Origin of the sequence: Cupriavidus sp. YAF13 (genome assembly GCF_052113425.1) — a bacterium.
In the GTDB taxonomy this organism is placed as follows: domain Bacteria; phylum Pseudomonadota; class Gammaproteobacteria; order Burkholderiales; family Burkholderiaceae; genus Cupriavidus.
Genome location: NZ_JBFRDD010000031.1, coordinates 1 through 55,401, shown reverse-complemented (window position 1 = coordinate 55,401; position 55,401 = coordinate 1). Strand labels below are relative to the sequence as shown.

Sequence of the window (55,401 nt, the reverse complement as noted above, 5' to 3'; positions counted from 1 at the left end):
AATCCATTGCAACTTCGGAGGTTGTCGTGCGTGCGCCAGAGTACGCGTGCGCGCCGCCTGCCAACCCGAAAGATTCCGATCACAAACGGAGGAGACAATGGCTAACGCACAGAACGTGGCAATGCCCGGAGGCACAGCGCAGGGCTCGGCGATGACGCCCGAAGAGAGGAAGGTGATCTTTGCCTCCTCGCTCGGGACGGTGTTCGAGTGGTACGACTTTTATCTTTACGGTTCGCTGGCGGCCATCATCGCCAAGCAGTTCTTTTCCGGGCTCGATCCAACCGCCGCCTTCATCTTCGCGCTGCTGGCCTTTGCCGCGGGCTTTATCGTGCGGCCGTTCGGCGCGCTGGTGTTCGGCCGCCTGGGCGACATGATCGGGCGCAAGTACACCTTCCTGGTGACCATCCTGATCATGGGGGCGTCGACCTTCATCGTGGGCCTGCTGCCAGGCTTTGCCTCCATCGGCTGGGCCGCCCCGATCATCCTGATCGCACTGCGCATGCTGCAGGGCCTGGCCCTCGGCGGCGAGTACGGCGGTGCCGCCACCTATGTGGCCGAGCATGCGCCGCATGGCAAGCGCGGCGCCTATACCGCGTGGATCCAGACCACTGCCACGCTCGGCCTGTTCCTGTCGCTGATCGTGATCCTGCTGTGCCGCAACCTGACCGGTCCGAACTTCGACGTCTGGGGCTGGCGCATTCCGTTCCTGGTCTCGATCCTGCTGCTCGGCGTGTCGGTCTACATCCGCCTGTCGATGAGCGAATCGCCCGCCTTTCAGAAGATGAAGGCCGAAGGCAAGACCTCCAAGGCCCCGCTGACCGAGTCGTTCGGCCAATGGCGCAACCTGAAGATCGTGATCCTGGCGCTGGTAGGCCTGACTGCCGGCCAGGCCGTGGTCTGGTACACCGGCCAGTTCTACTCGCTGTTCTTCCTGACCCAGGTGCTCAAGGTCGACGCCACCACCGCCAACCTGCTGATCGCGGGCGCCCTGGTGATCGGCACGCCGTTCTTTATCTTCTTTGGCTCGCTGTCGGACAAGATCGGCCGCAAGTGGATCATCATGGCCGGCTGCGCGCTGGCGATGCTGACCTACTTCCCGCTCTTCAAGGCCATGACCCACTACGCCAACCCGGCCCTGGAACGCGCGCAGCAAAGCGCCCAGATCGTGGTGACCGCGGACCCGAAGCAATGCTCCTTCCAGGGCAGCCCGATTGCCCGCGAGATCGATTTCCGCAGCTCCTGCGACATCGTCAAGCGGACCCTGGCACAAGCTTCGGCCAGCTATGAAGTCGTGGAAGCCCCGGCCGGCACGGTGGCCTCGGTGAAGATCGGCGACAAGGAGATTGCTTCCTTCAACGCCTCGCTGGTACCGGCAGGCCACAGCTTCGACGATGCGAGCAAGAAGCAGATCGCTGCATTCAAGAAGCAGGTGGGCGAGTCGATGGCCTCGGCCGGCTACCCGACCAAGGCGGACCCCGCGCAGATGAACACCATCATGGTGCTGGTGGTCCTCGTCATCCTGGTGATCTACGTGACCATGGTGTACGGCCCGATCGCGGCCATGCTGGTGGAGATGTTCCCGACCCGGATCCGCTACACGTCCATGTCGCTGCCGTATCACATCGGCAATGGCTGGTTCGGCGGCCTGCTGCCCACCATCTCCTTCGCGCTGGTGGCGCAGAACGGCAACATCTACTACGGCCTCTGGTACCCGATCATCATCGCGGGCGTCACCCTGGTCATCGGCTCGCTGTTCATCCGCGAAACCAAGGACGTGGATATCTACGCCAACGACTGAAGGCGCGTGAGCCGGCCCGTCGTCCAGGGCACCAGACTCATGCACGACTGATCCGGTAGTCAGTCGCTCCACCGGCGGGCCGCAAGGTCCGCCGTTTTTTTTGCAGGCAGCAGGCCGCATGCCGTGCCAGTCGACGCCCTCAAAACTTTTTGAAGAAGTGGTGTTGACAGCCTCAAAATGCCATGTATAATCTCGGTCTTGTTCGGCGAATTAGCTCAGTTGGTTAGAGCGACGGAATCATAATCCGCAGGTCCGGGGTTCGAGTCCCTGATTCGCCACCATATTCGTTGAAGCCTGGAAACGGGCTACAACAAAAACCCCTCCCGATCGCAAGATCGGGAGGGGTTTTGCTTTTGGGGATTCTGTTTTCTCGCTTTTCTCGCGATCGATTTCTATCGCTCCCGATCGCAGACAATCAGCAAGCACCGCGGGCCGCTGCACGCAATTCAGGCTCAAGCTTTATCGTGAAAACAGCCTCTCTGCCCATGATCGCTCTCCTGCGATTTGGTACGGGCTTGGTAAATGCACTTTCGCTACCCTCGCCGGTTCTGCTCTCAACCGCTCGACCTTCAGAGCACCCCGCCGCAGAGAATCCCGCTTGCCTACCGCAACGATGCCGACCTAAGCTGCATAGAGTGGATGCCATGCGCGGGTTCGCGCACAAAGCATGACACCGTCACCTTTCGCAGGGATGCGAGAGTGATTCTAGAGTGACACAGCATTGACTATGCATCGCCCGCCCGTGGCCTGCCGCGCGTCATGATGACCACCGCCCATCCGTATCAACTGGTGCAGGAGCGAGGAACGCTAAAGTGTTTCCTGCTGGCTCTGTTCATGCATCTGCTGCTGGGCATCATGCTTTACTACGGGGTGCATTGGCAGAGCCGGACCCCGGCCGGCGTGGAGGCGGAGCTGTGGGACACCGTGCCCGAGATTGCGCAGCCCCAGCCGGTGGTCCAGCCGACGCCCGTGGAGCCGCAACCCGTGTTGAAGCCGGAGCCGGATGAGAACGCCGACATCGCCTTGCAGGCTCAGAAGCGCAAGCAGGCGGCCGCGGCCGAGGAAGCCAGGCAGGCCGACCAGCGCGAACGCAAAGCGCGGGAGGCGGAGCGCCAGGCGGCCTTGAAGCAGCAGCGCCAGAGCGAACTAGCGCGCCTGCAGGCCATGGCCAACAGCGCTCCCACCACAGGTGGCGTAGGCAACCGCGCGGGCACCGGCGCCGGTGCTGGCGGCAACGCCTCGCCCGGCTACGCGGACCGCGTGCGGCGCCGCGTGAAGCCGAACATCATCTTTAACGAAGAGATCGCCGGCAACCCGGCCGCGGTGGTCGCGGTGCGCATGGCGCCGGATGGCTCGCTGCTGTCGGTGCGGCTCACCAAGTCCAGCGGCAATGCCGGCTGGGACAACGCCGTGCTGCGCGCGGTGGAGCGATCCGCCCCGCTGCCGCGCGACGAGAACGGCGTGGCGCCACCCGGCGTCAACATCACGTTCATGCCCAGGGAGTAGCGGCCGGCCACAAACAAGAAGCCCCTTCGGACCCTGCGATCCGAAAGGGCTTGACTGTCAGGCCTGCGCAACCGGGACAGCTAAATGTCCACGGCCACCTGCCCGATCAGAACGACGGCACCATTGCACCCTTGAACTCGTTCTTCATGAACTGCCGCACCTCTTCCGACTGGTAAGCGGCGACCAGTTTCTTCACCCACGGCTTGTCCTTGTCCTGCGTGCGCACGGCGATGATGTTGGCGTACGGGCTGTGGATGTCTTCCAGCGCGATGGCGTTGCGGGTCGGCTGCAGGCCGGCGGCGAGCGCGTAGTTGGTGTTGATCACCGCCGCGGCCACGTCGGGCAGCGAACGCGCCAGTTGCGCGGCGTCGAGCTCGACGAGCTTCAGCTTCTTCGGGTTGTCGCTGACGTCCAGCGGCGTGGCGTTGACGCCGTTGGCACCGACACCGCTCTTGAGCTTGATCACGCCCTGCGCGGCCAGCAGGAGCAGCGCACGGTTCTCGTTGGAGGGGTCGTTGGGCACGGCGACCTTGGCGCCTTGCGGCAGGTCCTTGGGGGACTTCAGCTTCTGCGAGTAGATGCCCAGCGGAGAGATATACGTGTAGCCCGCGCTGACCATCTTGTAGCCGCGCTGCTTCACCTGGCTGTCCAGGTAAGGCTGATGCTGGAAGCTATTGGCATCGAGGTCGCCAGCGTCGAGCGCGGCGTTGGGCTGCACGTAGTCGTTGAACTCGACGACCTTGATATTGAGCCCTTCGCGCTTGGCGACCTTCTGCACTACCTGCCAGACCTGCGCGTCCGGGCCGCTGACGGTGCCCACGCGCAGGGTCTGCTCCTGCGCCATCGCAGCGCCCGAGGCCACGATGCCGAGCGCAGCGACCGCGACGGACAGCGCTCGACGCAGGGAGGGATAAGAGAAACCAGAGAAACCAGAGAAACCAGAAAAGCCAGAGAAGTTGGACATGTTGCTTGTGTTCCTTTCCGCCATGCAAGCCCGCTTGCATGGCTCTAACCATGATGACAGCCCAGCGCGCGTTCGATGCACGTTCAGTGCGCGTGCCCGCTCATCGTGCGCGACTCGACCTTGGGCGCATTTTGCCATCCGCCGCCCAGCGCAAGGAAGAGATTGATCTGGTCCAGCGCGACCTGGCTTTCCGAGCCCGCCAGGGATGCTTCGGTGCTGGCCAGCGTACGGTCGGCATCCAGGCTCGACAGGTATGGCGAGCGGCCGGCCTGGTAGAGCTGGCGGTTCTGCCGCGCGACTTCGCTGGCCTTGTCGCGGGCATCGCGCAGCGCCTGGGTGCGCTCCAGCTCCCGCGTATAGCTGCTCAGCGCCGACTGCGTTTCGCGCAGCGCCTTGAGCACCACGCCGTCGAAGTGGGCAAGCGCCGCTTCGGCGCCGGCTTCGGTGCCGTGGATGCGGGCGCGCGTGCCGCTGGTCGGGATGTTCCAGGTGATCAGCGGGCCATAGCCCCAGTGCGCGGTCGGTGCCTGGCCGAGGTGGTCGAGGATGCCGGTAAAGCCGGCGGAGGCGCCGATGCGGATGGACGGGTACAGATCCGCCGTGGCAACGCCGATCTTGGCCGTGGCCGAAGCGAGTTCGCGCTCGGCCTGGCGCACATCGGGCCGGCGCTTGAGCAGCGCGGCGCCGTCGCCTACGGGCAGCGCCTGGCGCAGCCTGGGTTCTTCGTGGCAGGCGTACTCCGCCTGCGAGGTGGCACTAGGCGGCTTGCCCAGCATCACCGCCAGCCGGTACGCCGCGCCCTCTTGCTCGGCCTTGAAGCGCGGCAAAGCCGCGCGCAGCACGTCGGCCTGCGCCTGTGAGCGCAGCAGGTCCACTGGCTGCCCGCGCCCGGCATCGACCATCTTGCGAGCCAGCTCGACGCCGCGGCGCTGCAACTCCAGCTGATGCTCGGCCACGGTCAGTTCATGCGTGGCGGCGCAGCCCTGCACATAGGCGCGCACGGTCTCGGCCACCACGCCAACACGGGCCTGGTCGAGTGCCGCCTGGCTGGCTTGCGCGCCGGCCAGCGCCGCTTCATCCGCGCGCGCCAGCTTGCCGAAGAAGTCGATCAGGTAGGAAACCCTGAAGCCGACATCGCCAAAGTTCATCACCGGGATCTTCTCTTCCTTGAGCAGCGGCTCGCCGGCGATCTGCCCGCGTTCCGCGCTGGCGGAGAGCCCGGCTCCCGGCAGGTTCTCTGCCTCCACCTCGTGGTAGACCGCGATGGCGCGCTTCAGGTTGGCCGCGGCCACGCGCAAATCGGTATTGGCAACGAGCGCCTGCTGCACCAACTGGTCGAGCCTCGGATCGTCATACAGGCGCCACCAGCCATCGGGCACCTCGGCAATCGATACGGCGGGATTGTTCGTGCCGAGCAGCGGGCCGTTGGCCGCTTGCGCCTTCACGGCGGCGTTGTCCGGCACATGGTAGTCGGGCCCGACCGTGGTGCAGGCGGCAAACAGCAGCGGCACCAGTGCCGGCAGCAGGGCTCTGCGCAACGTGTTCACTGCGCGCCTCCCTGGCTGGCGGCTCCCTTGGCGGCCAGCGCGAGCTTGTCCTTCTGGCCTTCCGGCACGGCCTGCGCCTTGTCCCTGGCCGAGGGCTGACGCACCGACACGGTCGCGGTACGGCCTGCGACCATGCGCAAGTCGGCGGGCGGCTCGTCCAGCGCGATGCGCACCGGGATGCGTTGCGCGAGGCGGACCCAGTTAAACGTCGGGTTCACGTTCGGCAGCAGGTTGGAGCCGTTGGTGCGGTCCCGGTCCTCGATGCCGGCGGCAATGCTCTGCACGTGGCCATGCAGCACGCGGGATTCGCCCATGATGCGGATGTCCACCGGATTGCCGATATGGATGCCTTGCAGCTTGGTTTCTTCGAAGTAGCCCTCCACATGGAAGGAATTCGCATCCACCATCGACAGCACCGGGCGGCCTGTGTTGACGTAGTCGCCCAGGCGCGGCAGCCGGTCGTTCAGGTAGCCATCGACCGGGCTGAGCACGCTGGTGCGCTCCAGGTTGAGCTTGGCGAGGTTGATCGCGGCCTGCGCCTGCGCCAGCGCCGCTTCGCCTTGCTGGACCTTGGCCAGGCCTTCTTCCACGACTTCCTTGGAGACGACCTCGGACAAGGCCTGGCTGCGCCGGGCTTCACGGCGCGCCTGCGCGAGCATGGCGCTTTGCGCCGCCGCCGTGGCCTGCGCCTGCTGCAAGGCCAGCGCGAAGCGATCGCGGTCGATCTCGAACAACGGCTGTCCGCGCTGCACGCGCTGGTTGTCCTTGACGAGAACCTTGGTCACCAGCCCGGACACGTCCGGCGCGATCTGCACCACGTCTGCGCGGATATGGCCGTCGCGGGTCCATGGCGCCACCGTGTAGTAATCCCACAGGTGCTTGACGACGACGACCGCGACCGCGGTGACGACGAGGGTAAGGACGATGGGTCCAAGCGTACGAAGATTCAGTTTCATGACTGCAGCCGATAGGCCAGGTAGACGATGCCACCCAGGACGATCACATATAACGCCAGATTGAACAGGGACCGGTGCCAGACCAGCCGATAAAAACCCACGCGCGCCAGCACGGCACGCGCGCAAGCGGTGATCAGGAACGCCACCAGCATCCACGCCAGCAGGCTCGGGACAAACACACCATAGACGTCGACTTCACCGCTCATCGCTTGTTGCTCGCTTGCTTGCTCATTGGGTCTGCCGCCTGGCCATCGGGCAACGCACCAGCCGCGCTCATTGCCACGGGTGCCGCCGAAAACAGCGCAACGTGCATTTCCACCAGCGCGGCAAAGGCCTCGCGCGAAGCCTGGTCGGCGCGCGAGGCAACCTTGCGGATCGCCTTGGCCAGCCGGTCGCGCAGCACTTGCGGCGGCGTGTCGGCACGGGCGTCCAGGCGTGCCTGGTAGTAGCTGGCAACGCCCTGCAGCACGCGCCGTACCGAGTGCTGGTGCTCCGGCGCCAGCGCGGACAGCTCGCGCTGCAGCGCCAGCGTGCTGAGCTCCACGCGTACTTCGGTAAAGCCGTCGCCGGTGGTTTCATCCTCGCTGGCCGCCAGCCGCGGCACCAATTGCGCCAGGCGGTCCAGCATGCGGGCACGCAGGTGCGCGTGCTCGGCCGGCTCGCGCCCGGTGGCGTTGCGGGCGATATCGCCCCAACTGGCGCGCACCAGCCTGCGTACCGCGGCCCTGGTGCCGAAGGGGCGGGCCACCAGGGTCCACACCAGCGCGAACAGGATGCCCGCGATGCCGGCCACATTGCCGTTGAAGAAGGCGTTGAAGTCGGCGTTGTAGGCGCCCTGGATGCCGATATCGTTGGCCGTGACCACGGCCAGCGGCATGGCGATCAGCGCGAGCCGGGGCTGCGCCATCATCACGCCGATGATCAGGTAGGGCACCGCGAACATCAGCACCAGCATCTCGAAATCGTGCGCGTTCGGCAGGACCACGAACAGGTAGATGGTGGCGAGCACCAGGCAGACCACGTTCCAGCGGAAGAACGAGCGGATCATGGGCGCCGGCTCGTCCATCGCGGCAAAGAAGCAGCACGACACCGCGCCCAGCGCGACCGCGCCGGCGCCATCCGCCCAGCCCGTCCAGATCCACACCATGCCCATGCTGAAGATCGCCAGCGCGGTCGTCGCGGTGGAGAACAGCAGCATGCCGTGATCGTAATGGCGCGCGGCACCCACGCCCCAGCGCCGGAACACCGGCGCCCAGTCGCCCTGCGGTGCCGCCTCGCCGATACGGCGCTGCAGCGACACGCAGTCCTGCCACAACTCCATCAGCTCGCGCAGACGGCCCTCGGCCGTGGCGGCCAGCGCCGCGTGCCAGTCAGGCCCGGCACTGGCCGGCTCCAGGCCAGCATCGTCGATCGGCGCGTCCTGGGATAGCTGCAACGCCGGCAGCGGCGCCTGCGCGCCCGCGCTGATCCATGCCGACACCAGCGCCATGTTGTGCGACAGGCGTTGCGGAATGCCCGCGGCGTGCTGGTGCAAGGCGTCCACCACGGAAGCCAGCGACGACAGCACGGGAAGCAGCATGGTCATGCGGCCACGCAACTCCTGCGCGTGCTTTACGCGCGCGGCGCTTTCGGCGTCGTAGGAGAGATGGCTGATCAGCTGGTCGAGCGCGAGGATGTCGGCAGCCAGGCGATGGCGGCTGTGATGGCGCGACACCTTCGCGGCCGGATGCGCCGAGAGCATATCAGTGGCCCACAACGCGGCGTCCGCCAGCCACTGGGCGGATTTCTGGCCGAGCACCGTGGCCACCTTGGCGGGGAAGATGGTCGAGCCGACGATGCTCGCGCACAGGATGCCCAGGCAGATTTCCTCGGCCCGCGCCACGGCGATGTCGAACACGCCTGAGGGATCGCTCACCGAGGGCAAGGCCACCATCGGCAGCGTATAGGCCGCCAGCATGAACACATAGCTGCGCGGCGTGCGGTGCAGCAGCGCGACGTAGAGCAGGATGCCGGTCCATAACGCCACCGCTGCCATCAGCAGCGCCGGCGCATTGACCAGCGGCGGCACGATGGCGACGGATGCGGCCGCGCCAAGCAGCGTGCCAAGCACGCGATACAGCGCCTTGGAGCGCGTCGCGCCGGTGAGCGGATGCGCCACGATATACACGGAGGCCATGGCCCAGTACGGGCGCGGCAGGCCGAGGTACAGCGCGATGAACAGCGCCAGCATGGCCGCGGCAAAGGCTTTGAGGGAGAAGATCCAATCCCGTCTGGTAGGCCAGCTGACCATGTTCTTACGACCCGAAAGCAGTGGTGGTCGCGGACTCGGCGGCTTGGGCGAGTGCGTCGAGCACGCGCATGGCGCCCTCGAAGTCCTGTTCGCTGATGCCAGCGAAGACGCTGGCGCGGAGTTGCTTGAGCTCGACCTCGATTTTTTCGGCGAGCGCCTCGCCGGCATCGGTGAGCCAGAGCGCATTGGCCCGGCGATCGTTCGCATCCACTTCCCGGCGCACCAGGCCGGCGGCGGAGAGCTGGTCAACCAGACGGACCAGCGATGCGCCTTCCAGCCCGACATAGTCGGCCAGGGTGACCTGGCGCACGCCGCCGCCAAGGCGGCGGATAAACAGCAGGGGCCCCGCCGCCGCCGCGGAAATCCCGTAGGCGGTAACGGCGCCCTGCGAAATGTGGCGCCATTGGCGCCCGGCCAGCATGAGCTGGCCGGTAAAGGCGAAACGGAGGGCGTCGATGGAAGGCATGGACGGAATGATAGCAGCCATATAGTTAGGATGCAAATTATCACACTACGAAGCAATCTCCGTTGAGACTGGGTACAGGGCGATGTCGAGCGACGCAGGAAGCACATGAAAATCGCATCGCCGGTTGAACCTGCCTTGCGCATCCAGCGCTCGCGCCAATGCCAAACGGCGCCAGCGCTGATATCCCCGGGATATCGGCATCGCCGAAATGAATATTGGACACCCGAGGGCACGGTCCCTTAGCCTTTTGGGATAAGCCAATGCCATCGGCGCCGCGCTGCGCCGGCCGTCCCGAGCCAAGGTGACGCCTGCAACGACTAGAACGAAGAACGACCGGAGACCAGCATGACAAGCTTCCTGCGCTATGCACAGCAGGGCCACATCGTGACCCTGACCATGAACGAGCCGGAGCGGCGCAACCCCCTCACCGGCAACACCGCTGTGGCCGACTTCCTGGAGGCCATCGACCGCATCCACCGCGACACCAGCGTGCGCGCGGTGATCATCACCGGCGCCGGCACCGCGTTTTCCTCAGGGGGCAATATCCGCGACATGGAACGCCAGGCTTCGGGCCTGGTGCCCGGCATGGAGATTCGCCAGGACTATCGCCTGGGCATCCAGCGGCTGCCGCTGGCGCTGTTCAACCTGGAGGTGCCGGTGATCGCCGCCGTCAATGGCGCGGCCATGGGTGCGGGCCTGGACCTGGCCTGCATGTGCGACATGCGCATTGCGTCCGAGCAGGCGCAGTTTGCCGAGAGCTTCGTCAAGCTGGGGATCATTCCGGGCGATGGCGGCGCATGGCTGCTGCCGCGCGTGATCGGCCTTGCGCGCGCTGCCGAGCTGACCTTCACCGGGCAGGTCATCGATGCGCGCCAGGCGCTGGAGTGGAACCTGGTCTCCCGCGTAGTGCCGCCGGATCAGCTGCTGCCCACGGCCAATGAGCTGGCCGAACGCATTGCCGCCAATCCGCCGCATGCGGTGCGGCTGGCCAAGCGCCTGCTGCGCGAGGCCATGCATACCCGGCTGGATACGCTGCTGGAATTGTCGGCCGGCTTCCAGGCGCTTTCGCACCAGACCTCGGATCACCGTGAGGCGGTGTCGGCCTTCCTGGACAAGCGCAAGCCCGAGTTCACCGGCAGCTGATCCAGCGTCATTCCCATTTCCATCAAGAGACACCGGAGACCCACCATGCAGCAAGCCGTCATCGTCGACGCCATCCGTTCGCCCATGGGCCGCTCCAAGCCCGGCTCGGCCTTCACCGAACTCCATCCCACTGAGCTGCTGGCACAGGTGCTGGCCGGGCTGGTCGAGCGCAACAAGCTGGACCCCGGGCTGGTGGAAGACGTCATCACCGGATGCGTGAGCCAGGTGGGCGAGCAATCCGCCACGCCCGGCCGAGTGGCCTGGCTGGCGGCGGGATTCCCCGAGCATGTGCCCTCCACCACCATCGACCGCAAATGCGGCTCCAGCCAGCAGGCCGTGCACTTTGCCGCGCAAGGCATCATGGCGGGCGCCTACGACATCGTGGTTGCCTGCGGCATCGAATCCATGAGCCGCGTGCCAATGGGCTCGGGGCGCCTTGGGCAGAATCCGTACGGTCCTTCGTTCGAGGCGCGCTACGCGCCCGGGCTGGTGTCGCAAGGCGTCGCGGCGGAGCTGGTCGCGGCGCAGTGGGAATTGTCGCGCGGCGATCTCGACCAGTACGCCGCGCAATCGCACCAGCGTGCGCACCAGGCGCGCGAGGCCGGCGCCTTCCGCCGCGAGATCCTGCCGATCCGTACCGCCGCGGGCCTCGTCGCGCATGATGAAACCATCCGCCCTGCCACCACCGCCGAGCGCCTGGCCACGCTGGCGCCGTCGTTCCGCGACGAGGCGCTCGGCCAGCGCTTCCCGCAGATCGGCTGGCATGTGACTGCCGGCAATGCCTCGCAGATCAGCGACGGCGCCGCCGCCATCTTGCTGATGAGCGAGCGCGCCGCCTCCCGCCTGGGCCTGAACGCCCGCGCACGCTTCGTGGCGTTCGATGCGTGCGGCGACAGCCCCCTGACCATGCTGACCGCGCCGATCCCGTCGAGCAAGCGCGCGCTGGAAAAAAGCGGCCTTGCACTCGATGCGATTGCACACTACGAGATCAACGAAGCCTTTGCCTGCGTGCCGCTGGCGTGGCAGCGCGCGCTGGGCGCCGACCCGGCCCGCCTGAACCCGCGTGGCGGCGCGATCGCGCTCGGCCACCCGCTGGGCGCGTCGGGCGCGCGGCTGATGACCACCATGCTGCACGCGCTGGAAGACAGTGGCGGGCGCTACGGCCTGCAATCGATGTGCGAAGCCGGTGGCATGGCCAACGCCACCATCATCGAACGGCTCTGAGCCGGCACGTACCTATATCCAGAACGAGGAGATACCAGATGAAGCTTGCCAACATGTCCGCCGTCGTCACCGGGGGTGCCTCCGGGCTGGGCCTCGCGTGTGCCCGCCGCCTCACCGAACGCGGCGTTGCCGTGGTGATCGCCGACCTGTCCGAAGAGAACGGTGCAGCCGCCGTGCAAGCGCTCGGCGCGCTCGCCCGCTTTGTCCAGGCCGATGTCTGCGACACCGCGCAGATGACCCGCGTGTTCGACACGGCCGACACGCTCGGCACCATGCGCGCGCTGATCCATTGCGCCGGCGTGGGCGGCCCGGTGCGCCTGGTGGAGAAGGACGGCCAGCCCGGCTCGCTGGAAAAATACGAATCGATCGTGCGCATCAATCTCGTCGGCACCTTCAACACGCTGCGCCTGGCTGCCGCGCGCATGGCCCGCAACGAGCTGGTCGACGGCGAGCGCGGCGCGTGCGTGCTGACGGCGTCGGTGGCGGCTTATGAAGGACAGATCGGGCAGATCCCCTATGCGTCGGCCAAGGCCGGCATCGTCGGCATGACGCTGGTGGCGGCGCGCGACCTGGCCCAGCGCATGATCCGCGTGTGCACCATTGCCCCCGGGCTGTTCGATACGCCGCTGCTGGCACGCCTGCCGGAAAATGTGCGCGCCTCGCTGGGCGCCTCGGTGCCGCATCCGGCGAGGCTCGGCACGCCAGACGAATTCGCCTCGACGGCGCTGCATATCCTGGAAAACGCCATGCTCAACGGGGAGACCATCCGGCTCGACGGCGCGATCCGCATGGCGCCGCGCTGAGCTGGCGCCGCTCGCGCAAGGCCTCGGGGGTTCTCCCCGGGCCATCCGGTGTCGAATCTGGTTATCATGCTCCGGTCACCATCACCGCCAGCATGCGCGACGCGCCTCCTATGCGAAACCGGATCAACGAAGAAATCACCCTGCGCAAGCTCGAAGTCCTGCTCGCCTATATGGAGACCGGCAACCTCGCCAAGGCCGCCGAAGCGCTGGATGTGAGCACGGTCAGCGTGCACCGCGCACTGCACTCGCTGGAAGAAGGCATGCGCTGCGCGTTGTTCCGCCACGAAGGGCGCAACCTGCTGCCGACCGAAGCCGCGCACGTGCTGGCGGATGTGGCCACCGATGTCCTCAAGGCCATGGCCGATGGCATCCGCGCCACGCGCCAGGCCGCCGGGTATTCGGCCGATCACATGAAGATCGGCTCGCTCTATTCGCTGACCATCCGCACGGTGCCCGACGTGGTGATCGGCATCAAGGTCAGGCGACCGGAACTGCAGGCGGAACTGGTGCTCGGCTCCAACGCCGACCTGCTCTTCAAGCTCAAGCAAGGCGCCATCGACGCTGCGCTGATGGCCATGCCCGAGCCGGACCCCGAGATCGAATCCATTGCGCTGTTCGAGGACGAAATCTACTTCGCCGCGCCGGCGGATTCGCCTTATGCGCGGCAAGCCTCCATCGACCTGCGGCAATGCCGGGACGAGCCCTTCGTCACGCTCAGCGAAGGCTTCATCACCTACCAGGGCTTCATGGACGCGTTTCGCATCGCCGACTTCACGCCCAATGTGGTGATGAAGGTCGGCGACATCTTCTCATTGATGAACCTGGTCAGCGGCGGCGTGGGCTACGCGCTGCTGCCCGGCCGCGTGCGCGACGTGTTTGCGCACAAGGTGGCGCTGGTTCCGCTGTCCTCGCAGTACCGGCTGCGCCAGACCATCGGGCTGAGCTTTCTGCGCCGGCGCGAGCGGGATCCGAACTTGCTGGCGCTGGCGGCGGTTTGCCGGTTGGCGATGCGCTCGCCGCAGCCCGCCTAGCCAACGATCGCCTTGGTCGCCAGAAACAACAACGACGGCCCCAGCAGGCACCCCAACCCGGTGTGGAACGTCGCCACCAGCGCACCATACGGCACCAGCCGGCGGTCCGTCGCCGCCAGCCCCGCCGATACCCCGCTGACGGTACCCGCCAACCCGCCGAACACCATCGCGGCACGCGGGTTGTTCAGGCCGAGGAAGCCTGCCGCCATGGGCGTGCCGACCATCACGATGATGGCCTTGATCAGCCCGGTGGCGATGCTCAGCGCGATCACGTCGGAGCTGGCGCCCAGCGCCGCGCCGGTCACCGGCCCAACGATATATGTCACCGCCCCGGCGCCGATGGTGGTCATGCTGACCGCATCGCTGTAGCCGAAGGCGCGCGCCACGGCAGCACCCACGATAAACGGCAGGATGGTGCCGAGCAGCAGCGACACCGCACCGACCAGCCCGGCCTTGCGCGCCTCGGTCACCTGCACCTCGAAGGCGGTGGCAACGATAGCGAAGTCGCGCAGCATGGCGCCGCCCATCAGGCCGATACCGGAGAACAGCGAGAGATCGGCCAGGCCTTTTTCCTTGCCGGTGACGACGCCGCCATAGTAGGCCAGCAGCAGGCCGATCACGATGGCGATGGCGGAGGCGTGGACGCGCCCGAAGGTCAGCCAGCGCGAGAGCCTTGATGACAGCCACATGATGATGCCAACCGCGGCAAACGCGGTGACCAGGGCATTCTGCAGCAGGATGTTCTCGATAATGTGCGAAATGGAATGCGGCATGGCGGCGTCCTTAGCGCGAGGCGTGGCTGGGGGTGGCTTCCGGCGAGGGCAGCGGCGGCAAGGGCGCGTGGTCGCCGGTGCGGCTAAGCACGGCGATGCAGCAAGCCGAGACCAGCACCGCGCCGACTGCCGCGATCAGGGCTACCGGCCCGCCGCGCAACGCGGCGACCACGTTCTGCTGCGCCGCCATTGCCACCACCACCGGGATGTACATCGCGCCCCAGAAGCCAACGCCAGCCTCGGTCTCCTTGGGCAGGAGGCCGCGCCCGTGCAGGAAGAGCCGTATCGAGATCAGCAGCAGCATGGCGATGCCGACCCCGCCCACATTGGCCTTGACGCCGATCGCAATGCCCAGCAGTTCGCCAAGGAACAGGCCGATGAGGTGGCAAAGCGCCAGCAAGGCGGTTCCGTAGATGATCATGGTGCCGTCTCCTGTTGGCCCATCGGCATGGTTGCGCGTGGGCTGGTTCTAGGTTTGATGGATGCAATCTAGGCGAGCCATCGCGCTGCATCAATCAACCGGGCGGGAGAATCGTTAGCGTGGGATTAACGGCGGTAGATCACCATCCCGCGCACTAGTGACCTGGCCGGCTCTTGCGTGGCGGCTGTGGCGGCGGCGGCGTGTGCAGCGGCGTACTGCGCGCCCCAGGCAGGGACCACACGCCCTGCATGTCGGGCCACCAACACTTACACCTAGAGTAACGATGCCGCGCCGAGCGTCATTGCTTGCGCCGCGCGCGCTGCGTATCTTGGTGCCATTCCTTGCATCAAGCACACCGGAGACGCGATGCCGAACCCAGCCACGGACCGACAGTGGGACACCCGCCGCAGCGAAAAGCGCCGCCGCATGGCACGCGGCGCCGCCTTTGCCAGCGGCCGGGTCGTGCCCACCGCCGACATCGTCCCATTCCTCGAAGCCATCACCGCGCCGGGCGACCGCGTGGTGCTGGAGGGCAACAACCAGAAGCAGGCCGACTTCCTCTCGCGCTCGCTGGCCGAGGTGGACCCGGCCAAGGTGCACGGCCTGCACATGATCATCCCGAGCGTGAGCCGGGTGGAACATCTCGACCTGTTCGAGCGCGGCATCGCCAGGAAACTGGACTTTGCCTATGCCGGCGCACAGAGCCTGCGCATCTCGCAGTTCCTGGAAGACGGCCAGCTTGAGGTCGGCGCCATCCACACCTACATCGAACTGTACGCGCGGCTCTATGTGGACCTGACGCCCAACATCGTGCTGATCGCCGGCTACAAGGCCGACCGCGACGGCAACCTCTACACCGGCGCCAGCACCGAAGACACGCCCGCGCTGGTGGAAGCGGCCACCTTCCGCGACGGCATCGTGGTGGCCCAGGTCAACGAGATCGTCGACGACCCCGCCGGGCTGCCGCGCGTGGATATCCCCGGCTCCTGGATCGACTACGTGGTGCAGGCCGACAAGCCCTTCTTCTGCGAGCCGCTGTTCACGCGCGACCCGCGCCTGATCAAGCCGGTGCATGTGCTGATGGCCATGATGGCAATCCGCGGCGTGTACGAGCGCCACCAGGTGCAGTCGCTCAACCATGGCATCGGCTTCAACACCGCTGCCATCGAACTGATCCTGCCGACCTATGGCGAGTCGCTCGGCCTCAAGGGCAAGATCTGCAAGTATTGGACGCTGAACCCCCACCCCACGCTGATCCCCGCCATCGAGTCGGGCTGGGTGGAGAGCGTGCACAGCTTTGGCAGCGAGCTCGGCATGGAGAACTATGTGGCCGCGCGCCCGGATGTGTTCTTCACCGGCGCGGATGGATCGATGCGCTCGAACCGCGCCTTCTGCCAGCTTGCCGGCCAGTACGCGGTGGACCTGTTCATCGGCTCCACGCTGCAGATCGACGGCGACGGCCACTCCTCCACGGTCACGCGCGGGCGCTTGTCCGGCTTTGGCGGCGCGCCCAACATGGGCCACAACCCGGGCGGCCGGCGCCATCCCACGCCGGCGTGGCTCGACCTGATCGAGACCGACGACCCGCTCGCGCGCGGCCGCAAGCTGGTGGTGCAGATGGTGGAGACCTTCCAGGCCGGCGGCAAGCCAACCTTTGTCGAATCGCTCGATGCGGTGCAGGTGGCCAAGGACAGCGGCATGCCGCTGGCGCCGGTGATGATCTACGGCGACGACGTCACGCACGTGCTGACCGAGGAAGGCATCGCCTATCTCTACAAGGCACGCTCGCTGGAGGAGCGCCGCGCCATGCTGGCGGCCGTGGCCGGGGTGACGCCGATCGGCCTGCGCCACGACACCAGCACCACGCGCCGCATGCGCAGCGACGGCCTGATCGCGCTGCCCGAAGACCTTGGCGTGCAACGCAGCCAGGCTACGCGCTCGCTGCTGGCGGCCAAGAGCATGGCCGACCTGGTCGACTGGTCCGGCGGGCTTTACGAGCCGCCGGCACGCTTCCGGAGCTGGTGATGGCAAGCCTCGCGTTACCCGCGTTACCCGCGTTACCCGCCGGGCACCGTGCCGATGCCTTCAACCCCGCTGCCATCGCGCTGGCCGACCTCGCCGTCGGCGCACTGATCGACGAGGCCGCGTTGTCGCCCAAGCCCGGGCTGGTGGATGGCCGCGGCAATGGCGCCCACGCCGACCTCAACCTGGACCTGATGCGCGTCTCGGCGCGCGCCCTGCATCCCGCCTTTGCCGAGATGGCGGCGGCGGGCATGCGCGCGGCGCAGCCCAGCGTGGCGCTGCGCGAGCGGCTGGGCGCGCTGGGCCGCGAAGCGGAGGCCGCGATGATGCGCGCCACCGGCGGCATCAACACGCATCGCGGCGCGATCTGGAGCCTGGGGCTGCTGGTTGGCGCGGCGGGCTTGCACCGGCATGGACATGGCGCGCATGGCATAGCCCGCACCGCTGGCGCCATCGCACGCTTGCCCGACCGGCACCGTCCTGCGCGCACGGGCAACAAGGGCGAACGCGCCTGCATCGACTACGGTGTCGCCGGCGCGCGCGGCCAGGCGCAGGCGGGCTTCCCGCATGTGCTGCGCGCTGGCCTGCCAGAGCTGATTCGCAGCCGGGCGCGCGGCGACGCCGAGCCCAGCGCGCGCGTCAACGCCTTGCTCGCCATCATGCAGCGGCTCGACGACACCTGCGTGCTGGCCCGCGCCGGCCGCGAAGGGCTGGCGCTGATGCAGCAAGGCGCGAGCCGGGTGCTGGCCGCCGGCGGCATCGGCACGCTGGCCGGCCGCCGCCTGCTGCGCCAGCTCGAAGGCGGCATGCTGGCCTGCAATGCCTCTCCCGGCGGCGCTGCGGACCTGCTCGCCGCCACGTTTTTCCTGGACCGGCTGCCGCCTGCGGCACAGCCGGCCAAAGCCCCCGTGCAAGGAGACAAATAATGGAACAGCTCCAGTTCGAATATCCCGCCGGCGCGCCGGCAAGCCAGCGCGTGCTGGTCGGCGTGGTCGGCTCCGGCGATCTCGAAGTCATGGTGGAGCCCGGCACGCCAGGCACCACGCTGGTTCATGTCACCACGTCGGTGGATGGCTACGGCAAGGTCTGGGACGCGCAGCTCTCGCGCGTGTTCAGCGCCGAGCCGCGCGCGGCCATGCGCATCCGCATCCATGATTTCGGCGCCACGCCGGGCGTGGTGGGCATGCGGCTGGCGGAAGCGTTCGAGGCGCTCGGCGGCAATGGCAATGCCGATGGCAAGGAGCAAGCATGAACCACGCATCGCTGCTGAACCGCGAGAGCTTTGTCGAGCTCGGCGCGCGCGCCCGCGTGCATGCGCTGCTCGATCCCGGCACCTTGCGCGAACTCGCCGGCCCCTTCGACCAGCTGCTCTCGCCGTGGCTGGAACGCCAGGGCGTGGTGCCGCAGGCGGATGACGGCGTGGTGGTGGCCAAGGGCCGCATCGACGGCCATCCTGCCGTGGTCCTCGCCATCGAAGGCGCGTTCCAGGGCGGCAGCCTGGGCGAAGTGGGCGGCGCCAAGATCGCCGGCGCGCTGGAGCTGGCGGCGCAGGACAACCGGCGCGGCGTGCCCACGCGCGCGGTGATCCTGTTCGAGACCGGCGGCGTGCGGCTGCAGGAGGCCAACCTGGGACTGGCGGCCATCGCCGATATCCACGCGGGCATTGTCGACCTGCGCCGCTACCAGCCGGTGGTGGGCGTGATTGCCGGGACAGTGGGCTGCTTCGGCGGCATGTCCATCGCAGCGGGGCTGTGCAGCTGCCTGGTGGTGACGCGCGAGGCTCGCCTCGGCCTGAACGGGCCAGCGGTGATCGAGCAGGAGGCGGGCGTTGCCGAATACGATTCGCGTGACCGGCCCTTTATCTGGAGCTTTACCGGTGGTGAGCAACGCCTTGCCACCGGCCTGGCCGACCGGTACGTGGAGGACGACACCGAAGCCATCCGCGCCACGGTGCGCGAGGCCCTGGCGCAGGGCGTGCCGGCCGTGCACCGCAGCGAGCGCTACGCGCATTACCTGCAACGCCTGGCCGAATACGATCCGGCACGCCAGCCGGAGCCGCAAACCGTCCGCACCATCTACGCACACGGAGCAAAGCCATGAGTTCAGCTAACACGCAGGGCCGCGGCGAGGCCTGGCTCGCGGCACTGACGCGCAACGCCCCGCGCCGCCCCGGCTATCCCGCCACCGTGCAGGTGGCCGACGCCGGGCTGGCCGGCCAGCCAGCGCGCTTTATCGCCGTGGTACCCGACGCCGGCAACGCCTATCCGCGCGTGCGCGGCGGCGAAGTCGGCCTGCTCGAAGGCTGGTCGCTGGCGCGAGCCGTGCACGAGATCGTGCTGGCCGACCGCGACGCCGCCATCAAGCGGCCCATCGTGGCCATCGTCGATACGCCCAGCCAGGCCTACGGACGGCGCGAGGAAGCCTTCGGCATTCATCAGTCGCTGGCCGGCGCGGCCGGCGCGTATGCCACGGCGCGGCTGCAAGGGCATCCGGTGATCGCACTGCTGGTCGGGCGCGCCATGTCGGGCGCCTTCCTCGCGCACGGATACCAGGCCAACCGCCTGATCGCGCTGCGTGATGCCGGCGTGCAGGTACATGCCATGGGCAAGCAGGCCGCCGCGCGCATCACCATGCGCAGCGTGGAGGACCTGGAGAGCTTTGCCGCCACCGTGCCGCCGATGGCGTATGACATTGGCAACTACGCCACGCTGGGCCTGCTATGGAAGCTGGTCGGCGTCAACCATGCGGCGCTGCCCGACGAGGCCGATCTCGATACTGTGCATGGCGCGCTGCAAGCCGCGCTGGCCGATATCCAGGCAGATCCGCAACGGGATCTGCGCAGCCGCCTGGGTGGAGAAAACCGCCAGGCTTCCTGCCGTGTGCGCGAAGTGCTCGCGCAGCAGTGGCAGGACTGAGCCATTGCCATTGCACGACCGGCGCATGAGATGACCACAAGCACGCTCCTGCCGCATGACCTGCTGTGGCTCGCGGACGCACCCGGCTTCGCCCGTGCCAATGCGCTGCCCGCGTGGGCAAGTGCCGACTGGCTCGCGCAAGCCCCGCTGGTGGTGCGGCGCGATGGCGCCATCGAAGGCCGCATCCCGGTCGGGCTGCGCGGCACCACGCGCGCGCAGCGCCACGCGGCGTGGCTGCCCGCCGCGCAGGTGGCGCGCGTGGTCACGCCGGGCATGCTCGCGCGGCAGGCACGCTGGCGGGATCATCCGCGCCGCGCCGCATTGCCCGCGCTTGCCGCGCTGGCGCGCATCGCGCCACAGCTGGATGCTGCGCAGGTGGACTGGGGCGTGACGGGCGGTGTCGGCTTTACGCTGGCCAGCGGCATCGACGTGCTGCATGCGGGTAGCGACCTGGACCTGCTGGTCACGGCGGCAACGCCGCTGGCGGCCAGCCTGGCCCGCACCCTCGCCGCCTTGCTCGACGATGCGCAAGCGCGCATCGACATCCAAGTGGCCACGCCGTTTGGCGCGTTCGCGCTGCGCGAGCGCGTGCGCACCGGCGGCCGCGTGTTGCTCAAGACAGCGAACGGCCCAGTCATGTGCCAGGATCCTTGGCAGCCGCCATCATGAGCACGCTCTTCACCTTCCCCGGCCAAGGCGCCCAGCGTCCCGGCATGCTCCGCGCACTGCCCGACCACCCTGCCGTGCGCGCCACCGTGAGCGAGACCAGCGAAGTGTTGGGGCGCGATGTGCTGGCACTGGACAGCGAGGCCGAACTCGCGTCCACCGTGGCCGTGCAGTTGTGCCTGTTGACCGCTGGCGTGGCGATGGCGCGCTGCCTGCTTGCCGAAGGCGCCAAGCCCGACGCCGTGGCCGGCTTGTCGATCGGCGCCTTCCCGGCGGCGGTCTGCGCAGGCGTGCTGGACCATGCCGATGCGGTCAGGCTGGTGGCGCAGCGCGCCAAGCTGATGGAGCAAGCGTATCCAAGCGGCTATGGCATGACGGCGATCCTCGGCATGGAGCTGGGCCCGCTGGAGCGCATCATCGCGCAGGTGCACGGACCGGCGTCGCCGGTCTACCTGGCCAATCTCAATGCGCCCGCCCAGTTCGTGATTGCGGGCGCCGCGACGGCCTTGGCGCGCGTTGCGGAACTGGCGCTGGACAGCGGCGCGCACGCGGCCAAACCCATTGCCATCAGCGTGCCCTCGCACTGCGCTCTGCTCGACGGCGCGGCAAGCGAGCTCGCTCGCGCGTTCGAGGGTGTGCGCATCGACCGGCCGCGCCTGCGCTACTTCAGCGCTAGCGCGGCACGCGAGCTGCGCGATCCGGCACGCATCGCCGCCGACCTGGCGCGCAACCTTGCCGTGCCGGTGCGCTGGCATGAGGCCATGCTGCTGGCGCGCGAATGCGGCGTGCGCCTGGCGGTGGAAATGCCGCCCGGCAATGTGCTGACGCGGCTGGCCGCACCGCTGCTGCCGGACGGCATCGCCGTGGCCTGCGCCGACACGCGCATCGACAGCGTGGTCGCGCTCACGGTGCGCGAAGCGCTGCGGGCGTCGTCCTGAACCAGGGCATTACCCCAGCGGCAACGCCGTGCTGTACAGGACCTGCTTGAGCGCAAAACTGGAGCGGATGCTGGACACGCCCGGAATGCGCGTGATCTGGTCGATGATCAGCCGCTCCAGCGCTTCCACGTCGGCCACCACCACGCGCAGCAGGTAGTCGGCATCGCCCGACATCAGGTAGCACTCCATCACTTGCGGCAGGGTGGTGATGCGCCGCTCGAAAGCATCCAAGGTTTCACGGCGCTGCTTGTCCAGCGAGATCTGGATAAACACCACCACCTTCAGCCCAAGCCGGCGCGCATCCAGCAGCGTGACACGGCGCGAGATCACGCCTTGTTTTTCCAGCTGCTTGACCCGCGCCAGGCAGGGCGAGGGCGACAGGCTGACGCGGCTGGCCAGTTCCACGTTGGTCAGGCTGGCGTCTCGCTGCAGCTCGTTGAGAATCCGGATATCCGTGGCGTCCAGGTCGATGTCCAGCACGTTGCGCTCCTGTTTTTTCATATAACAGCATTCTATGCCGCAACGGAGCGTATTTGCAGCGACCTTCGGTCTTTGCTGCGGCGCAATAAACCGTAGACTTTCCAGCATCCCCTCCCGTCTCGTGGCGGCGGGACAACCTGGTCAAAGAGTCGAGTCGAAGCATGCAAGCACAACAAGGATGGCGCCGGTTTATTCCCCTCGCCTGCGCCGTGGCAATCTGGGGCGGCAACTGGCCGGTCATGAAGCTGGGCCTGACCCACGTCAGCCCGCTCTGGTTTGCCGCCGCGCGCTTCACCTCCGCGGCCGCCATCAGCTTCCTGGTGCTGGGTGCGTTTCGCCGGCTGCGCCTGCCCACGCGGCAGGAATGGCCGCTGGTGATCGGCGTGGGCCTGCTGCAAATGGCGGCCTTCACCGCGCTGGCGCTGTGGGCGCTGCAGTACGTGCCGCCGGGGCGGGCCTCGGTGATCGCCTACGCTACCTCGGTGTGGGTGATTCCGCTGTCGTCGCTGGTGCTCAAGGAGCGGCTGTCGCGCCCGCAGTGGATGGCCACCGGGCTGAGCTATGCCGGCATCGCGCTGATGATCGCCCCGGCCGTGCGGGACTGGCAGTTGCATACCGCCGTGGGCCTGGTGATGCTGCTCGGCGCGTCGCTGGCCTGGTCGCTCAGCATCATCCAGCTGCGCGCCAACCGCACGGTGCGCCTGGGCGCGGACATGATCCCGTGGGAAACCGCCGTGGCCTCGGTGCCGCTGGTGGTGCTGGCACTGCTGCGCGACGGCGCGCCCCACTTCCTCTCGGTGCCGGAGATCTGGCCGCTGCTGTTCTACACCGGGCCGCTGGCCACCGCGCTGACCTTTATCGTGGTGCTGAACATGACGCAGGCCTTGCCGCCAGCGGCCACCTCGATCGCCATGCTGTGCGTGCCGCTGATCGGGCTGGTGGTCTCGGCGGTGGCGTTCCAGGAGCGGATCTCGGCGGATCTGTCGGCCGGGCTGGCGCTGATCGCCCTGGGTGTGGCAACGTCGGCGCTGGCGCCGTGGCTGGGACGGCGGCTGCAGTGGCGCGGCGCCTGATGCTTTTTGCCGTGCCACACGCAAGGATGCTTTGGCAATTAAGCATCAAACGTTACAAGAAGACACAGTTGTATTACCCCGCTAATACCTGACATGGGCGCGCCGGCTTACAGTGGAGCCAATCACTAACCGGAGCCACCCGTGCGGAAATTCGCCACCCTTTGCGCCATTGCTGCTGTTGCAGGCCTTGCTTCCAGCGCCGCATTCGCGCGCGTGGATGTGGACATCGGCATCGGCATGCCCGGTCCGGTGTTTGTCGCGCCGGCTCCCGTCTACCAGCCGGCCCCCGTGTACCGGGCCGCGCCGATCTATGAACCGGCCCCGGTGTATGTGCAGCCCCAGCCGGTGGTAGTGGCAGGCCCTGGTTACTATGGCCCCGGCTACTACGGCCCCGGTATGCGCGAGCGCGCCTGGCGCGAACGCGAATGGCGCGAGCACCGGTGGCGTGAACGCGAGCGGCGCGAGCATGATTGGCACGAACATGAGCGCGACCGCGACCGCGAATGGCGCCGTTGATGGCGCGGACATGGCTCTTCCTGCTGGTCGTGGTGCTCCTGCGGCCAGCGGCTACGAGATCGAGGCCAGAGGCAGGTTCAGCAGCAGATTCTGCGGCTTCACCTTGAGGATCCCTGCCTCGTTCATCGCCGCCGCCAGGTAGACGGGCCGGCCAGCCACATCCGGGCGCACCACGGATGGATCGGCAAAGTCCAGCCGGAACAGCGACAAGATCCGCCGCTGCCGCTCCGGCTCCAGTTCCACGCCGCGATACAGGTCATTGAGCAACAGCGTGGCCTGCGCGTCCAGCCCGATATGCCAGGCCCACTGCCGGTCCTCGATCGCGGAAAGCGGCATCACCGTCACCTCCACCCCGAAAAAATGCCGCACCCAACGCGCGAGCACGCGGCTGAACGCAGCCAGCGCCGCGCTGCCGCTGGCGAAGCGGATCACCGTGTCGTGGCGTTCGCTGCGTCCCCAGTAAGCCTGCGCGTTATCGCGATCCAGCACATCCAGTTCCACCTTGCGCGCCGGGATCTGCGCTTCGGCCAGCATGCGGCCTAGCTCGCCGTAGACACTGCCCGACGCGTGCAGCTCGACGGTGTCGGCATCGGCCAGCATTACCCCGCCCTCCTGCAGCGACACCTTCTGCGCGCGGGAGAACAACTCCGCGGCGCGCCACTCCATCGGATCCGGCTTGTCACTGTCATGCAGGATGCCGTGCACGATCAGATGCGCAAGCTGGTCGATGAAGACCGGCGGCACCCTGACATCGCCCTCGCGGAAGATATCCAGATAGGCCGCCTCGATGGTCGGCGCGGCAAGCAGGCGCTCGCGCATGGCCAGCACCACGGCGTAGTTGTCACGGGCATCGGGGTCTTGCAAGGCGGCGAGCTCGCTGGCCGGCACAAGCCGCCGCGGCTCGGCGATCAACGCCGCATGCAGCGCTCGCTCGGCGTCGCAAGATTCGTCCACCGGCGCTACCTCGGGGCGCCACCACCACATCCGCAGCAGGTGGTCGCTGGCCAGCAACCGGCCGTCGCTGTCGCGCGCGGCAGGGTCGAAGCCGGAATGGGGCCAGCGGGCGGGGGTGGATTCAACCATGGTTGGCTAGCAAACAAGGGGAGCCTCAGTATCCCACAGGCTGCCGCAGCGCACCCCTTGCGCCTGGGCAGGAGGGATCCAACGTCCCGGCGCGCGGCCATTGTGCCGCTCGCTTGGGAGAACCCGCACAGCCTGCACTTGATTGCCGAGGGCAATACTCCACCCAGAGTATGTACGCTGCAAACCGCCCGCGGAGATACTTTCCCTCTTGCACAATTCACGGGTCCGAACCATGCACTTCAGCGTCAGGGTTGACGACACTCGCGCACGGCAACACCCGCCCCAGCGCGGGCAATCACGCCACTTTGCCGACATTGACCAGTTGCTGGGCCCGCGAGAGCAACGCTACTTCGGATCCGGATTCAAGCGCGTCCAGTATCGGGTGATAGCGCCCTGCACCGACGTCGCAGCGCTGCCGGCCCAAGGCAGACTTGCGGTCATCTATCCCCAGGACTGGTCCAGGAAGTCCACCGGAACCACGTTGCCGCCTCACCTCTCGACAGTGGACGCAACCCATCTGGGCGCGGTGCTCTCCGAGTGGGCGATAGCCCAGCGATTCACGGCGAATCCGACCGAGCCTGAGGTGCTGATCAATCGCTGTGAGATTCGCAGTGGAAATGCACCCGATGAACACCTCGACGCTCTGCCCTTTACCATCCATCGCATTGTCACCGAGCCTCTCAAGAACCGCCGCTCGCTCTACCGATTTTCGACGCAGATTGAACTGCAGCTTGGCAGCATGGCGTTGGCGGTGAGCCTGACCCACAACGGGCAGCCGCGCAACAATGCGGCACACATCGACAACACCGGAATGCTCGAGCAGGATGCGCCGCAATCAGTAGCCGGCAGGCTGGCCATCGGCGGCGTTTACGGGATCGATTTGCACCATCTCATGCTGAGTCCCGCCGACGGCCATGCCATCGCCGAGACGATCTTCAGTGCCCCCACATCCGTCTACCGAACGCTTTCCAATGTGGAGTTCGTATTGGCCTGCGCGCAGATGGCGCAAGCCGTCATCTACCAGAAGGACAGGATTTCACGAACCCGGAGCAATACGCTCTGGATGCGGGATTTCATTATCAGCACCGCTGTGCCCTGCAAGGTCCGCCGCCAGCAACTGATCGAGCTATACACGTTGAGCCACAAGCGCAGGCGCGCGGATGGATGCAATTGGTCCGTCTTCCGGTTCCTATGCCAGCTTGGCGCGATGACCGCCACCTTCACGTTCGCCCACCACCTTCCCGCGACCGATGACGATGCCCTGCCAAGGCGTAGGGACTGACATGCGCATCGTGATCTCCGGCACTTACTCCACCGGCAAGTCAACCACGACCGATGCCCTGGGCTACCTGACCGGCATTCCTCGCACCAATGCCCGCACCATGCGCGAAATCATGCCGGAAGCGCTACCGGGCAAAGTGCTCGAGCAGTGCAGCGTTCCCGAGCTGATGGAACTCTGCCTGTGGCGATTCAAGGAACGTGTCGTGTCCGAACACCTGTGTGGAGACACCTACATCTCGGACGGCTCCTGCCTGCACGAGTGGATATACGCCCGAGGCCGCCTGATCGCGGGGATCAATCCCGCCAATGGGCCAATAACCCGTAGCCTGCGCAAGCTGATGGGCTCGCGCTATCGCCCCACGCACGAGCACATCTTCGAGCGACTCATGCATGCGGTGGAGGCGCACGCCCGCGCCTCGTATGAGGAGGCGATCCACCTGCCGATCGAGTTCCCGGTGACCGACGACGGCCATCGCCCCGTCTCGGAAGCGTTTCGCCGCATGACGGAGCGCATGTTGCTGGAGAGGTTGCAGGCGCTCGGCATTCCCTGCCGCGTGGTGGGCGGATCGATCGAACAGAGGCTCGCACAAATTACAGCCCTCTATGGATGGCCGCACGTATGCAGCATCCCCGATGCCATCGCCATGGCCCGCGCCAACGCGGCACGCATCGAACGGGAAAGCAACGCCCGACATCAGTCGTTCCGGGAAGGCATGAGCTGGCGCCATCGCGTGGCGCGCAGATTAAGCACCTTGTAAAGCGTTCACAACGCCCAGAGGGCCGAGTCTTCTGCCTTCCAACATTGCACCGCCAACAACGCACCTCCAACAACGCAAAAAGGAATTCCCAATGCCCAAGATTGCCATCGTCTATCAAAGCAACGCAGGCCACACCGCGGTGCTCGCCCGTGCGGTCCAAGTTGGCGCACAGTCGATCGCCAACACAACCACGAGCCTCATTCCTGTCGCTGAGGCAAAGGACCGCTGGAGCGAACTCGACCAGGCCGACGCCATCATCTTTGGCGCCCCGACGTTCATGGGGAACGTCCCTGCCGAATTCAAGCGATTCATGGATGACTCCGCCGTAGTCTGGGCGTCGCAGGGCTGGCGCAACAAGCTTGCGGCCGGATTCACTTGCTCGGCATGCTGGAGCGGGGACAAGTTGAACACCCTGATGCAGATGACGATTTTTGCCGCGCAACACGCCATGATCTGGGTGCCGTTGGGTACGATGCCCGGCTATCACACCAGCCAGGGAACTGCGCGGGATCTGAACCGGGTCGGCGGCTTCCTGGGCGCCATGGCCCAGGCCAATGCGGACGAATCGCCCGATGTCGCTCCGCCGCAAAGCGATCGCGATACGGCTCAGGCATTGGGCAAGCAAGTCGCCGAGGTTGCCACCCGGTTCATCTACGGCACGCGCTGACTGAGCGGAGTCAAGATTGAGAAATGTCCGCTTGACCCGAGGACATGCCGGGAAGAAGATTCCCGGGTACTTCGGCGCCGGCACCAGCGGTTGGTGGCATGCGCCTCCACGACGATCGGCGGACACGACACATCGCTCACCCGGCGCGCGCTCCGCCCCTACCCATCCGACCCACCATGCGCATCCAGTGCGCAGGTGCAGGTGCTTAAGGAGCGACAACGATGGACATGCGTGCGTCTGCGCTTCATGTGGAAGCACCTTCCCGTCGCGGCCGGGAGACTCAGCAGTCCATGTGGTCCGCCGCGATTGCGGATCGGGATAGCTTCCTGCACTGGTCACGAACCGGGCTCAATGAACTGATCCCGCACCAGATGTCCGCATTCGGCCTGACCACCAAACATACCTTGGGGGTCAGGCCGCTCGAAACGTTCACCTTTCGTGTGCCGGAGGCATACCTGCAGCAGGTTGCGCGTAGCCCCGGCATAGGCTGCCCGGTTTTTTCGCACTGGATCCTGGCACGCACCCCTCAGTTTTTCTGCCCGGACGTGGCTGGCGAGAACGTAGCACTGGCGTCGCTATTCAAGCAATACGCGCTTGGCAACCTTTTTCTCCACGGACACGTCGATGCGGACCGTGGGCTGGCATCTTATTTCGCGCTGTTCGGCGTGGATACGGCGCGCCGCGCTCACCACGAGCACCATGCCGAGGCGGTTGCCCTCAGGGTCCACGAGGCTCTCGCCAGGATCCACCACCTCAGAGGGAGCGGCAATCCTGCAGGCGCGGCCGCACGATCCCTCACCAAGGCGGAGCAAGCGGTCTTCCATTGGCTCCGCCAGGGCAAGACCAATTGGGAAATCGCACGCATCCTCAACAAGAGCGAGTGGACGGTAAAGACCCAGGTTCAACACATCCTGCGCAAACTGGATGCCAGAAACCGGCAGGTGGCGATATCCCGCTAAGAGGCCGTTTCAACATGAAGTGAGGCGGTTCTGGCTAGGCGCGCAGCCGCAGACAGTACAAGTGGTACGGCAAAGGCCGCGCAACCATACCGTTGCCCGCTTCAGCCGGCTGGGGCCGCCTGCGCCGCGCCACCCTGGCTGGCCGCTACCGCCTGCCGCAAACGCGCCACGCCTTCCACAATCTGCGCATCGGACGCGGTGGCGAACGATAGCCGCAGCGCGGGCGAGCGCTGCCCGTCCACGCCAAAGCTGGCGCCCGGCACATACATCACGCGCGCCGCGATGGCGTGCGGCAACAGGCTGGCCGCGTCGGCCACGCCGTCGATCTCGCACCACAGGAACATGCCGCCTTGCGGGGTTTCGCAGCGCAGCGCGGGGCCGAAGGCATCGGCCAGGGCCTGCACCATCAGGTCGCGCTTGTGGCGGTAAAGGTCGATGATGCGCGCGGTCTGGCGGGGCAGCAGGCCATCCTCCAGGCAGCTTGCCATGGCTAGCTGCAGCCACGGCGAGGTGCACAGATCGCAGACTTGCTTGGCGATCACCGCGCGCCGCAGGATTTCGGCGGGCCCGGCCATCCAGCCCAGGCGCAGCCCGGGCGCCATGGTCTTGGAAAAGCTGCCAAGGTAGATCACCCACGGTGTCAGCGCGGGATCCTGCGCGGCAAGCGACAGCAGCGAGGGCAGCGGCTCGCCGTCAAAGCGCAGGCTGCCGTAGGGATCGTCCTCCACCACCACGATGCGGTGCTGCGCGGCGAGCGCGAGCACGGCGCGGCGGCGCGCCAGCGCCAGCGTGCGCCCGCTCGGGTTGGCGAAGGTGGGCACCAGGTAGAGCAGGCGCGGCCGCTCGGCGTCGGGGCAATCCGCCAGCATGGCGGCAAGGGCCTGCACGCACAGCCCGTCCTGGTCGGAAGGGATGGCGCGCACGGCGGCGCCGGCCAGCCGCAGCGCCTGCACGGCGGCGGGATAGGTCGGCGTTTCCACCCACACCGGCGTGCCCGGCGCGACAAAGGCCTGCACCAGCAGGTCGAAGCCTTGCTGCGAGCCCGAAGTCACCACGACCTGCTCCGGTGGCAACGGCGCGCCACGCTCCGCCATCAGCACGGACAATGCCTGGCGCAGCGCGGGCATGCCCTCGGTCGGCCCGTACTGCAGGCATTGCGCGGGAACAGTGGCCATGGCCATGGACGCGGCATCCTGCAGCGCGGCGGCATCGAAGCTGGCCGGCGAGGGGTAGCCACCCGCGAACGAGATCATGTCCGGCAGGCTCATGTAGGGAAACAGCTCGCGAATGGGCGAGCCTTGCGGCTCCCGCATGGCCGGCGCGAACGCGTACGGATGGACTGGCGTGCTCATGAGAGACTCGGTATTGGATCAGTCGATCGGTCGATCAGTCGACGGTGGCGCCGGAGAGCTTGACGATCTCGCCCCACTTGCGGCGATCGTTGCGCACCAGTTCGGCGAACACTTCCGGCGAGTTCGGCGCCAGCTCGGCGCCCTGCTCGCGCAGCTTGGCCTGGATGGCGGGATCGCTGGTGGCGCGTGCCAGGTCGCGGCTGATCTTCTGCGCAATCGCGGCGGGCAGGCCCTTGGGTGCGAACAGGCCGAACCACGGGCTGGCGTCGAAGCCTTCGACCGGCCCTGCCGCTGCCACGGTGGGCACATTGGGCAGCGCCGCCGACCGGGCTGCGGAGGTGACCGCCAGCGCCTTGAGCTTGCCGGCACGGACGAACTGGATCGATGCGGGCAGGTTGTCGAACATCACGTCGACGCTGCCGCCCATCAGGTCGGCCAGCGCCGGGCTGCTGCCCTTGTAGGCGACATGGCTCATCTGCGTGCCGGTCATGCGCTGGAACAGCTCGCCCGCCAGATGGGTCGACGTGCCGTTGCCGGCCGAGGCCATATTGACCTTGGCGGGATTGGCCTTGAGGTAGGCGATGAACTCCGCCAGCGTGGTCACGCGGGCGCGTTCCGCAAACGCCGGCGAGATCACCACCACGTTGGGCACCTTGGCCACCAGCGACACGGGCACGAAGTCCGCGGCGGCGTCGTAGGGCAGCTTCTTGTACAGCGTGGGATTGATGCCGAACTCGCCGACCGAACCCATCAGCAGCGTGTAGCCATCCGCCGGCGACTTGGCGGCCACGCCGGTGCCAACGATGCCGCCGGCGCCGGGACGGTTGTCCACCAGCACCGGCTGCTTCCACATCACGGTGAGCTGGTCGCCGATCATGCGCGCCACCATGTCGGTGGTGCCGCCCGCCGGGTACGGCACGATGATGCGGACCGGCTTGTTAGGGAAGTCGTCCGCACTGGCCGGGGCCGCGGTCACGGCCAGCAAGCCCATTGAAATGCCGCAATGGCCGATGATGCGAAGCAGTCGATTCATGCCGGTCTCCTCGTTTCCTTATTGGTTGTGATGTCCCGTCTCTTGTCTCTTGGGGGGCGGGGAACGCCGGAAGGCCTATAGGCAACATTCCGGGAGTTCGGCATTTTTAGTCATCAACTTTTTTACATCAAGCGAGATTTACGCATAGGATGATAACTTTAATGCATCAACCTGGGGTACCAGTGAGATGCCTAAGTCAACCGCCCCTTGCCACTCGCCCCATGAGCGCCTCCCGCATTCCCAGCCTCAGCAGCCTGCGCGCCTTTGAAGCCGCCGCCCGCCACCAGAACCTTCGCCGGGCCGCGGCGGAGCTCTGCCTGAGCGAGAGCGCCGTCTCGCGCCAGATCGCCACGCTGGAAAGCCAGCTCGGCGTGGCGCTGTTCCACCGCGCCAACCAGCGCGTCAGCCTGACGCCGGCCGGCTCGCTCTACGGTTACCAGGTACGGGAAAGCCTGCAAAAGCTGCAGCGCGACACGCTGGACATCATGGCGCACGAGGGCGCGGGCGGCATCGTGGAACTGGCCTGTGTGCCGACCCTGGCGGTGGAATGGCTGATCCCCCGCTTGCCCGCGTTCTACGCGCAGCATCCGCAGGTGGTGGTCAACTTCAGCGCGCAAGCGGATGTGTTCCTGTTCGACGGCACGCCGTACGACGCCGCCATCCACTACGGCGAAGCCAACTATCCGGGCGGCCGCGCCGACCCGCTGTTCGATGAAGAATCAGTGCCGATCTGCCATCCGGAGCTGTTTGCCGGCGAGGGGCCGGTCAGCGCCCAGCGAATCGCGCAGGCGCCCTTGCTGCACCTGTCGACGCGCCGGCTGGACTGGAAGAACTGGATGGAAGCGGCCGGCGTGGGCGATGTCAACGCCATGCGCGGCACGCGCTATGACCACCACAGCATGGTGATCAGTGCCGCCCGCGCCAAGCTGGGCGTGGGCCTGGTGCCGCGCTTCCTGGTGGAGGAGTACCTGGCGCTGGGCCTGCTGGTGATGCCGGTAGCACAGGCCATGCGCTCGCAGCGCGCCTACTACCTGGTGGCACCGGACTCGCGGCCGATGAGCGATGCGATGTCGCGCCTGCGGACCTGGCTGCTGGCAGCGGCGCAGGATTTTGCGGCACGGCAGGCCTCGGGGCGGGCCCCGGGGCCTGCACAGGACGCTTGATCAGAAAATTTGAATATCGAATACGATACCGGGGCCCTTATCGATCCCGCGCCAGATCTATCCTTTGTCACATGGAGACAGAACATGTTCTCCCAATTTCAACAAGGCAGATAGATCATGAGAATTACCACCGCCCGCCTGTTCCTCGCTGCCGCCATCGCCGGCACCGCCCTGCTCTCCTTGAACTCCGCCTTTGCCGCGGACACCAGCGGCACCCACGCCGGCGACAACTACGGCTACGTGCACCGCTCGGCCGACGCCTACACCGATGGCGCGCGCAAGATCGACGCGTTCAGCAATGGCGCCCGCACGGTCAAGCACGACTATCCGTTCGGTTTCTCCGTGTGAGCAAGCAAGCGCTGCACAGGAAGCACAGACAGCAGGAACGCATCATGACCGTCAAAGACACCGCCCTGATCCTCGCCGGATGGATCGCCGCCTGCCTGGGCAGCGGCTACCTCGTGACCTTCGCCGCGCAGGCGCTGCAGCGTTAGGGATGACACACTTGCGCGCCTGAGCGGTTGAGCGCTGGCAAGGCAAGCACCGCGCATTTGGCATGATTCCGGATGTCCGAAACGGCCGTGCACCTGCCCCAGGCCTGCCGCGCCTGCTACCGCCCGCTCAGCCCTTCACGTTGGCAGCCTCCAGCGCTTCGGCCAGTTTGCGCCCGGCATCCAGCGCCGCCGGAAAGCCACAGTACACCGCGCTGTGCACCACCAGTTCATGCAATTCCTGCGGCGTCACGCCATTGGCCAGGGCGCCGCGCAGATGGCCGGTCAGTTCCTGCGGCCGGTTGAGTGCGATCAGCATCGATACCGTCGCCAGGCTGCGCTGCTTGCGGTCCAGGCCGTCACGCGTCCACACCGTGCCCCACGCGAACTCCGTCACCAGTTGCTGCAGGCCGACATCGCCCTGCTGTTGCGCGGCGTCGAACGCGCGCTGCACGTATTGTTCGCCCATGACTTCCGAACGTACCTGCCGGCCGGCTTCGAAGGCCGGCGTTTGCGTGTAGGCGGCAGGGTCTTGCTTGGCTTGCGTCATCTTGCTATATCCGGTGATTGCATGAGTCATCGGGCAGGCACGCCGCATCCTGGCGGATGCGCGGCGCCTGCGGCGTTGCGCCTTACTTGAACGGTGTCTGCAGGATGCCCATCACGGTACGGATGCCATCGCGGTAGTTGCCCAGCCGCATGTTCTCGTCGTAGCTGTGCTGGTTATTGTCCGCATTGACCAGCGGCACGATCACGAACGGCGCCTGCAGCGCCTGCACCGCCGCACCGGTCGGCACGGTGCCGCCCATCATGCGGATCTGCACCGGCGCCTTGCCGTAGGACTGCTGCATGGCCTGTGTGAGCCACCGGCTGATCGGCGCCGACAGGTCCGTGCGCGCGGCGGAGCTGGAGGCCGAGACCTCGCCCGCGGTGACCGAGGCAAGCTTGGGATAGCGCGCGCGTTCGTCGTCGGTGGGCTCGCCCTTGACCAAGTGGTAGCCCTGTTTTTCCACGTGCTGCCTGACGAGGGCGAACAGGGATTCCGGGCTGGTCTCCGGCACGGTGCGGATATCGATATCGGCCACCGCCACTTCCGGAATGACGGTACGGGCCTTCTCGCCCACGTCGCCGGCGGCCATGCCGCGCACGTTCAGCGTGGGGTACTGCATGGCTTCCTGGTAGTTGGCGCCAACACGCTCGGCCCGCGCGATGCCCAGGCGGCGGCGCAGCGCGGCCTCGTCGTCGGGCACGGCGGCCATGATGCGGCGTGCGCGTTCATCGATCTTTACCGGCTTGTAGTAGCCGGCAATGGTGACGCGGCCGTCGTCATCCTTCATGGTGGCGAGCAGGTTCGCCAGCCGCTGCGCGGGGTTGGCGGCATAGTTGCCATAGTGGCCGCTGTGCAGGCCCTGGCTGGCGCCGAACACCTTGAGCTGCACCAGCAGCACGCCGCGGTTGCCGAAGATCAGCGTGGGCTGGTTGCTCTGGTGCATGGGGCCATCGAAGATCACCATGCCGTCATTGCGCAGCAGCGCCAGGTTGTCAGCGATCACCTTGCCCAGCGACGGCGAGCCCTTCTCTTCCTCGGAATCCAGCAGCACCTTGATATCGACCGCAGGGTCCACCCCGGCGGCCTTGAGCGCATCCATGGCGGCCAGGAACATCACGATGGGGCCCTTGTCGTCCGACGACGAACGCCCGAACACGCGCCACTCGGGATCGACCTGGCCGGCATAGAGTTTGTCCAGCGGCAGCGCCTCCCACTTGCCATTGGCGCTGCGCGCCTTGAGCGTAGCCTCCCACGGGCTGGGCTGCGCCCATTGCGACGGCGTTACCGACTGGCCATCGAAATGCATGTAGAACAGCACGGTCTTGCGCGGGCCAGCGCTTTGCTGCGTGCTAGCGGGGTATTCGGCGTAGACCATCGGCTTGCCGTTATTGGGCAGCTCGCGCGCCTGGAAGCCACGCCGGGCGAAGGCCTTGACCAGCCAGTCCGCATTCTTCTGGATATCCGCGGGCACGGTGGCGTCGTTGGGCAGGGCCAGCAATTCGACCCATTCGCGGTAACTGCGCGCCGCGGCCTGGTCGGCCTGCTGCTGCAGCTGCATGCTGTCGAGCGTGGCGGCATGCGCGCCCGCGGCCAGCAGCATGGCGCCGAGGGCGCCGCACACGGTCGCGCGGACGGCGCTGTGCAAGGGGGACTGGAAGATGCGGGAACGGGTATGCAGGTGGGCGAAATGCGGCGCGCTGCCAGGCGCGCCGGCAAGGAAACGTAGTCTCATGGCTCTTGTTGGATAGGAAAGTGCATGGCAACGGATACGGCGGGCGGGCCGCAAGACACCCGCGCGGCCCGCACCGGCAGTCTGAACCGCTACAGGCCACTTGTCCATGCACGACGCCCCTGGCGGCGCGCCTTCATTGGGCCCGGCAACGCGCAGGCGCCCTCAGGGGCCCTGCTCGTCGGGCGACTGCGCAAAGCCCTCCTCGCGGCGCGCAATAGCACTGGCCAGCCCGAACTCCATGGCAAAAAGCAGGATCAGCGCGAGCATCGCCAGCGCGCCGATCGCCAATCGATAGTAGACCCACATGGCGGCAAGCCGGAACATCCGACAGAGTTGTCCTATCTGCAGCGTAGATTTCCCTACGTCAAAACGGCGCTGAGATGCCACGGCGCGGTGCAAAAAAGCTATCAAAACGGGGAATGGAAGACTCGTGGAAGGCGCAGGCGATTGCACCCGACTTGATCTGGATCCAGGCAAGGTTGCCCGCAGGGTGCCATCATGACCCTGGTGACCGCCCCCGAACCACCCCGGCGGGGGCCGCCATGCCGACAACGATCACAGCCATTACAGGAGATAGCCGCCATGACCAACATCGTGCTCGCCACCGACGGTTCGCCCTTTTCCGACGCGGCCGCCCGCTTCATCGCCGAAGGCAAACTGCTGCAAGGCGGCTTTACCGTGCATGTGGTCCATGTGACGCCCGATGTCACCGGACAGGTACGCGCCTTCGTCAGCAAGGAAACCATCGACGCCTGGCATCAGGAAGAAAGCGGCAAGGCCATGCAGTCCGTGGCCGACATCCTCGGCGCCGCAGGCATCGCCTTCGAGCAACACGCGCTGCACGGCTTTGCGCCGGAACGCATCGTCGCCTACGCCGCCAGCGTCGACGCACGCGGCATCGTCATGGGCACGCACGGCCGCGGCTCGTTCTTCGATGCGGTGATTGGTTCGGTGGCGGGACGGGTGCTGGCGCACGCCCCGTGCCCGGTAGTCCTGGTCAAGGCCCCGGGCAAGAAGTAAGGCAGCCGGCCCAGGCTGGCCGGTGCCGGGTCAGACCGGCCAGAGCGGCGGCTCGTCCATCAGCGCGACCTGCTCGCGCAGTTCGAGGATGCGGTCCTGCCAGTAGCGGGCAGTCCCAAACCACGGGAATGCCGCCGGAAAGGCCGGATCGCGCCAGCGGCTGGCCAGCCAGGCGCTGTAATGCAGCAGGCGCAGCGTGCGCAGCGCCTCGATCAGGTAAAGCTCACGCGGCTGGAATTCCGCAAAATCCTCATAGCCGGCCAGGATGTCGGCCATCTGGCCCTGCTGGGCGGCGCGATCGCCTTCCAGCAGCATCCACAGATCCTGCACCGCCGGCCCCATGCGGCTATCGTCGAAGTCGACAAAGTGCGGCCCGGGCGGGCGCGAACCCGCATGCGACTCCTCGATCCACAGCACATTGCCGCGATGGCAATCGCCGTGCAGCCGCAACTGCGCTACATCGCCCGCGCGCTCGAAGCAACGGCGAGCGCCATCCACGGCGAGATCGGCAACCGCCTGCCAGGCGGGGCGCAGTTCCAGGGGAATACAGTCTTGCGCCAGCAGCCAGTCGCGCGGGGCCACCCCGAAGGTGTCCACGTCGATGGTGGGGCGTGCCTGGTAAGGATGCGTGGCGCCGAGCGCATGGATGCGGCCGATGAAACGGCCAAGCCAGGTCAGCGTGTCCGCACGATCCAGCTCCGGCTCGCGCCCCCCGCAGCGAGGAAAGACCGCGAAGCGAAAACCCGCGTGCGCCAGCAGCGTGGCGCCGTCGCGCGCGATGGCCGGCACCGCCGGAATCTCGGCGTCGGCCAGTTGCCGCACGAAAGCGTGCTCTTCCAGAATGGCCGCGTCGCTCCAGCGGCCGGGGCGGTAGAACTTGACCACCACCGGCGCGCTGCCTTCGATCCCCACCTGCCAGACCCGGTTCTCATAACTATTGAGCGCCAGCAGGCGGCCGTCCGGCTCGAAACCGGCGGCCTCCATCGCATCCAGCATCAGGTCCGGCGTGAGGCTGGCGTAGGGCACGCCATCGGCATCGGTGAGCGTGCCGCCGTCGCCGGGCACCTGAAGGTCAAACCCTGAACTGGACATGGCGCGTGGCAGCCGTTGGGGAACGTTGTGGAGTTAGCGCGTGGGCTTGGCGCGCTGGCCGCCCAGCAGCGCGGCTTGCGGCGCCGGACGGCGACCGCGTGCGGCCGGATCCTGTCCGGTGCGCGGCTGCGCAACATGGGTGTTGGCACCGGCGCGGTTGCCGTTGACGTCGCCATTGCGATCGCGGTTGCCATTGCCATTGCCATTGCCACTGCCATTGCCATTGCCGGCGGCACGGTTGCCGTTGGCCTCGCCAGTGCGGTTGCCATTGGCCTGACCGTTACGCGGGTTGCCTTGGCCGGCCGAAGCCGGTCGTCCGCTGCCCTGCGCCGGGCGTTGGCCCTGTGCCTGCGGCGCGCGGCGCTGGCCTTGTCCATCGGCGGCGGCGGGAGCCTGGCTGCGGCCTTGCGGCGCGCGTGCCGGACGTTGCTGGCGCTCGCCAGCTTCTGCCGCCGGTGCGCGGCCGCGCGGCTGGCCGCCGGCGGGTGCCTGGCCGCGGCCACGGCCACCACCACCATTGCCCTGGCCCTGGCCGCGTGCCTGCCGGCCCTTCTGGATCGGCTCGGCCGGAATGCTCGGATCGACCTCGAAGCCCGGCAAGATGGTTTGCTCGATCTGGCGCTTGATCAGCCGTTCGATATCGCGCATCAGCGAGATTTCATCCACGCAGACCAGCGAGATCGCCTCGCCCTCGGCGCCGGCGCGGCCGGTACGGCCGATACGGTGCACGTAGTCTTCGGGCACGTTGGGGAGGTCGTAGTTGACCACGTGGGGCAGTTGGTCGATGTCGATGCCGCGCGCGGCGATATCGGTAGCCACCAGCAGGCGCAGCGTGCCGGCCTTGAACTCGGTCAGCGCGCGCGTGCGGGCCGACTGGCTCTTGTTGCCGTGGATCGCCAATGCCGACAGGCCGTCCTTGTCGAGCTGCTCGGCCAGGCGGTTGGCGCCGTGCTTGGTGCGGGTGAAGACCAGCACCTGGTGCCAGTCGTTCTCGCGCACCAGGTGGGCCAGCAGTTCGCGCTTGCGCTCGCGGTCCACCGGGTAGACGCGCTGCGCCACCGTTTCGGCCGTGGTATTGCGGCGCGCCACTTCGATGGAGGCGGGGTTGTCCAGCAGGCGGTCGGCCAGGCCACGGATCTCGTCGGAGAAGGTGGCCGAGAACAGCAGGTTCTGGCGCTTCGGCGGCAAGACGTTGAGGATCTTGCGGATGTCGTGGATGAAGCCCATGTCGAGCATGCGGTCGGCTTCGTCCAGCACCAGCATTTCCACGTGCGACAGGTCGATGGTGCGCTGGGACAGGTGATCAAGCAGGCGGCCGGGCGTGGCCACCACGATATCGACACCGCGCTTGAGCTGTTCGATCTGCGGGTTGATGCCCACGCCGCCGAACATCACCATGGAGCGCAGCTTGAGGTACTTGCCGTAGTTACGAACGCTTTCTTCCACCTGCGCCGCCAGTTCGCGGGTCGGGGTCAGGACCAGTGCGCGCACCGGCAGGCGCTGTCCACGTGCGGGTTCGCGGCCGGCCGAGGATTCGGACAGCAGTTGCAGCAGCGGCAGCGTGAAGCCGGCCGTCTTGCCGGTGCCGGTCTGCGCGCCGGCAAGCAGGTCGCCCCCTTTCAGGATGGCGGGAATCGCCTGCGCTTGAATCGGAGTCGGCGTGGTATAGCCCTGTTCGGCCACGGCACGCATAAGCTTGTCGGACAAGCCAAGTTCGGAAAAAGACATGAATTGACGCTTCGGCCGCCCTTTGCGCATGTGGTGCGCCAATCGCGGGGGCGACGTGAGTGAGAAAACCGAAAACCGGAAATACCGACCGGCGAAGCGAGGCGACTGCCCCCGCTTCTTTAGGAGGAAAGGCCGCTAGTGTACCAGCCTGGCGCTTTCGCGCGCGCGCTGCGCCCCGAGGGACGCGCGCGCCGCTGCGCTATGATGGCGGCCACCCCCGCCTGGCCCCTGCCTGGGCGCGCCCACGCACCGCGCGGGCGCGCGCCGGCCCGGCCCGGCCCATCCCAGCCCCCGGATGCCGAGACGATGCGGTTCAGGTTCATCGAAGACCAGGAAGTCACCCTCTTTACCGCCATCCCGGTAGGGATTGCCGCAGCCATCGTCACCACCCTGTTCAAGGAGGCGCTGGACGCTAGCGGCTATGTGATGTTTGGCACGCATGCCGATATCGTCACGGTATTCGCAGGCCTCGCCCTGATCTGGCGGGTGGCGATCCCGACGCTTGGCGGCGTGATCGCGGGCTTGCTGCTGACGGCGGCAGCCAAGCTCAACGCCGCGCAGCCAGGCGTCTCCGACTATATGGAAGCGGTTGCCAGCGGCACCGGGCGCCTGCCGGTACGCATCACCTTGCTGCGCGCGCTGTCTTCGTTCTGCTCCATCGTCACCGGCAGCTCGGTGGGCAAGGAAGGCGCGATGATCCAGCTCGCGGCCCTGTGCGGATCGGTGTTTCCGTCCGCGCGCGGCGGCAGCGGACCGGACGGCGACACCAACCTGCGGCGCATGCTCACGGCCTGCGCGGCGGCCGCCGGGCTGGCCTCGGTGTACCACACGCCGCTGTCGGCGGCGGTCTTCGTGGCCGAGGTGGTCTTTGGCGCGGTGGCGGTGCAGCGCCTGATGCCGCTGTTCCTGGCTTCCGTGGCGGGCACGGTGGTCAGCCAGCTACATGGTGGCCTGCAGCCGCTCTATCCCGGCCTGACCGTGCCCGCCGACCTGCTGCATCCGCCCATGCTGCTGGCGGCGGTCTTGCTCGGCGTGCTGGCCGGCGTGTCCGGCGCCCTCTTCATGCGTGCCTCCAGCCTGGCCAAGGGCGCCTTTGCCCGGGTGCCGGGCGGCCTGGTGCCGCGCCTGGCGCTGGGCGGTGCGATGGTGGGCGTGTTGGCGATCTGGGTGCCCGAGGTGGTCGGCAACGGCTACTACACCATCCAGTCGATCTTGCAGGGGCACCCCTTGAGCGTATCGCTGGCGGCGGTATTGCTGGCCAAGCTGCTGGCCACCGTGCTCAGCATGGGCTCGGGCGCGGTGGGCGGCGTGTTCACGCCATCGCTGTTCGTCGGCGCGGCGCTAGGGCAACTGCTGGCTCCCGCCGTGCCGGGGGGCAGCGGCGCGCCGCTGTTGCCGCTGGTCGGCATGGCCGCCTTCCTGGCCGCCACCAGCCAGGCGCCGCTGATGTCGGTGCTGATGGTGTTCGAGATGACGCTGGCCCCGGCGCTGCTGCTGCCGGGCATGATCGGCGCGGCGGCGGCCTACTACACCGCATCGCGCTGCCAGACCTTGTCCTTGTACAGCGTGGTGGCGGAGCGCACCCAGGCATCCGCCGCCGCGGAGCGCGCGCGGGCGCTGACGCTGGCCGGGCTCTGCGACGCCACCGACACCGTCATCGGCCCCGAGGCCACGCTGGAGCAGGCCAGCGACAAGTTCGCCGAGACCGGCACGCGCTATCTTTATATGGTTGGGCCGGACGGCTGCCTACTGGGCGCGCTGTCGATCCATGCGGTGCAACGTGCACTGCGCGAGCGGCCGCGCGCGGGCCTCCTGGCGCTGTGCGAGCGCGATTTCCCCACCCTGACGCCGGAGTCGCGGCTGCCCGACGCGCTGCGGCTATTCACGCATCACGCGCTCAACCGGATCCCGCTGATCCGCGACACGGCCGGGCGCGAACTGATGGGCACGGTCTCCAAGCAGCGTGTGCTGCAGGAAGCATCCGGGCTGTTCTAGCGCCGCGCGGCCGGCGGGCGACCGGGTAGAATATTAGGTTGCCCGGTCCGCGCCGCCGAAGCGAAGACCCGAATCGCTTTCGTTTTCCGCTTTCGCTTTCGTTTTCGTTTTCCGAACCGTTTCTGCCGGAGCCTCCATGCCAGCCAACCGTGCCACGCGCCCTGCCCTTTTCGTTTTGGTCCGGGCCACCTTGCTAGCTGCATCGCTTGCTTTGCCCGCCGCGCTGCTGCCGGCAACGGCGTATGCGCAGCAGGCGTTGCGCGTGATCCCAGCGGACGCGGCCAAGGCCAAGCTGGTGCTCGCCGCGCAGTCGCCCAGCGCGCCGCAGTCGGCCACGCTGGACGGCAAGACCGTTGGCGTGGCCCCGGGCCTGCGGCTGTTCGGCACGGACAACCAGTTGCTGCCCATCGGGGCGGTGGCCGGCCAAAAGCTGCCGGTGCGGTTCAAGCTCGACCTCTATGGCCAGTTGCTGACGGCCTGGGTGCTGACCGAGCAGGAACAAAAAGCAGCGCAATAGTCGTAGTCCGGGGCGCGGCGGCGCGCCGAGGCCCGGACATCTTTCGTCCCCATAAAACCCTGATGCCCCCAGGTCAACCACTGAGATCGGCACCATGAAAAAAGTCTTCGTCAAAACCTACGGCTGTCAGATGAACGAGTACGACTCGGACAAGATGGTCGATATGCTCCATGCCGCCCAGGGCATGGAGAAGACAGACACGCTGGAAGAAGCGGACGTCATCCTCTTCAACACCTGCTCCGTGCGCGAGAAAGCGCAAGAGAAGGTGTTCTCCGAACTGGGCCGCCTGAAGGCGCTCAAGGCCGTCAAGCCGGACCTGGTGATCGGCGTGGGCGGCTGCGTGGCGAGCCAGGAAGGCGCCGCCATCGTCAAGCGCGCGCCCTATGTCGACGTGGTGTTCGGCCCGCAAACGCTGCACCGCCTGCCTGACATGATCAACCGACGCCAGCAGACCGGCCACTCGCAGGTGGACATCTCCTTTCCCGAGATCGAAAAGTTCGACCACCTGCCGCCGGCGCGCGTGGAAGGCCCGAGCGCCTTTGTCTCCATCATGGAAGGCTGCTCCAAGTACTGCAGCTACTGCGTGGTGCCCTACACCCGTGGCGAGGAAGTCTCACGCCCGTTCGAGGACGTGCTGGCGGAAGTCGCCGGGCTGGCCGAGCAAGGCGTGCGCGAAGTCACGTTGCTGGGCCAGAACGTCAACGCGTATCGCGGCGCCATGGGCGGCACCAGCGAGATCGCCGACTTCGCGCTGCTGATCGAATACGTGGCCGAGATCCCCGGCATCGAGCGCATCCGCTACACCACCAGCCACCCGAAGGAATTCACCCCGCGCCTGATCGAGATGTACGAGCGCTGCCCGAAGCTGGTCAACCACCTGCACCTGCCGGTGCAGCACGCTTCAGACCGCATCCTGATGGCGATGAAGCGCGGCTACAGCGTCCTGGAATACAAGAGCATCATCCGCAAGTTGCGCGCGCTGCGCCCGGACATGTCGCTGTCATCCGACTTCATCATCGGCTTTCCCGGCGAGACCGAGGCGGACTTTGAAAAGCTGATGGCGATGATCGAGGAGATCGGCTACGACACGTCGTTCTCGTTTATCTTCAGCCCGCGCCCCGGCACGCCGGCGGCCAACCTGGCCGACGACACGCCACACGAGGTCAAGCTGCGCCGCCTGCAGCGCCTGCAGGCCACCATCGAGGAGAACGTGCAGCACATCAGCGCCGGCATGGTCGGCTCGGTGCAGCGCATCCTGGTGGAAGGCCCGGCACGCAAGGATCCGACCGAGCTGCACGGCCGCACCGAGAACAACCGCGTGGTGAATTTCGCGCTGCCCGGCGTGCCCCAGGCCAGCCGCGACCGCATGGTCGGCGAAATGGTGGACGTGGCCATTACCGAAGCCTTCCCGCATTCGCTGCGCGGCGAAATCGTAGTGCGCCAGTAACCCACGCCCGATGCAGCTTGATGCAGCCTGATGCAGCCACTCGTACCCAGATGAAAATCCCTTCAGCCGAATTCGTCGCCCCCAAGGACGACAACACCCGCCTGCAGAACCTGTGCGGGCCGCTTGACGAGAACCTGCGCCAGATCGAGCAAGCGCTCGACGTCACCATCCAGCGCCGCGGCCATCGCATGACCGTGCGCGGCGCCTACGCCCGCGACGCCGCGGCGGCACTCGAGCGCTTCTATAACAACGCCCGCACCGCCCTGTCGATCGACGACGTGCAGCTCGGCCTGGTCGAGGCACGCCAGGTCGCCGCGCACGGCGGCTATGTCCCCGACGGCGCGAGCGCGGATACCGCCAGCGACGATGACGAATCCCCCGTGCTGCACACGCGCCGCGCGGGCCTGCACGGGCGCACACCCATGCAGCGCGACTACCTTCGCAACGTACTGGCACACGACCTCACCCTGGGCATCGGCCCGGCCGGCACCGGCAAGACCTACCTGGCGGTGGCCTGCGCCGTGGACGCGCTCGAGCGCGATTCGGTCAAGCGCATCGTGTTGACGCGACCGGCGGTGGAAGCCGGCGAGCGCCTGGGCTTCCTGCCCGGCGACCTGGCCCAGAAGATCGATCCCTACCTGCGGCCGCTGTACGACGCGCTCTACGACCTGCTCGGCTTCGACCGCACGCAGAAGATGTTCGAGCGCCAGATGATCGAGGTCGCGCCGCTGGCCTACATGCGCGGGCGCACGCTGAACCACGCCTTCATCATCTTGGACGAGGCGCAGAACACCACGCCCGAGCAGATGAAGATGTTCCTGACCCGGATCGGCTTTGGCTCCAAGGCGGTCATCACCGGCGACACCACCCAGATCGACCTGCCGCGCGGGCAGAAGAGCGGCCTGGTGGAAGCGCAGCACGTGCTGCGTGAAGTGCGCGGCGTGGCCATGACCCGCTTTACCAGCACCGACGTGGTGCGGCACCCGCTGGTGGCGCGCATCGTCGATGCCTATGACGAATATCACGCTCAACACCGAGACGCTTAATCAAACGCCCAATCGTGAACGCAAAATCCTCCTCCCCCGCCAGCCTGATCCTGTTTGACGCCGAAGGCCGCGCGCGCAAGACCCAGGCGCACGCCCTGCGCGTGCAATTGCCTGACGGCCGCAGCATCACCGTGGACCTGTCGCAAGCCGCCGAAGGCGTAGTCGCGCTGCTGGCCGAGCACACCGACGACCGCCAGCAGGCTGGCCTGCTGGTGCGCCCGGACAACCACGACGCCTTGTCGGTCGCCGTTACCGCCACGCCGACGGTCACCACCACCGGCACGCCCGCCACGCCGCCATCCCTGGAACTGGCACTGCAATATGGCGAAGGCATCAAGGGGCAGCGCGGCCTGCCGACCCAGCGCAAGGTCCAGACCTGGGCCAAGTCCGCGCTGTACGCCGATGCCACGCTGACCATCCGCTTTGTCGGCGAAGAAGAAGGGCGCAGCCTGAACCGCAGCTACCGCGGCAAGGACTACGCGACCAATGTGCTGACCTTCGCCTATGCCGAGCACGAGTCCGACCCGGTCAGCGGCGACATCGTGCTGTGCTGCCCGGTAGTGGAGCAGGAAGCCCGCGAGCAGAAAAAGTCGCTTGAAGCGCACTACGCCCACCTGATCGTGCACGGCGTCCTGCATGCGCAGGGCTACGAGCACGAGGAAGACGGCGAAGCGGAAGAAATGGAAGCCATCGAGACGGAAACGCTGCAGGCCCTAGGCTTCCCGGATCCGTACCTGGCGAACGGCAACGCCAAAATCAAAGACTAGGTGTAGCCGTGATTCCCGCCCGAAAGCGGGAATCACCCCAGCGCGATGCGAAGCGAGCCGTGTAGGTGTGCCAAGGCCGTATGGGGCGCCTCGGGATTCGGCGAAAAGAGCGGAAAAGAGGGACCCATGTCTGAGTATCGCCTTAAGGCGATGCGAGTTTGGGTCCCGGCCGCTCTTTTTGCCGAAGCCCGAGGGGGTAGTCGCCCCATCCGGCGCGCCTTTTTTGCCTACTTTTTTGGCAAGACAAAAAAGTAGGTCGCCGCCCCGCAGGGGTGGTGAAACGGCAGTTGCAGTTGCAGTTGCAGTTGCAGTTGCAGTTGCAGTTGCAGTTGCAGTTGCAGTTGCCCTTGACGTTAAGCAGCTGAAGTCGCAGTTTCAAACCTCCCCCAAACCCCGCCAAACCTCCCCCCGTCACCCCCAAATCACAGCCCCCAAACCCATTTAGTGTATCCTTCAACCGATATCCACCCCGCGCTCGTCGCGCCATGAACGACCCTTATCCCAGTTCGAAGTCAGCCGACCGTCCCCGATCCCTGCTCGAACGGCTCTCGGATTTCATCTCTCCGGAGCCCGACTCCCGTGCCGAATTGCTCGAGGTGCTCCAGGATGCGCATGCGCGCAACCTGATCGACGCCGACTCGCTTTCCATGATTGAAGGCGTGTTCCAGGTATCCGAACTCACCGCGCGCGACATCATGGTCCCCCGTGGCCAGATGGACACCGTCAATATCGCCGATGCGCCGGAGAGCTTCATCCCCTTCATGCGGCAGACAGCGCACTCGCGCTTTCCGGTCTATGAAGGCAGCCGCGACAACATCATCGGCATCCTGCTCGCCAAGGACCTCTTGCGGTATTACACCGATGAAGAGTTCGACCTGCGCGAGACCTTGCGCCCGGCTGTGTTCATTCCCGAGTCCAAGCGCCTCAATATCCTGTTGCGCGACTTCCGCATCAACCGCAACCACATCGCCATGGTGGTGGACGAGTACGGCGGCGTCGCCGGCCTGGTCACCATCGAGGACGTGCTGGAGCAGATCGTGGGCGACATCGAGGATGAATTCGACCTCGACGAAGACCATGACAACATCGTGCAGCTGCCCGATGGCAGTTGGCGCGTGCATGGACTGACCGAAATCGAGCAGTTCAACGAGACCTTCGGCACGCAATTCTCGGATCACGACGTCGATACCGTGGGCGGCTTGCTGAGCAACCACCTGGGTCACGTGCCGCATCGCGGCGAAGTGGTGGTGTTGCCGCCGATACGCTTCGAAGTCCTGCGTGCCGACGCCCGCCAGGCGCACCTGATGCTGGTGCGCCGCGAGGCCCCGCTCACCCCGCCCGACGTGGACGGCGTATGAAGCGCGTTGTCCAAGCATGGTCCGGCGCCGCAAGCGCCGGACGCGACGACGCGCGCGGCGTGAGCCTGCCCCGTCTGCTGCTGGCTGCCGTGCTGGGCGTGGCCCATACCCAGGCCTACGCGCCGCACACCTGGTGGTGGCTGCAACTGCTGTCGCTGGCGGGGCTGGTGGCACTGGTCGCCGATGCGCCGCGCACCCGTGGCGCGGCCGCCACCGGCTACGCCTTCGGCCTCGGCTGGTTCCTCTCCGGCATCTGGTGGCTCTATATCAGCATGCACGTCTATGGTGAGATGCCGGCGTGGATGGCGATGCTTGCCGTGCTGCTGTTCGGCGCCTTCCTCTCGCTCTATCCGGCGCTGGCCGCCGCCACGTGGCACTGGCTGACTGCCCGCCGTACGCGGACAACCTCGTTGGCACTGCTCGCGCCACTCGCCTTTGGGGCGGCCTGGGGACTGTCGGAATGGGTGCGCGGCGTGATCTTCACCGGCTTTCCGTGGCTCTCGAGCGGCTACGCCCATACCGATGGCCCGCTGGCCGGCTTCGCGCCGCTGGTGGGCGTCTATGGCATCGGCGCGTTGGCAGCGACCGTGGCCGCCTTGCTGGCGGCCGCCGTGCGCGGCTTTGCCCGTCGCCAGGATGAGCACGCCAACCCGCGCGGCATGCGTGCCGGCGCGATCGCCCTGGCGGCCGCCGTGGCGCTGCCGCTGGCCGGCACCGCGCTGGTGCCGATCGCCTGGACCACGCCTGCCGGCAAGCCCATTTCGGTGCGGCTGCTGCAAGGCAACGTGGCGCAGGACATCAAGTTCGAGCCGGTCGGCGTGCAGCGCTCGCTCGAGCTTTATCGTGACCTGATCACCGCCGCCCCGGCGGATCTGGTCGTGACGCCGGAGACGGCGTTCCCGGTGATCTTGCAGGACCTGCCGGTGGACATCGCCATCGCGGTGCGCGACTTCACCGTGGCTAGCGGCACCACCGTGCTGTTCGGCGCCGCCGGCGCGGATTCGCCAGTCGATTTCACCAACAGCGTCTTTGGCCTGGGCCCGCTGACCGAACGGCTGTACCGCTACAACAAGCACCACCTGGTGCCGTTCGGCGAGTTCATTCCTTTCGGCTTCCATTGGTTCGTGGACATGATGAAGATGCCGCTGGGGGATTTCCGCCGCGGCGGGCTGGACCAGACGCCGCTGCCCGTGCGCGGCATCCTGGTGGCGCCCAATATCTGCTACGAGGATCTGTTCGGCGAGGAAATCGCCGAGACGCTGCGCAGCCAGAAGGTGCCGGCCAATATCCTGGCCAACGTGACCAACCTGGCATGGTTCGGCGACACCATCGCGCTGGACCAGCATCTGCAGATCTCGCGCATGCGCGCGCTGGAAACGCGCCGGCCGATGCTGCGCTCGACCAATACCGGCATGACGGCCGTGGTAACGCCGGACGGCGTGGTGGCGGGACAACTGCCGACCTTCACCGTCGGCACGCTCACCGCCAATGTGCAGGGCACGCAGGGTTTCACCCCCTACGTGCGTTGGGGCAATGTGCCAGCGCTGGCGGCATGCCTGCTGGTGCTGGCACTGGCGGCCTGGCGCCGCCGCCGGCAAAGCTGACGGCAGTCCGGGCCGGCTTGCGCCGGCCCCATTGCCAGGCCTGCCGTCAGGCCGACGCCGCTACGGCCGAGACCAAGGCGGCGGCAATCATCACTGCAATGGCGACGAGATAAGGCTTGCGAGAAAGTAGCGACATGACCGGTGTCCCCGTAACTGGATTGATTCAAACGGTTGCGGCTGTTATGCACAGCTCTGCCTAATACTGTATACAAAAACACTAACGGCCAGTATCCGGCAGGCCTTTAGCACCCTTCGGTGTTTACCCGATTCGTTGCAAAACGCCGACACCACATGCCAGCCCCGCGGGCGGGATTGGACGCCCTGACCTATGCAAGGGCCGTGCCGATGGCTGGCGGCGGCAAAAAAACCGATAGAATTCAGGGTTTGGCACGATCTTCGTGAAGCGCCGCGGCAACTTTGCCGCCGCGCGGTCCACCCTTGCTTGCTGGCCTGCGTGCAGGCCCTTACTAGTCTTCGCCTATGCTGACCTTCCAACAAATGATCCTCACCCTGCAGGCCTACTGGGACCGGCAGGGTTGTGCACTCTTGCAACCTATCGATCTGGAGGTCGGCGCCGGCACCTCGCACGTGCACACCTTCCTGCGCGCGATCGGCCCGGAACCGTGGCGAGCCGCCTATGTGCAGCCGTCGCGCCGCCCCAAGGACGGGCGCTATGGCGAGAACCCCAACCGCCTGCAGCACTACTACCAGTACCAGGTGGTGCTCAAGCCGGCCCCCGAGAACATCCTGGAGCTGTACCTCGGCTCGCTGGAAGCGCTGGGCCTGGACCTTAAGCAAAACGACATCCGCTTCGTCGAGGACGACTGGGAGAACCCCACCCTCGGCGCCTGGGGCCTGGGCTGGGAAGTCTGGCTCAACGGCATGGAAGTCACTCAATTCACCTACTTCCAGCAGGTTGGCGGCATCGACTGCAAGCCCATCACCGGCGAGATCACCTACGGCATCGAGCGCCTGGCGATGTACCTGCAGAAGGTCGAGAACATCTATGACCTGGTGTGGACCGAGTGGGAAGAAAACGGCAAGACGCGCCGCCTGACCTACGGCGACGTCTATCACCAGAACGAAGTGGAGCAATCCACCTACAACTTCGAGCAGAGCAACACCGAGATCCTGTTCCGCCACTTCGCCGAGTACGAGTCCGAGGCCAAGCGCCTGATGGGTGCCGTCGAAGCCACGCAGCAGGACGCGCCGGCCGAAGTCGCCAAGCGCCTGGCGCTGCCGGCCTACGAGCAACTGCTCAAGGCCGCTCACACATTCAACCTGCTGGATGCGCGCGGCGCGATCTCGGTCACCGAGCGCGCGGCCTACATCGGCCGCATCCGCAACCTGTCGCGGCTGGTGGCCCAGGCCTACTACGACTCGCGCGAGTCGCTCGGCTTCCCGATGTGCGACCGCGAGGCCACCGCATGACCCGCACAGCGCGCAGCGCGCTATGCCGAGGCGCTGCCCTGGCGCTGCTGGCCTTGGGGGCGCATGGCGCCGCCCGGGCCACCGCGCCGATGCCGAGCCCGCAGGTGCTGTACCTGCCGGCCGACCTGTCCAATGTGTGCGAGGCCAATCCGCAGGCCCTGCAGCAGGCGATCGACCGGCACTGGCATGGCGCTTTCGGCCCGAACAACTCGCTGGACCAATGGACCCAGCTGGTGCGCACGTTCTCGTGCGATCTCTCGGGCTCCAAGGACCTGGGCTGGCACCGCGTGCCGCTGCGCGCCTATGAAAGCGCGATCCGCTACCCGCTCTCGTGGATTGAGACCGAGACGGTCAACGGGCGGGTGCGCAGGCAGATCAAGACGTACTACTCGGCCGCGCAGCTGCCGCCCAGGATCGACTTCTGGGTGAGCGGCCGCATCGACGAGATCCGCTACGACAAGCGGCTGCGCCGCCTCGATGCCCGTTTCTTCGCGCCCCGTCCCGCCCCCGGCGGCCGTGGCAGCAGCGCAGGCAACGGCACCAATGGCACCAGCGCAGACACGCAGTGCGTAGCAACCACGCTGCAATTCCGCCAGCAAAACGGCCTGTGGCTGTTGTCCGGCGTAGAACCTACTATTGCACCGCGCTGCTAAAGCGCAGCGCGTGCCACAACTTGTTGGAAACGATTCATGTCGCAACTCCTGACCGATTCGAACGATACGCTGCTGATCGAACTGCTCACCGAAGAGCTGCCGCCCAAGGCGCTGGCACGCTTGGGCGACGCCTTCGCGCAGGGCCTCTTCGCCGGCCTCTCCGAGCGTGGCCTGGTAGGTGACGGCGCCGCCGTGACTGCGTTCGCCACGCCGCGCCGGCTGGCGGCGCTGGTCACCAAAGTGCGCCGTAACGCGCCCGACCGCGAGCAGCGCGAGAAAGTGCTGCCGCTGACCGTGGCGCTGGACGCCAGCGGCCAGCCCACCGCCCCGCTGGCCAAGAAACTGGCCGCCCTGGCTAAATCGGTGGGCGTCGAGGCGATCGACTGGCAAACCCTGGAGCGCGCCTCCGACGGCAAGGCCGACGCCTTCTTCTACTGCTACACCGCGCGCGGCGCCGAACTGGGCGCCGGGCTGCAGGCGGCGCTGGACGACACCATCGCCAAGCTGCCCATCCCCAAGGTGATGAGCTACCAGCGCCCGGACGGCAGCACGGTGCATTTCGTGCGCCCCGCGCACGGTTTGATCGCACTGCTTGGCACCGAGGTGGTGCCGCTCAGCGTGCTGGGGCTGCAAGCGGGCCGGACCACGCGCGGCCACCGCTTCCTCTCCAGCGGCGAGATCGAGATCGCGCATGCGGGCGAATACGCCGCCGTGCTGGCGTCGCAAGGCCACGTGCTGGCCAGCTACGCGGATCGCCGCGAACGCATCCGCACCGCGCTGCTGGAGCAGGCGGGCGCCGACCAGGTCGTGATGCCCGATGCGCTGCTCGACGAAGTCAACTCGCTGGTGGAATGGCCGGTGGTCTATCCTTGCCACTTCGAGGAGGTCTTCCTCGAGGTGCCGCAGGAATGCCTGATCCTGACCATGCAGACCAACCAGAAATACTTCGCGCTGACCGATGCCGCCGGCCACCTGCGCAACCGCTTCCTGGTGGTTTCCAACCTGGCCACCGATACGCCGGAGTCCATCATCAGCGGCAACGAGCGCGTGGTGCGCCCGCGCCTGGCGGACGCCAAGTTCTTCTTCGACCAGGACCGCAAGAAGACCCTCGCCTCGCGCGTGCCGCAACTGGCCAACGTGGTCTATCACAACAAGATCGGCACGCAGCTCGACCGCGTGCAGCGCCTGCAGCAGATCGCCGGCCACATCGCCGACGCGCTGGCCGCAGCCGGCATTGCCGTGGAAAAGGCGGCCGCCATGCGTGGCGCCGAACTCGCCAAGGCCGACCTGCTGACCGACATGGTGGGCGAATTCCCGGAACTGCAAGGCACCATGGGCACGTACTACGCGCGCCACGACGACGAGGCGCAGAGCGTGGCGCTGGCCTGCTCAGAGCACTACCGCCCGCGCTTTGCCGGCGACGCCCTGCCGGGCAGCCCCGTGAGCCTGGCCGTGGCGCTGGCCGACAAGCTGGAAACGCTGGTCGGCATCTGGGGCATCGGCCTGTCGCCCACCGGCGAGAAGGACCCGTTCGCGCTGCGCCGCCACGCGCTGGGCATCCTGCGCATGCTGGTCGAAACCCCGCTGCCGCTGTCGATCGACGCGCTGCTGGAACTCACCCAGCAAGCCTTCGCCGGTGTTGCCGCGGTCAAGCCCGCACAAGCCGCGATCGCAGATTTCCTCTACGACCGCCTGCGCGGCTACCTGAAGGACAAGGGCTACACCACCCATGAGGTCGAAGCCGTGGTGAGCCTGCGCCCGCAGCGCCTGGACGACATCCTGGCCCGCCTGGAAGCGGTGCGCACCTTTGCCGCCCTGCCCCAGGCCGAGGCGCTGGCCGCGGCCAACAAGCGCATCACCAACATCCTGCGCAAGAACACCGAGCCCGTAGGCACGGTGCAGCCGGCCCTGCTCCAGGAAGCTGCCGAAAGCGCGCTGCACAAGGCGGTGGAAAGCGTGCGTCCGCAAGTGGATGCCGCCTTCGCCAATGGCGACTTCGCCACCGCGCTGCGCGACCTGGCACAACTGCGCGAAGCGGTCGACCAGTTCTTCAACGATGTCATGGTGATGGCCGAAGACCCGCAGCTGCGCGCCAACCGGCTCGCGCTGCTGGCCTCGCTGCACGTGCTGGCCAATCGCGTGGCCGACATCTCCAAGCTGGCCGCGTAAGCGGCCCGGCACCACAACGGGAAGCCATCATGCCGCAGACACCGCCCAAGCTTGTCGTGCTCGATCGCGACGGGGTCGTCAACCTCGACAGCGACCAGTTCATCAAGACACCGGACGAATGGATCCCCATCGATGGCAGCCTGGAAGCGATCGCAGCGCTCAACCAGGCCGGCTATCGCGTGGTGATCGTCAGCAACCAGTCCGGCATCGGCCGCGGCCTGTTCGAGATGAGCGCGCTCAACGCCATGCACGAGAAGATGCACAAGGCGCTGGCCAACCTGGGCGGGCGCGTCGACGCGGTCTTCTTCTGCCCGCATACGGCGGCGGACGGCTGCGATTGCCGCAAACCCAAGCCCGGCATGCTTGAGCAACTGGCGGAGCGCTTCGGCGTCGAGCTCAAGGGCGTGCCGCTGGTGGGCGACTCCCTGCGCGACCTCGAAGCCGGGCTGGCGGTAGGCTGCGCCCCGCACCTGGTGCTGACCGGCAAAGGCCCCAAGACCGAGAAAAAGGGCGGCCTGCCGCCCGGCACGCTGATCCACGACGACCTGCGCGCCTTTGCGCGCTGGCTGCTCACCGGCGATGGCGCCCCGCGCCAGGCCGGCTCCTGAACCCAACTCCCGTACCGATGATTTTTCTCCGCTCCTTGCTGTTCGCGTTGTTCCTCCTGGTACTGACGCCGCCCTATGCCTGCGCGTGCTTCATCGTCTTCCCGTTCATGAACGCCGACCGCCGCTACCGCTTCGTGCGCGGCTGGCCGCGGCTGGTGACCGGTGCGGCCGCGCTGATCTGCGGCATCCGCTACCGCTATGAGGGCCGTGAGCATTTCGATGCCATGCTCGACAAGCCGGTGGTGGTGCTGTCCAAGCACCAGTCGGCATGGGAAACCGTTGCCTACCTGGCCACCATGCCCAAGCCAATGTGCTTCGTGTTCAAGCGCGAACTGCTGATGGTGCCCTTCTTCGGCTGGGCGCTGGGCATGCTCAAGATGGTGCACATCAACCGCAAGGAAGGCACCCGTGCCTTCGCCTCGGCGGTGCGCCAGGGCCGCGAGCGGCTGGCCGAAGGCGCCTGGATCATCATGTTCCCGGAAGGCACGCGCACACCGTCGGGCCTGGAGAAAACGCGCTACAAGAGCGGCGGCGCCCGCCTTGCCGTGGAAACCGGCGCATGGGTGATCCCGATGGCGGTCAACTCCGGCCGCCTGTGGCCGCGCAACTCGTTCCTCAAGTACCCGGGCCTGATCACGGTCTCCGTCGGCGCGCCGATTTCGTCGGCCAACAAGACGGCCGACCAGGTCAATCAAGAGGTTGAGGCGTGGATCGAACAAGATATGCGTAGAATCGACGCCGAGAGCTACCGGAGCAGAACGCCCGCATGAAATTGCTGCGCCCGACCCCCGACTCCCCCGGTTCCCAGATGGAGCTGCCGCTGTCCGACGCCCTTGCAGGCGAAGACAGGGCGCCCGGCATGGTGCCAGGCGGGTTGGCGCCGGCGCAGCCCGACTCCCCGACGGCGCAGCCCTGGCCCCAGCCGCAGCCCAATGCACGACGGCTGCTGGTGGGCGAGCGCGCCGTGCACTACACGCTCAAGCGCTCGTCGCGCCGTACCATCGGCTTCACCGTGGACGACCGCGGCCTGTCCATCACGGCGCCGCGCTGGGTCACGCTGGCCGACATCGAGTCGGCCATTCTGGAAAAACAGCGCTGGATCTTCAACAAGCTGGGCGAATGGCAGCACCGCGAAGCCCGCCGCGTGCTGCCCACCGTGCAATGGCGCGACGGCGCCAGCCTGCCCTTCCTGGGCAAGCCCATCACGCTGCAGCTGGAGTCTCCCGCCGGCGTGCTGCTGTTCGATGCCGAGACCCGCATTCTTCATCTCGCGCTGCCCGTGCATGCCGACGAGCAGCAGATCAAGGATCGCGTGCAAGGCTGGCTGCAACACCAGGCACGACGCCTGCTGGCACAGCGGCTCGACATCTACGCGGAAAAGCTCGGCGTGCGGCATAGCGCGTTTGCGCTGACCTCCGCCGCCACGCGCTGGGGCAGTTGCACCGCCGACGGCAAGATCCGCCTGAACTGGCGTTTGATGCATTTTCCGCTGTCGATGATCGACTACGTGGCCGCCCATGAGCTGGCGCATCTCAAAGAGATGAACCACAGCCCGCGGTTCTGGGATACGGTGGCATCGATCTTTCCGGAGTTCCGAGATGCCCGCGCGCAATTGCGGGCCCACCCGCCCGAGTTGCTGCCCACGTTCTAGGCTGGGCCTTTGATTTAAAACGGGAAAATGGGGCACCTGTGCCAAGGCAAACCGATTGCTTCCATCCCGTTTAGAATAATCGACCTATCCCAAAACAATATCAGGCCTCTCCCGAAATGCGACTCCTCCACACCATGCTCCGCGTCGGCGACCTGCAACGCTCGATCGACTTCTACACCCGCATCCTCGGCATGCAGCTGCTGCGCGAGAGCGACAACACCGAATACAAATACCGCCTCGCCTTCGTCGGCTACGGCCCGGAATCCGAAACCGCCGTGCTCGAGCTGACCTACAACTATGGCGTGGAAAAGTACGAGATGGGCACCGCCTACGGCCATATCGCACTGGAAACCGATAACGCGGCAGCCACCTGCGAGCGCATCCGCGCCGCCGGCGGCAACGTCGTGCGCGAGGCCGGCCCGGTCAAGGGCGGCACCACGGTGATCGCTTTCGTCGAAGACCCGGACGGCTACAAGATCGAACTGATCGAGCGCAATTCCACGCGCGACGCCAGCCGTCCTTGAGGTGAGCACGCCACTGCCAAGCCGGCGCCCGCTCGACGGCACGGCCGTCACGCTGATGGTGATGCTGTGCCTGGCCTGGGGACTGCAGCAAGTGGCCATCAAGGCGACGGCGCCGCTGATGGGCGCGGTGCTGCAGGCGGGCGTGCGCTCGGCGGTGGCAGCCGTGCTGGTGTTCGGCTTTGCCGCCTGGCGCCGCACGCCGCTGTGGCAGCACGATGGCACGCTGGGTGCCGGCTTGCTGGCTGGTTTGCTATTCGGCGCCGAATTCTTCTGTATTTTTGTCGGCCTTGGCCACACCACGGCTTCGCGCATGGCCGTGTTCCTCTACACCGCACCCATCTTCACCGCGCTCGGCCTGCATCTGAGCGTGGCCGGCGAACGCCTGCGGCGCGGGCAATGGCTGGGCGTCGGGCTGGCCTTCTGCGGCATGGCGCTGGCCTTCGCCGATGGTATCGCCAAGCCGGCCGCGCATGGCGGCAGCACGTTGCTGGGCGATGCGCTCGGGATCCTGGCCGGCTTCCTCTGGGCCGCTACCACGGTGGTGGTGCGCGCCAGCCGGCTGGCTTCGGCTGCGCCCAGCAAGACGCTGCTCTATCAACTTGCGGTGTCCGCGGTGATGCTGCTGACCATGGCGCTTGCTGCCGGGCAGCATCTGCATGCGCGCGTCGACGGCATGGTGATGGCCAGCCTGTTCTACCAGTCCGTGCTGATTGCGTTCGCCAGCTACCTGACGTGGTTCTGGCTACTGCGGCAGTACCTGGCTTCGCGCTTGTCGGTGTTTTCGTTTTTGACGCCGCTGTTCGGGGTGGCGTTTGGCGTAGTGCTGATGCACGACACCGTGGGCATGCGGTTTGCGATTGCCGCGGTGCTGGTGTTGGGGGGGATTGTGTTGGTGAATCGGCGGGAGTAAATGGGGGGATGTAGCTGCAACTTGCAACTGCAACTGCAACTGAAAAATCAGCTTCAGATTCAAGGGCTTAACTGCAACGGCTTAACGTCAAGGTCAAAAGCAACTGCAGTTTCACCACGCCTGCGGCGCGGCGACCTACTTTTTTGTCTTGCCAAAAAAGTAGGCAAAAAAGGCGCGCCGGATGGGGCGACACCCCCTCGGGATTTCATGAAAAGAGCGGCCGGGACCCAAACTCGCATCGCCTTAAGGCGATACTCAGACATGGGTCCCTCTTTTCCGC

General features: G+C 66.8%; 55 protein-coding genes and 1 tRNA gene. 39 read left to right on the top strand and 17 right to left on the bottom strand.

Annotated features, from left to right (window positions below; genetic code table 11):
• The first annotated feature begins 97 nt into the window (after positions 1–97).
• From AB4061_RS23675 to tolA, 3 genes are all read left to right on the top strand, one after another.
• On the top strand, positions 98–1,798 hold the full coding sequence (locus AB4061_RS23675; protein WP_441638030.1) for an MFS transporter: 1,701 nt from the start codon (positions 98–100) through the stop codon (positions 1,796–1,798).
• Between the two features lie 204 nt (positions 1,799–2,002).
• Positions 2,003–2,079: transfer RNA gene (locus tag AB4061_RS23670), tRNA-Met, on the top strand.
• A gap of 478 nt (positions 2,080–2,557) precedes the next feature.
• Positions 2,558–3,304: a cell envelope integrity protein TolA gene (gene tolA / locus AB4061_RS23665; protein ID WP_441638028.1), complete on the top strand. Its 747-nt coding sequence runs from the start codon at positions 2,558–2,560 to the stop codon at positions 3,302–3,304.
• 106 nt (positions 3,305–3,410) lie between these two features.
• On the opposite strand, the gene AB4061_RS23660 is transcribed toward tolA, so the two are convergent.
• From AB4061_RS23660 to AB4061_RS23635, 6 genes are all read right to left on the bottom strand, one after another.
• On the bottom strand, positions 3,411–4,268 hold the full coding sequence (locus AB4061_RS23660; protein WP_441638026.1) for a MetQ/NlpA family ABC transporter substrate-binding protein: 858 nt from the start codon (positions 4,266–4,268) through the stop codon (positions 3,411–3,413).
• A gap of 83 nt (positions 4,269–4,351) precedes the next feature.
• Positions 4,352–5,815: an efflux transporter outer membrane subunit gene (locus AB4061_RS23655; protein ID WP_441638024.1), complete on the bottom strand. Its 1,464-nt coding sequence runs from the start codon at positions 5,813–5,815 to the stop codon at positions 4,352–4,354.
• Positions 5,812–6,771, bottom strand: coding sequence for an efflux RND transporter periplasmic adaptor subunit (locus AB4061_RS23650; protein ID WP_441638022.1), 960 nt, complete (start codon positions 6,769–6,771; stop codon positions 5,812–5,814). The genes AB4061_RS23655 and AB4061_RS23650 overlap by 4 nt, the downstream gene beginning before the upstream one ends.
• A complete protein-coding gene (locus AB4061_RS23645; protein WP_150991902.1) occupies positions 6,768–6,977 on the bottom strand; it encodes a DUF1656 domain-containing protein in 210 nt (69 codons plus the stop codon). The genes AB4061_RS23650 and AB4061_RS23645 overlap by 4 nt, the downstream gene beginning before the upstream one ends.
• Positions 6,974–9,061 (bottom strand): FUSC family protein, encoded by a 2,088-nt coding sequence (locus AB4061_RS23640; RefSeq protein WP_441638020.1) that lies wholly within the window; start codon positions 9,059–9,061, stop codon positions 6,974–6,976. The genes AB4061_RS23645 and AB4061_RS23640 overlap by 4 nt, the downstream gene beginning before the upstream one ends.
• Positions 9,062–9,065: 4 nt before the next feature.
• Positions 9,066–9,527, bottom strand: a complete 462-nt coding sequence (locus AB4061_RS23635) for a MarR family winged helix-turn-helix transcriptional regulator (protein WP_441638018.1) — start codon at positions 9,525–9,527, stop codon at positions 9,066–9,068.
• 345 nt (positions 9,528–9,872) lie between these two features.
• Here AB4061_RS23635 and AB4061_RS23630 point away from each other — a divergent pair, with 345 nt between their 5' ends.
• The 4 genes from AB4061_RS23630 to AB4061_RS23615 all read left to right on the top strand — a co-directional run bounded on the left by AB4061_RS23630 (position 9,873) and on the right by AB4061_RS23615 (position 13,728).
• Positions 9,873–10,670, top strand: a complete 798-nt coding sequence (locus tag AB4061_RS23630) for a crotonase/enoyl-CoA hydratase family protein (protein WP_441638017.1) — start codon at positions 9,873–9,875, stop codon at positions 10,668–10,670.
• Positions 10,671–10,715: 45 nt separating this feature from the next.
• On the top strand, positions 10,716–11,894 hold the full coding sequence (locus AB4061_RS23625; RefSeq protein WP_441638016.1) for a thiolase family protein: 1,179 nt from the start codon (positions 10,716–10,718) through the stop codon (positions 11,892–11,894).
• Positions 11,895–11,932: 38 nt separating this feature from the next.
• Complete coding sequence (locus AB4061_RS23620; RefSeq protein ID WP_441638014.1) at positions 11,933–12,697, top strand: SDR family NAD(P)-dependent oxidoreductase; 765 nt, start codon at positions 11,933–11,935, stop codon at positions 12,695–12,697.
• A gap of 110 nt (positions 12,698–12,807) precedes the next feature.
• Positions 12,808–13,728: a LysR family transcriptional regulator gene (locus AB4061_RS23615; protein WP_441638012.1), complete on the top strand. Its 921-nt coding sequence runs from the start codon at positions 12,808–12,810 to the stop codon at positions 13,726–13,728.
• On the opposite strand, the gene madM is transcribed toward AB4061_RS23615, so the two are convergent.
• Positions 13,725–14,501, bottom strand: coding sequence for a malonate transporter subunit MadM (gene madM / locus AB4061_RS23610; RefSeq protein WP_441638011.1), 777 nt, complete (start codon positions 14,499–14,501; stop codon positions 13,725–13,727). The genes AB4061_RS23615 and madM overlap by 4 nt on opposite strands.
• A 10-nt stretch (positions 14,502–14,511) precedes the next feature.
• Positions 14,512–14,922 (bottom strand): malonate transporter subunit MadL, encoded by a 411-nt coding sequence (gene madL / locus AB4061_RS23605; RefSeq protein ID WP_174427787.1) that lies wholly within the window; start codon positions 14,920–14,922, stop codon positions 14,512–14,514.
• 366 nt (positions 14,923–15,288) lie between these two features.
• On the opposite strand from madL, the gene mdcA reads away from it, so the two are divergent.
• From mdcA to mdcH, 7 genes are read left to right on the top strand one after another with little or no spacing between them, the layout of a single operon-like run.
• Complete coding sequence (gene mdcA / locus AB4061_RS23600; RefSeq protein ID WP_183034496.1) at positions 15,289–16,947, top strand: malonate decarboxylase subunit alpha; 1,659 nt, start codon at positions 15,289–15,291, stop codon at positions 16,945–16,947.
• Positions 16,947–17,870, top strand: a complete 924-nt coding sequence (locus AB4061_RS23595) for a triphosphoribosyl-dephospho-CoA synthase (protein WP_441638008.1) — start codon at positions 16,947–16,949, stop codon at positions 17,868–17,870. The genes mdcA and AB4061_RS23595 overlap by 1 nt, the downstream gene beginning before the upstream one ends.
• On the top strand, positions 17,870–18,196 hold the full coding sequence (locus AB4061_RS23590) for a malonate decarboxylase subunit delta (protein WP_441638006.1): 327 nt from the start codon (positions 17,870–17,872) through the stop codon (positions 18,194–18,196). Before AB4061_RS23595 ends, AB4061_RS23590 begins: the two co-directional genes overlap by 1 nt.
• On the top strand, positions 18,193–19,044 hold the full coding sequence (locus tag AB4061_RS23585) for a biotin-independent malonate decarboxylase subunit beta (RefSeq protein ID WP_441638004.1): 852 nt from the start codon (positions 18,193–18,195) through the stop codon (positions 19,042–19,044). The genes AB4061_RS23590 and AB4061_RS23585 overlap by 4 nt, the downstream gene beginning before the upstream one ends.
• The gene (gene mdcE / locus AB4061_RS23580) at positions 19,041–19,859 is read left to right on the top strand and encodes a biotin-independent malonate decarboxylase subunit gamma (protein ID WP_441638002.1); all 819 of its coding nucleotides are present in this window, start codon (positions 19,041–19,043) and stop codon (positions 19,857–19,859) included. Before AB4061_RS23585 ends, mdcE begins: the two co-directional genes overlap by 4 nt.
• Before the next feature lie 30 nt (positions 19,860–19,889).
• Positions 19,890–20,528 carry a malonate decarboxylase holo-ACP synthase gene (locus AB4061_RS23575; RefSeq protein WP_441638000.1) on the top strand — a complete coding sequence of 213 codons (639 nt, stop codon included), beginning with the start codon at positions 19,890–19,892 and terminating at the stop codon, positions 20,526–20,528.
• The gene (mdcH, locus tag AB4061_RS23570) at positions 20,525–21,463 is read left to right on the top strand and encodes a malonate decarboxylase subunit epsilon (protein ID WP_441637998.1); all 939 of its coding nucleotides are present in this window, start codon (positions 20,525–20,527) and stop codon (positions 21,461–21,463) included. Before AB4061_RS23575 ends, mdcH begins: the two co-directional genes overlap by 4 nt.
• Before the next feature lie 9 nt (positions 21,464–21,472).
• On the opposite strand, the gene AB4061_RS23565 is transcribed toward mdcH, so the two are convergent.
• On the bottom strand, positions 21,473–21,943 hold the full coding sequence (locus AB4061_RS23565) for an Lrp/AsnC family transcriptional regulator (protein ID WP_006158020.1): 471 nt from the start codon (positions 21,941–21,943) through the stop codon (positions 21,473–21,475).
• Between the two features lie 161 nt (positions 21,944–22,104).
• Here AB4061_RS23565 and AB4061_RS23560 point away from each other — a divergent pair, with 161 nt between their 5' ends.
• Both AB4061_RS23560 and AB4061_RS23555 read left to right on the top strand, forming a co-directional pair.
• The gene (locus tag AB4061_RS23560; protein ID WP_441637996.1) at positions 22,105–23,016 is read left to right on the top strand and encodes a DMT family transporter; all 912 of its coding nucleotides are present in this window, start codon (positions 22,105–22,107) and stop codon (positions 23,014–23,016) included.
• Positions 23,017–23,157: 141 nt separating this feature from the next.
• Positions 23,158–23,532: a hypothetical protein gene (locus AB4061_RS23555; protein WP_441637994.1), complete on the top strand. Its 375-nt coding sequence runs from the start codon at positions 23,158–23,160 to the stop codon at positions 23,530–23,532.
• Between the two features lie 51 nt (positions 23,533–23,583).
• On the opposite strand, the gene AB4061_RS23550 is transcribed toward AB4061_RS23555, so the two are convergent.
• Positions 23,584–24,615 carry a DUF6352 family protein gene (locus tag AB4061_RS23550; protein WP_441637992.1) on the bottom strand — a complete coding sequence of 344 codons (1,032 nt, stop codon included), beginning with the start codon at positions 24,613–24,615 and terminating at the stop codon, positions 23,584–23,586.
• A gap of 232 nt (positions 24,616–24,847) precedes the next feature.
• Between AB4061_RS23550 and AB4061_RS23545 the strand changes: the two genes are divergently transcribed.
• From AB4061_RS23545 to AB4061_RS23530, 4 genes are all read left to right on the top strand, one after another.
• Positions 24,848–25,897 (top strand): AvrD family protein, encoded by a 1,050-nt coding sequence (locus AB4061_RS23545; protein WP_441637990.1) that lies wholly within the window; start codon positions 24,848–24,850, stop codon positions 25,895–25,897.
• 1 nt (position 25,898) lies between these two features.
• The gene (locus AB4061_RS23540) at positions 25,899–26,654 is read left to right on the top strand and encodes an AAA family ATPase (RefSeq protein ID WP_441637988.1); all 756 of its coding nucleotides are present in this window, start codon (positions 25,899–25,901) and stop codon (positions 26,652–26,654) included.
• 91 nt (positions 26,655–26,745) lie between these two features.
• A complete protein-coding gene (locus AB4061_RS23535; protein ID WP_441637986.1) occupies positions 26,746–27,321 on the top strand; it encodes a flavodoxin family protein in 576 nt (191 codons plus the stop codon).
• Between the two features lie 221 nt (positions 27,322–27,542).
• The gene (locus tag AB4061_RS23530; protein WP_441637984.1) at positions 27,543–28,280 is read left to right on the top strand and encodes a helix-turn-helix transcriptional regulator; all 738 of its coding nucleotides are present in this window, start codon (positions 27,543–27,545) and stop codon (positions 28,278–28,280) included.
• Positions 28,281–28,381: 101 nt separating this feature from the next.
• Here AB4061_RS23530 and AB4061_RS23525 read toward each other — a convergent pair whose 3' ends face one another.
• Together AB4061_RS23525 and AB4061_RS23520 are read right to left on the bottom strand one after the other, a co-directional pair.
• Positions 28,382–29,632, bottom strand: coding sequence for an aminotransferase-like domain-containing protein (locus tag AB4061_RS23525; protein ID WP_441637982.1), 1,251 nt, complete (start codon positions 29,630–29,632; stop codon positions 28,382–28,384).
• A 34-nt stretch (positions 29,633–29,666) separates the two neighbouring features.
• The gene (locus tag AB4061_RS23520) at positions 29,667–30,623 is read right to left on the bottom strand and encodes a Bug family tripartite tricarboxylate transporter substrate binding protein (protein ID WP_441638099.1); all 957 of its coding nucleotides are present in this window, start codon (positions 30,621–30,623) and stop codon (positions 29,667–29,669) included.
• A gap of 263 nt (positions 30,624–30,886) precedes the next feature.
• On the opposite strand from AB4061_RS23520, the gene AB4061_RS23515 reads away from it, so the two are divergent.
• A complete protein-coding gene (locus AB4061_RS23515) occupies positions 30,887–31,828 on the top strand; it encodes a LysR substrate-binding domain-containing protein (RefSeq protein WP_441637980.1) in 942 nt (313 codons plus the stop codon).
• Positions 31,829–31,945: 117 nt separating this feature from the next.
• A complete protein-coding gene (locus tag AB4061_RS23510) occupies positions 31,946–32,176 on the top strand; it encodes a hypothetical protein (RefSeq protein WP_441637978.1) in 231 nt (76 codons plus the stop codon).
• Between the two features lie 273 nt (positions 32,177–32,449).
• Here AB4061_RS23510 and AB4061_RS23505 read toward each other — a convergent pair whose 3' ends face one another.
• From AB4061_RS23505 to AB4061_RS23495, 3 genes are all read right to left on the bottom strand, one after another.
• Positions 32,450–32,869 (bottom strand): carboxymuconolactone decarboxylase family protein, encoded by a 420-nt coding sequence (locus AB4061_RS23505; protein ID WP_441637976.1) that lies wholly within the window; start codon positions 32,867–32,869, stop codon positions 32,450–32,452.
• 82 nt (positions 32,870–32,951) lie between these two features.
• The gene (locus AB4061_RS23500) at positions 32,952–34,469 is read right to left on the bottom strand and encodes a M20/M25/M40 family metallo-hydrolase (RefSeq protein WP_441638097.1); all 1,518 of its coding nucleotides are present in this window, start codon (positions 34,467–34,469) and stop codon (positions 32,952–32,954) included.
• A gap of 294 nt (positions 34,470–34,763) precedes the next feature.
• Positions 34,764–34,925 (bottom strand): hypothetical protein, encoded by a 162-nt coding sequence (locus tag AB4061_RS23495; protein ID WP_441637974.1) that lies wholly within the window; start codon positions 34,923–34,925, stop codon positions 34,764–34,766.
• 258 nt (positions 34,926–35,183) lie between these two features.
• On the opposite strand from AB4061_RS23495, the gene AB4061_RS23490 reads away from it, so the two are divergent.
• Positions 35,184–35,621, top strand: a complete 438-nt coding sequence (locus tag AB4061_RS23490; protein WP_441637972.1) for a universal stress protein — start codon at positions 35,184–35,186, stop codon at positions 35,619–35,621.
• 30 nt (positions 35,622–35,651) lie between these two features.
• Here the strand turns inward: AB4061_RS23490 and AB4061_RS23485 are convergent, their stop codons facing one another.
• Both AB4061_RS23485 and AB4061_RS23480 read right to left on the bottom strand, forming a co-directional pair.
• Positions 35,652–36,713: a serine/threonine protein kinase gene (locus AB4061_RS23485; protein ID WP_441637970.1), complete on the bottom strand. Its 1,062-nt coding sequence runs from the start codon at positions 36,711–36,713 to the stop codon at positions 35,652–35,654.
• A 33-nt stretch (positions 36,714–36,746) separates the two neighbouring features.
• Positions 36,747–38,441: a DEAD/DEAH box helicase gene (locus tag AB4061_RS23480; protein WP_441637968.1), complete on the bottom strand. Its 1,695-nt coding sequence runs from the start codon at positions 38,439–38,441 to the stop codon at positions 36,747–36,749.
• A 306-nt stretch (positions 38,442–38,747) separates the two neighbouring features.
• Here AB4061_RS23480 and AB4061_RS23475 point away from each other — a divergent pair, with 306 nt between their 5' ends.
• From AB4061_RS23475 to AB4061_RS23400, 16 genes are all read left to right on the top strand, one after another.
• Positions 38,748–40,436: a ClcB-like voltage-gated chloride channel protein gene (locus AB4061_RS23475; protein WP_441637966.1), complete on the top strand. Its 1,689-nt coding sequence runs from the start codon at positions 38,748–38,750 to the stop codon at positions 40,434–40,436.
• A gap of 136 nt (positions 40,437–40,572) precedes the next feature.
• On the top strand, positions 40,573–40,953 hold the full coding sequence (locus AB4061_RS23470; RefSeq protein ID WP_441637964.1) for a hypothetical protein: 381 nt from the start codon (positions 40,573–40,575) through the stop codon (positions 40,951–40,953).
• A 94-nt stretch (positions 40,954–41,047) separates the two neighbouring features.
• Positions 41,048–42,400 (top strand): tRNA (N6-isopentenyl adenosine(37)-C2)-methylthiotransferase MiaB, encoded by a 1,353-nt coding sequence (gene miaB / locus AB4061_RS23465; RefSeq protein WP_441637962.1) that lies wholly within the window; start codon positions 41,048–41,050, stop codon positions 42,398–42,400.
• A gap of 50 nt (positions 42,401–42,450) precedes the next feature.
• Complete coding sequence (locus AB4061_RS23460; protein WP_441637960.1) at positions 42,451–43,446, top strand: PhoH family protein; 996 nt, start codon at positions 42,451–42,453, stop codon at positions 43,444–43,446.
• Between the two features lie 14 nt (positions 43,447–43,460).
• Positions 43,461–44,213: an rRNA maturation RNase YbeY gene (gene ybeY / locus AB4061_RS23455; protein ID WP_441637958.1), complete on the top strand. Its 753-nt coding sequence runs from the start codon at positions 43,461–43,463 to the stop codon at positions 44,211–44,213.
• Positions 44,214–44,698: 485 nt separating this feature from the next.
• Positions 44,699–45,571, top strand: a complete 873-nt coding sequence (locus AB4061_RS23450) for an HlyC/CorC family transporter (RefSeq protein ID WP_441637956.1) — start codon at positions 44,699–44,701, stop codon at positions 45,569–45,571.
• Positions 45,568–47,175, top strand: a complete 1,608-nt coding sequence (lnt, locus tag AB4061_RS23445; RefSeq protein WP_441637954.1) for an apolipoprotein N-acyltransferase — start codon at positions 45,568–45,570, stop codon at positions 47,173–47,175. The genes AB4061_RS23450 and lnt overlap by 4 nt, the downstream gene beginning before the upstream one ends.
• A gap of 480 nt (positions 47,176–47,655) precedes the next feature.
• Positions 47,656–48,606 (top strand): glycine--tRNA ligase subunit alpha, encoded by a 951-nt coding sequence (glyQ, locus tag AB4061_RS23440; RefSeq protein ID WP_441637952.1) that lies wholly within the window; start codon positions 47,656–47,658, stop codon positions 48,604–48,606.
• Entirely contained in the window at positions 48,603–49,259 is a 657-nt protein-coding gene (locus AB4061_RS23435; protein ID WP_441637950.1) for a hypothetical protein, read from the top strand. Before glyQ ends, AB4061_RS23435 begins: the two co-directional genes overlap by 4 nt.
• A gap of 36 nt (positions 49,260–49,295) precedes the next feature.
• Positions 49,296–51,428: a glycine--tRNA ligase subunit beta gene (gene glyS, locus AB4061_RS23430; RefSeq protein WP_441637948.1), complete on the top strand. Its 2,133-nt coding sequence runs from the start codon at positions 49,296–49,298 to the stop codon at positions 51,426–51,428.
• A 29-nt stretch (positions 51,429–51,457) separates the two neighbouring features.
• The gene (gene gmhB / locus AB4061_RS23425) at positions 51,458–52,036 is read left to right on the top strand and encodes a D-glycero-beta-D-manno-heptose 1,7-bisphosphate 7-phosphatase (protein ID WP_043343769.1); all 579 of its coding nucleotides are present in this window, start codon (positions 51,458–51,460) and stop codon (positions 52,034–52,036) included.
• A gap of 17 nt (positions 52,037–52,053) precedes the next feature.
• Entirely contained in the window at positions 52,054–52,806 is a 753-nt protein-coding gene (locus AB4061_RS23420) for a lysophospholipid acyltransferase family protein (RefSeq protein WP_043343766.1), read from the top strand.
• Positions 52,803–53,687, top strand: coding sequence for a M48 family metallopeptidase (locus AB4061_RS23415; RefSeq protein ID WP_441637945.1), 885 nt, complete (start codon positions 52,803–52,805; stop codon positions 53,685–53,687). The genes AB4061_RS23420 and AB4061_RS23415 overlap by 4 nt, the downstream gene beginning before the upstream one ends.
• Positions 53,688–53,803: 116 nt before the next feature.
• A complete protein-coding gene (gene gloA / locus AB4061_RS23410; RefSeq protein WP_006162781.1) occupies positions 53,804–54,211 on the top strand; it encodes a lactoylglutathione lyase in 408 nt (135 codons plus the stop codon).
• A gap of 55 nt (positions 54,212–54,266) precedes the next feature.
• A complete protein-coding gene (locus AB4061_RS23405; RefSeq protein WP_441638095.1) occupies positions 54,267–55,121 on the top strand; it encodes a DMT family transporter in 855 nt (284 codons plus the stop codon).
• A 21-nt stretch (positions 55,122–55,142) separates the two neighbouring features.
• Positions 55,143–55,401, top strand: a 259-nt coding sequence (locus AB4061_RS23400) for a hypothetical protein (protein ID WP_441637943.1), incomplete at its 3' end; no start/stop codon positions are given.

Excerpts from the sequence above, each read along its gene's own strand:
- AB4061_RS23675 (WP_441638030.1), top strand. The coding sequence starts at position 98 with ATGGCTAACGCACAGAACGTGGCAATGCCCGGAGGCACAGCGCAGGGC.
- tolA (WP_441638028.1), top strand. The coding sequence starts at position 2,558 with ATGATGACCACCGCCCATCCGTATCAACTGGTGCAGGAGCGAGGAACG.
- AB4061_RS23660 (WP_441638026.1), bottom strand. The coding sequence starts at position 4,268 with ATGTCCAACTTCTCTGGCTTTTCTGGTTTCTCTGGTTTCTCTGGTTTC.
- AB4061_RS23650 (WP_441638022.1), bottom strand. The coding sequence starts at position 6,771 with ATGAAACTGAATCTTCGTACGCTTGGACCCATCGTCCTTACCCTCGTC.
- AB4061_RS23645 (WP_150991902.1), bottom strand. The coding sequence starts at position 6,977 with ATGAGCGGTGAAGTCGACGTCTATGGTGTGTTTGTCCCGAGCCTGCTG.
- AB4061_RS23640 (WP_441638020.1), bottom strand. The coding sequence starts at position 9,061 with ATGGTCAGCTGGCCTACCAGACGGGATTGGATCTTCTCCCTCAAAGCC.
- AB4061_RS23635 (WP_441638018.1), bottom strand. The coding sequence starts at position 9,527 with ATGCCTTCCATCGACGCCCTCCGTTTCGCCTTTACCGGCCAGCTCATG.
- AB4061_RS23630 (WP_441638017.1), top strand. The coding sequence starts at position 9,873 with ATGACAAGCTTCCTGCGCTATGCACAGCAGGGCCACATCGTGACCCTG.
- AB4061_RS23625 (WP_441638016.1), top strand. The coding sequence starts at position 10,716 with ATGCAGCAAGCCGTCATCGTCGACGCCATCCGTTCGCCCATGGGCCGC.
- AB4061_RS23620 (WP_441638014.1), top strand. The coding sequence starts at position 11,933 with ATGAAGCTTGCCAACATGTCCGCCGTCGTCACCGGGGGTGCCTCCGGG.
- AB4061_RS23615 (WP_441638012.1), top strand. The coding sequence starts at position 12,808 with ATGCGAAACCGGATCAACGAAGAAATCACCCTGCGCAAGCTCGAAGTC.
- madM (WP_441638011.1), bottom strand. The coding sequence starts at position 14,501 with ATGCCGCATTCCATTTCGCACATTATCGAGAACATCCTGCTGCAGAAT.
- madL (WP_174427787.1), bottom strand. The coding sequence starts at position 14,922 with ATGATCATCTACGGAACCGCCTTGCTGGCGCTTTGCCACCTCATCGGC.
- mdcA (WP_183034496.1), top strand. The coding sequence starts at position 15,289 with ATGCCGAACCCAGCCACGGACCGACAGTGGGACACCCGCCGCAGCGAA.
- AB4061_RS23595 (WP_441638008.1), top strand. The coding sequence starts at position 16,947 with ATGGCAAGCCTCGCGTTACCCGCGTTACCCGCGTTACCCGCCGGGCAC.
- AB4061_RS23590 (WP_441638006.1), top strand. The coding sequence starts at position 17,870 with ATGGAACAGCTCCAGTTCGAATATCCCGCCGGCGCGCCGGCAAGCCAG.
- AB4061_RS23585 (WP_441638004.1), top strand. The coding sequence starts at position 18,193 with ATGAACCACGCATCGCTGCTGAACCGCGAGAGCTTTGTCGAGCTCGGC.
- mdcE (WP_441638002.1), top strand. The coding sequence starts at position 19,041 with ATGAGTTCAGCTAACACGCAGGGCCGCGGCGAGGCCTGGCTCGCGGCA.
- AB4061_RS23575 (WP_441638000.1), top strand. The coding sequence starts at position 19,890 with ATGACCACAAGCACGCTCCTGCCGCATGACCTGCTGTGGCTCGCGGAC.
- mdcH (WP_441637998.1), top strand. The coding sequence starts at position 20,525 with ATGAGCACGCTCTTCACCTTCCCCGGCCAAGGCGCCCAGCGTCCCGGC.
- AB4061_RS23560 (WP_441637996.1), top strand. The coding sequence starts at position 22,105 with ATGCAAGCACAACAAGGATGGCGCCGGTTTATTCCCCTCGCCTGCGCC.
- AB4061_RS23550 (WP_441637992.1), bottom strand. The coding sequence starts at position 24,615 with ATGGTTGAATCCACCCCCGCCCGCTGGCCCCATTCCGGCTTCGACCCT.
- AB4061_RS23545 (WP_441637990.1), top strand. The coding sequence starts at position 24,848 with ATGCACTTCAGCGTCAGGGTTGACGACACTCGCGCACGGCAACACCCG.
- AB4061_RS23540 (WP_441637988.1), top strand. The coding sequence starts at position 25,899 with ATGCGCATCGTGATCTCCGGCACTTACTCCACCGGCAAGTCAACCACG.
- AB4061_RS23535 (WP_441637986.1), top strand. The coding sequence starts at position 26,746 with ATGCCCAAGATTGCCATCGTCTATCAAAGCAACGCAGGCCACACCGCG.
- AB4061_RS23530 (WP_441637984.1), top strand. The coding sequence starts at position 27,543 with ATGGACATGCGTGCGTCTGCGCTTCATGTGGAAGCACCTTCCCGTCGC.
- AB4061_RS23525 (WP_441637982.1), bottom strand. The coding sequence starts at position 29,632 with ATGAGCACGCCAGTCCATCCGTACGCGTTCGCGCCGGCCATGCGGGAG.
- AB4061_RS23520 (WP_441638099.1), bottom strand. The coding sequence starts at position 30,623 with ATGGGCTTGCTGGCCGTGACCGCGGCCCCGGCCAGTGCGGACGACTTC.
- AB4061_RS23515 (WP_441637980.1), top strand. The coding sequence starts at position 30,887 with ATGAGCGCCTCCCGCATTCCCAGCCTCAGCAGCCTGCGCGCCTTTGAA.
- AB4061_RS23510 (WP_441637978.1), top strand. The coding sequence starts at position 31,946 with ATGAGAATTACCACCGCCCGCCTGTTCCTCGCTGCCGCCATCGCCGGC.
- AB4061_RS23505 (WP_441637976.1), bottom strand. The coding sequence starts at position 32,869 with ATGACGCAAGCCAAGCAAGACCCTGCCGCCTACACGCAAACGCCGGCC.
- AB4061_RS23500 (WP_441638097.1), bottom strand. The coding sequence starts at position 34,469 with ATGCTGCTGGCCGCGGGCGCGCATGCCGCCACGCTCGACAGCATGCAG.
- AB4061_RS23495 (WP_441637974.1), bottom strand. The coding sequence starts at position 34,925 with ATGTTCCGGCTTGCCGCCATGTGGGTCTACTATCGATTGGCGATCGGC.
- AB4061_RS23490 (WP_441637972.1), top strand. The coding sequence starts at position 35,184 with ATGACCAACATCGTGCTCGCCACCGACGGTTCGCCCTTTTCCGACGCG.
- AB4061_RS23485 (WP_441637970.1), bottom strand. The coding sequence starts at position 36,713 with ATGTCCAGTTCAGGGTTTGACCTTCAGGTGCCCGGCGACGGCGGCACG.
- AB4061_RS23480 (WP_441637968.1), bottom strand. The coding sequence starts at position 38,441 with ATGTCTTTTTCCGAACTTGGCTTGTCCGACAAGCTTATGCGTGCCGTG.
- AB4061_RS23475 (WP_441637966.1), top strand. The coding sequence starts at position 38,748 with ATGCGGTTCAGGTTCATCGAAGACCAGGAAGTCACCCTCTTTACCGCC.
- AB4061_RS23470 (WP_441637964.1), top strand. The coding sequence starts at position 40,573 with ATGCCAGCCAACCGTGCCACGCGCCCTGCCCTTTTCGTTTTGGTCCGG.
- miaB (WP_441637962.1), top strand. The coding sequence starts at position 41,048 with ATGAAAAAAGTCTTCGTCAAAACCTACGGCTGTCAGATGAACGAGTAC.
- AB4061_RS23460 (WP_441637960.1), top strand. The coding sequence starts at position 42,451 with ATGAAAATCCCTTCAGCCGAATTCGTCGCCCCCAAGGACGACAACACC.
- AB4061_RS23450 (WP_441637956.1), top strand. The coding sequence starts at position 44,699 with ATGAACGACCCTTATCCCAGTTCGAAGTCAGCCGACCGTCCCCGATCC.
- lnt (WP_441637954.1), top strand. The coding sequence starts at position 45,568 with ATGAAGCGCGTTGTCCAAGCATGGTCCGGCGCCGCAAGCGCCGGACGC.
- glyQ (WP_441637952.1), top strand. The coding sequence starts at position 47,656 with ATGCTGACCTTCCAACAAATGATCCTCACCCTGCAGGCCTACTGGGAC.
- AB4061_RS23435 (WP_441637950.1), top strand. The coding sequence starts at position 48,603 with ATGACCCGCACAGCGCGCAGCGCGCTATGCCGAGGCGCTGCCCTGGCG.
- glyS (WP_441637948.1), top strand. The coding sequence starts at position 49,296 with ATGTCGCAACTCCTGACCGATTCGAACGATACGCTGCTGATCGAACTG.
- gmhB (WP_043343769.1), top strand. The coding sequence starts at position 51,458 with ATGCCGCAGACACCGCCCAAGCTTGTCGTGCTCGATCGCGACGGGGTC.
- AB4061_RS23420 (WP_043343766.1), top strand. The coding sequence starts at position 52,054 with ATGATTTTTCTCCGCTCCTTGCTGTTCGCGTTGTTCCTCCTGGTACTG.
- AB4061_RS23415 (WP_441637945.1), top strand. The coding sequence starts at position 52,803 with ATGAAATTGCTGCGCCCGACCCCCGACTCCCCCGGTTCCCAGATGGAG.
- gloA (WP_006162781.1), top strand. The coding sequence starts at position 53,804 with ATGCGACTCCTCCACACCATGCTCCGCGTCGGCGACCTGCAACGCTCG.
- AB4061_RS23405 (WP_441638095.1), top strand. The coding sequence starts at position 54,267 with ATGGTGATGCTGTGCCTGGCCTGGGGACTGCAGCAAGTGGCCATCAAG.